At 63.6% G+C, this 56,834-nt stretch carries 54 protein-coding genes, 1 tRNA gene, 1 other RNA gene and 4 pseudogenes (2 of these 60 only partly in view); 30 read left to right on the forward strand and 30 right to left on the reverse strand.

What is annotated here, in order from left to right:
• The 4 genes in view from V1293_RS20370 to V1293_RS20385 are tightly spaced (at most 57 nt apart) and all read left to right on the forward strand, a layout consistent with a single transcriptional unit that may run on beyond the window.
• On the forward strand, positions 1-62 hold the 3' portion of the coding sequence (locus tag V1293_RS20370; RefSeq protein ID WP_334511676.1) for a hypothetical protein. It extends 61 nt beyond the left edge of the window; 62 of the gene's 123 nt are visible here — the last part of the coding sequence; its start codon lies beyond the left edge, outside the window; the stop codon is at positions 60-62.
• 14 nt (positions 63-76) lie between these two features.
• On the forward strand, positions 77-199 hold the full coding sequence (locus V1293_RS20375; RefSeq protein ID WP_334511677.1) for a hypothetical protein: 123 nt from the start codon (positions 77-79) through the stop codon (positions 197-199).
• Between the two features lie 57 nt (positions 200-256).
• On the forward strand, positions 257-976 hold the full coding sequence (locus V1293_RS20380) for a sulfite exporter TauE/SafE family protein (RefSeq protein ID WP_334511679.1): 720 nt from the start codon (positions 257-259) through the stop codon (positions 974-976).
• Complete coding sequence (locus tag V1293_RS20385) at positions 973-3,171, forward strand: heavy metal translocating P-type ATPase (protein WP_334511681.1); 2,199 nt, start codon at positions 973-975, stop codon at positions 3,169-3,171. Before V1293_RS20380 ends, V1293_RS20385 begins: the two co-directional genes overlap by 4 nt.
• Before the next feature lie 131 nt (positions 3,172-3,302).
• Here the strand turns inward: V1293_RS20385 and V1293_RS20390 are convergent, their stop codons facing one another.
• The 5 genes from V1293_RS20390 to groL all read right to left on the reverse strand — a co-directional run bounded on the left by V1293_RS20390 (position 3,303) and on the right by groL (position 7,589).
• Positions 3,303-4,571, reverse strand: coding sequence for an NAD(P)/FAD-dependent oxidoreductase (locus V1293_RS20390; protein WP_334511683.1), 1,269 nt, complete (start codon positions 4,569-4,571; stop codon positions 3,303-3,305).
• A complete protein-coding gene (locus V1293_RS20395; RefSeq protein WP_334511685.1) occupies positions 4,568-4,885 on the reverse strand; it encodes a c-type cytochrome in 318 nt (105 codons plus the stop codon). Before V1293_RS20395 ends, V1293_RS20390 begins: the two co-directional genes overlap by 4 nt.
• Before the next feature lie 89 nt (positions 4,886-4,974).
• Complete coding sequence (gene soxZ, locus V1293_RS20400) at positions 4,975-5,301, reverse strand: thiosulfate oxidation carrier complex protein SoxZ (protein ID WP_334511687.1); 327 nt, start codon at positions 5,299-5,301, stop codon at positions 4,975-4,977.
• Between the two features lie 16 nt (positions 5,302-5,317).
• The gene (locus tag V1293_RS20405; RefSeq protein ID WP_334511688.1) at positions 5,318-5,665 is read right to left on the reverse strand and encodes a thiosulfate oxidation carrier protein SoxY; all 348 of its coding nucleotides are present in this window, start codon (positions 5,663-5,665) and stop codon (positions 5,318-5,320) included.
• A gap of 280 nt (positions 5,666-5,945) precedes the next feature.
• Entirely contained in the window at positions 5,946-7,589 is a 1,644-nt protein-coding gene (gene groL / locus V1293_RS20410) for a chaperonin GroEL (RefSeq protein WP_334511689.1), read from the reverse strand.
• Positions 7,590-7,820: 231 nt separating this feature from the next.
• Here groL and V1293_RS20415 point away from each other — a divergent pair, with 231 nt between their 5' ends.
• On the forward strand, positions 7,821-8,765 hold the full coding sequence (locus V1293_RS20415) for a LysR substrate-binding domain-containing protein (protein WP_334511690.1): 945 nt from the start codon (positions 7,821-7,823) through the stop codon (positions 8,763-8,765).
• Positions 8,766-8,784: 19 nt separating this feature from the next.
• Here the strand turns inward: V1293_RS20415 and V1293_RS20420 are convergent.
• Together V1293_RS20420 and V1293_RS20425 are read right to left on the reverse strand one after the other, a co-directional pair.
• A pseudogene (locus tag V1293_RS20420) lies at positions 8,785-9,017 on the reverse strand (IS630 family transposase); the annotation flags it as partial.
• A 1,013-nt stretch (positions 9,018-10,030) separates the two neighbouring features.
• A pseudogene (locus V1293_RS20425) lies at positions 10,031-10,359 on the reverse strand (adenosine-specific kinase).
• A 341-nt stretch (positions 10,360-10,700) separates the two neighbouring features.
• Here V1293_RS20425 and V1293_RS20430 point away from each other — a divergent pair.
• The 5 genes and pseudogenes from V1293_RS20430 to V1293_RS20450 form a co-directional block, all read left to right on the forward strand.
• A pseudogene (locus V1293_RS20430) lies at positions 10,701-11,060 on the forward strand (SAM-dependent chlorinase/fluorinase); the annotation flags it as partial.
• On the forward strand, positions 11,049-11,381 hold the full coding sequence (locus V1293_RS20435; RefSeq protein ID WP_334516811.1) for an SAM hydroxide adenosyltransferase: 333 nt from the start codon (positions 11,049-11,051) through the stop codon (positions 11,379-11,381). The pseudogene V1293_RS20430 and the gene V1293_RS20435, both read left to right, overlap by 12 nt.
• A gap of 272 nt (positions 11,382-11,653) precedes the next feature.
• On the forward strand, positions 11,654-11,860 hold the full coding sequence (locus V1293_RS20440; protein ID WP_334511694.1) for a hypothetical protein: 207 nt from the start codon (positions 11,654-11,656) through the stop codon (positions 11,858-11,860).
• A gap of 34 nt (positions 11,861-11,894) precedes the next feature.
• Positions 11,895-12,926, forward strand: coding sequence for a radical SAM protein (locus V1293_RS20445; protein WP_334516813.1), 1,032 nt, complete (start codon positions 11,895-11,897; stop codon positions 12,924-12,926).
• A 1,033-nt stretch (positions 12,927-13,959) separates the two neighbouring features.
• Entirely contained in the window at positions 13,960-14,178 is a 219-nt protein-coding gene (locus tag V1293_RS20450) for a hypothetical protein (RefSeq protein ID WP_334511696.1), read from the forward strand.
• A gap of 246 nt (positions 14,179-14,424) precedes the next feature.
• On the opposite strand, the gene V1293_RS20455 is transcribed toward V1293_RS20450, so the two are convergent.
• The 9 genes from V1293_RS20455 to V1293_RS20495 form a co-directional block, all read right to left on the reverse strand.
• On the reverse strand, positions 14,425-14,979 hold the full coding sequence (locus tag V1293_RS20455) for a thioredoxin family protein (protein ID WP_334511698.1): 555 nt from the start codon (positions 14,977-14,979) through the stop codon (positions 14,425-14,427).
• 343 nt (positions 14,980-15,322) lie between these two features.
• Positions 15,323-16,291 carry a c-type cytochrome gene (locus V1293_RS20460; RefSeq protein WP_334511700.1) on the reverse strand — a complete coding sequence of 323 codons (969 nt, stop codon included), beginning with the start codon at positions 16,289-16,291 and terminating at the stop codon, positions 15,323-15,325.
• A 477-nt stretch (positions 16,292-16,768) separates the two neighbouring features.
• A complete protein-coding gene (locus tag V1293_RS20465; protein ID WP_442894259.1) occupies positions 16,769-18,112 on the reverse strand; it encodes a tyrosine-type recombinase/integrase in 1,344 nt (447 codons plus the stop codon).
• Positions 18,113-18,562: 450 nt separating this feature from the next.
• Positions 18,563-18,639 (reverse strand) — tRNA-Arg (locus V1293_RS20470).
• 372 nt (positions 18,640-19,011) lie between these two features.
• Positions 19,012-19,797, reverse strand: coding sequence for an enoyl-CoA hydratase/isomerase family protein (locus V1293_RS20475; protein ID WP_334511702.1), 786 nt, complete (start codon positions 19,795-19,797; stop codon positions 19,012-19,014).
• Complete coding sequence (locus tag V1293_RS20480) at positions 19,794-20,396, reverse strand: amidohydrolase family protein (protein ID WP_442894362.1); 603 nt, start codon at positions 20,394-20,396, stop codon at positions 19,794-19,796. The genes V1293_RS20475 and V1293_RS20480 overlap by 4 nt, the downstream gene beginning before the upstream one ends.
• 288 nt (positions 20,397-20,684) lie before the next feature.
• Positions 20,685-21,302 (reverse strand): carboxymuconolactone decarboxylase family protein, encoded by a 618-nt coding sequence (locus tag V1293_RS20485; protein ID WP_334511703.1) that lies wholly within the window; start codon positions 21,300-21,302, stop codon positions 20,685-20,687.
• Positions 21,299-22,516 (reverse strand): CaiB/BaiF CoA transferase family protein, encoded by a 1,218-nt coding sequence (locus tag V1293_RS20490; protein WP_334511705.1) that lies wholly within the window; start codon positions 22,514-22,516, stop codon positions 21,299-21,301. Before V1293_RS20490 ends, V1293_RS20485 begins: the two co-directional genes overlap by 4 nt.
• On the reverse strand, positions 22,509-23,156 hold the full coding sequence (locus V1293_RS20495) for a glutathione S-transferase family protein (RefSeq protein ID WP_334511707.1): 648 nt from the start codon (positions 23,154-23,156) through the stop codon (positions 22,509-22,511). Before V1293_RS20495 ends, V1293_RS20490 begins: the two co-directional genes overlap by 8 nt.
• Before the next feature lie 102 nt (positions 23,157-23,258).
• Here V1293_RS20495 and V1293_RS20500 point away from each other — a divergent pair, with 102 nt between their 5' ends.
• Genes V1293_RS20500 through V1293_RS20510 form a run of 3 tightly spaced genes read left to right on the forward strand, consistent with a single transcriptional unit; the run spans position 23,259 to position 25,927 of the window.
• Entirely contained in the window at positions 23,259-23,972 is a 714-nt protein-coding gene (locus V1293_RS20500) for a GntR family transcriptional regulator (protein ID WP_334511709.1), read from the forward strand.
• 27 nt (positions 23,973-23,999) lie between these two features.
• Entirely contained in the window at positions 24,000-24,902 is a 903-nt protein-coding gene (locus V1293_RS20505; RefSeq protein WP_334511711.1) for an alpha/beta fold hydrolase, read from the forward strand.
• 56 nt (positions 24,903-24,958) lie between these two features.
• Positions 24,959-25,927, forward strand: coding sequence for a Bug family tripartite tricarboxylate transporter substrate binding protein (locus V1293_RS20510; RefSeq protein WP_334511713.1), 969 nt, complete (start codon positions 24,959-24,961; stop codon positions 25,925-25,927).
• A gap of 50 nt (positions 25,928-25,977) precedes the next feature.
• Here the strand turns inward: V1293_RS20510 and V1293_RS20515 are convergent, their stop codons facing one another.
• Positions 25,978-27,453, reverse strand: coding sequence for a HAMP domain-containing sensor histidine kinase (locus tag V1293_RS20515; RefSeq protein ID WP_334511714.1), 1,476 nt, complete (start codon positions 27,451-27,453; stop codon positions 25,978-25,980).
• Between the two features lie 431 nt (positions 27,454-27,884).
• Between V1293_RS20515 and rpmH the strand changes: the two genes are divergently transcribed.
• The 8 genes from rpmH to V1293_RS20555 all read left to right on the forward strand — a co-directional run bounded on the left by rpmH (position 27,885) and on the right by V1293_RS20555 (position 34,611).
• Complete coding sequence (rpmH, locus tag V1293_RS20520) at positions 27,885-28,019, forward strand: 50S ribosomal protein L34 (RefSeq protein ID WP_008542748.1); 135 nt, start codon at positions 27,885-27,887, stop codon at positions 28,017-28,019.
• A 25-nt stretch (positions 28,020-28,044) separates the two neighbouring features.
• On the forward strand, positions 28,045-28,389 hold the full coding sequence (gene rnpA / locus V1293_RS20525) for a ribonuclease P protein component (RefSeq protein ID WP_334511716.1): 345 nt from the start codon (positions 28,045-28,047) through the stop codon (positions 28,387-28,389).
• A gap of 20 nt (positions 28,390-28,409) precedes the next feature.
• A complete protein-coding gene (yidC, locus tag V1293_RS20530) occupies positions 28,410-30,302 on the forward strand; it encodes a membrane protein insertase YidC (protein WP_334511718.1) in 1,893 nt (630 codons plus the stop codon).
• 154 nt (positions 30,303-30,456) lie between these two features.
• Entirely contained in the window at positions 30,457-31,107 is a 651-nt protein-coding gene (yihA, locus tag V1293_RS20535; RefSeq protein ID WP_334511720.1) for a ribosome biogenesis GTP-binding protein YihA/YsxC, read from the forward strand.
• Complete coding sequence (locus V1293_RS20540; RefSeq protein ID WP_334511722.1) at positions 31,107-31,478, forward strand: DUF423 domain-containing protein; 372 nt, start codon at positions 31,107-31,109, stop codon at positions 31,476-31,478. The genes yihA and V1293_RS20540 overlap by 1 nt, the downstream gene beginning before the upstream one ends.
• Positions 31,479-31,701: 223 nt before the next feature.
• Entirely contained in the window at positions 31,702-32,598 is an 897-nt protein-coding gene (argB, locus tag V1293_RS20545; RefSeq protein WP_334511723.1) for an acetylglutamate kinase, read from the forward strand.
• Between the two features lie 158 nt (positions 32,599-32,756).
• Positions 32,757-33,743, forward strand: coding sequence for a DUF1036 domain-containing protein (locus V1293_RS20550; protein WP_334516817.1), 987 nt, complete (start codon positions 32,757-32,759; stop codon positions 33,741-33,743).
• A 175-nt stretch (positions 33,744-33,918) separates the two neighbouring features.
• Positions 33,919-34,611, forward strand: a complete 693-nt coding sequence (locus tag V1293_RS20555) for a pyrimidine 5'-nucleotidase (protein ID WP_334511724.1) — start codon at positions 33,919-33,921, stop codon at positions 34,609-34,611.
• Positions 34,612-34,732: 121 nt separating this feature from the next.
• Here the strand turns inward: V1293_RS20555 and V1293_RS20560 are convergent, their stop codons facing one another.
• Positions 34,733-36,022 carry an IS4 family transposase gene (locus V1293_RS20560; RefSeq protein WP_334511726.1) on the reverse strand — a complete coding sequence of 430 codons (1,290 nt, stop codon included), beginning with the start codon at positions 36,020-36,022 and terminating at the stop codon, positions 34,733-34,735.
• A gap of 287 nt (positions 36,023-36,309) precedes the next feature.
• Here V1293_RS20560 and dapD point away from each other — a divergent pair, with 287 nt between their 5' ends.
• Positions 36,310-37,155 (forward strand): 2,3,4,5-tetrahydropyridine-2,6-dicarboxylate N-succinyltransferase, encoded by an 846-nt coding sequence (gene dapD, locus V1293_RS20565; RefSeq protein ID WP_334511728.1) that lies wholly within the window; start codon positions 36,310-36,312, stop codon positions 37,153-37,155.
• A 146-nt stretch (positions 37,156-37,301) separates the two neighbouring features.
• On the forward strand, positions 37,302-38,456 hold the full coding sequence (gene dapE / locus V1293_RS20570) for a succinyl-diaminopimelate desuccinylase (RefSeq protein WP_334511730.1): 1,155 nt from the start codon (positions 37,302-37,304) through the stop codon (positions 38,454-38,456).
• A gap of 178 nt (positions 38,457-38,634) precedes the next feature.
• On the opposite strand, the gene truA is transcribed toward dapE, so the two are convergent.
• From truA to def, 3 genes are all read right to left on the reverse strand, one after another.
• The gene (gene truA / locus V1293_RS20575) at positions 38,635-39,372 is read right to left on the reverse strand and encodes a tRNA pseudouridine(38-40) synthase TruA (protein WP_334511732.1); all 738 of its coding nucleotides are present in this window, start codon (positions 39,370-39,372) and stop codon (positions 38,635-38,637) included.
• Positions 39,372-40,304 carry a methionyl-tRNA formyltransferase gene (fmt, locus tag V1293_RS20580; protein ID WP_334511734.1) on the reverse strand — a complete coding sequence of 311 codons (933 nt, stop codon included), beginning with the start codon at positions 40,302-40,304 and terminating at the stop codon, positions 39,372-39,374. Before fmt ends, truA begins: the two co-directional genes overlap by 1 nt.
• A 139-nt stretch (positions 40,305-40,443) precedes the next feature.
• Positions 40,444-40,971 (reverse strand): peptide deformylase, encoded by a 528-nt coding sequence (def, locus tag V1293_RS20585; protein WP_334511736.1) that lies wholly within the window; start codon positions 40,969-40,971, stop codon positions 40,444-40,446.
• A 171-nt stretch (positions 40,972-41,142) separates the two neighbouring features.
• Between def and V1293_RS20590 the strand changes: the two genes are divergently transcribed.
• The 3 genes and pseudogenes from V1293_RS20590 to V1293_RS20600 all read left to right on the forward strand — a co-directional run bounded on the left by V1293_RS20590 (position 41,143) and on the right by V1293_RS20600 (position 44,186).
• Positions 41,143-42,351, forward strand: a complete 1,209-nt coding sequence (locus tag V1293_RS20590; protein WP_334511738.1) for a DNA recombination protein RmuC — start codon at positions 41,143-41,145, stop codon at positions 42,349-42,351.
• An 82-nt stretch (positions 42,352-42,433) separates the two neighbouring features.
• Positions 42,434-42,738 (forward strand): annotated as a pseudogene (locus V1293_RS20595) (GIY-YIG nuclease family protein).
• 77 nt (positions 42,739-42,815) lie between these two features.
• Positions 42,816-44,186, forward strand: coding sequence for an AmpG family muropeptide MFS transporter (locus V1293_RS20600; protein WP_334511739.1), 1,371 nt, complete (start codon positions 42,816-42,818; stop codon positions 44,184-44,186).
• A 156-nt stretch (positions 44,187-44,342) separates the two neighbouring features.
• On the opposite strand, the gene V1293_RS20605 is transcribed toward V1293_RS20600, so the two are convergent.
• The 5 genes from V1293_RS20605 to ffs form a co-directional block, all read right to left on the reverse strand.
• Positions 44,343-44,768, reverse strand: coding sequence for a hypothetical protein (locus V1293_RS20605; protein WP_334511741.1), 426 nt, complete (start codon positions 44,766-44,768; stop codon positions 44,343-44,345).
• A 23-nt stretch (positions 44,769-44,791) separates the two neighbouring features.
• Positions 44,792-45,397 carry a recombination mediator RecR gene (gene recR / locus V1293_RS20610; protein ID WP_214489070.1) on the reverse strand — a complete coding sequence of 202 codons (606 nt, stop codon included), beginning with the start codon at positions 45,395-45,397 and terminating at the stop codon, positions 44,792-44,794.
• A 1-nt stretch (position 45,398) separates the two neighbouring features.
• Positions 45,399-45,722 carry a YbaB/EbfC family nucleoid-associated protein gene (locus tag V1293_RS20615; RefSeq protein WP_334511743.1) on the reverse strand — a complete coding sequence of 108 codons (324 nt, stop codon included), beginning with the start codon at positions 45,720-45,722 and terminating at the stop codon, positions 45,399-45,401.
• A gap of 24 nt (positions 45,723-45,746) precedes the next feature.
• Positions 45,747-47,588, reverse strand: a complete 1,842-nt coding sequence (locus tag V1293_RS20620; RefSeq protein ID WP_334511745.1) for a DNA polymerase III subunit gamma/tau — start codon at positions 47,586-47,588, stop codon at positions 45,747-45,749.
• A gap of 110 nt (positions 47,589-47,698) precedes the next feature.
• Positions 47,699-47,795: signal recognition particle sRNA small type (gene ffs, locus V1293_RS20625), an RNA gene on the reverse strand.
• A gap of 226 nt (positions 47,796-48,021) precedes the next feature.
• Here ffs and V1293_RS20630 point away from each other — a divergent pair.
• The 4 genes from V1293_RS20630 to V1293_RS20645 all read left to right on the forward strand — a co-directional run bounded on the left by V1293_RS20630 (position 48,022) and on the right by V1293_RS20645 (position 51,014).
• On the forward strand, positions 48,022-48,447 hold the full coding sequence (locus V1293_RS20630; protein ID WP_334511747.1) for an HIT family protein: 426 nt from the start codon (positions 48,022-48,024) through the stop codon (positions 48,445-48,447).
• 4 nt (positions 48,448-48,451) lie between these two features.
• Complete coding sequence (nudC, locus tag V1293_RS20635; RefSeq protein WP_334511749.1) at positions 48,452-49,402, forward strand: NAD(+) diphosphatase; 951 nt, start codon at positions 48,452-48,454, stop codon at positions 49,400-49,402.
• Between the two features lie 80 nt (positions 49,403-49,482).
• A complete protein-coding gene (locus V1293_RS20640; protein WP_334511751.1) occupies positions 49,483-50,445 on the forward strand; it encodes a sugar kinase in 963 nt (320 codons plus the stop codon).
• Positions 50,446-50,513: 68 nt separating this feature from the next.
• Entirely contained in the window at positions 50,514-51,014 is a 501-nt protein-coding gene (locus V1293_RS20645) for an Lrp/AsnC family transcriptional regulator (protein WP_334511753.1), read from the forward strand.
• A 170-nt stretch (positions 51,015-51,184) separates the two neighbouring features.
• On the opposite strand, the gene V1293_RS20650 is transcribed toward V1293_RS20645, so the two are convergent.
• The 4 genes from V1293_RS20650 to V1293_RS20665 all read right to left on the reverse strand — a co-directional run.
• Positions 51,185-52,684, reverse strand: a complete 1,500-nt coding sequence (locus tag V1293_RS20650; RefSeq protein ID WP_334511755.1) for a phosphomannomutase/phosphoglucomutase — start codon at positions 52,682-52,684, stop codon at positions 51,185-51,187.
• A gap of 122 nt (positions 52,685-52,806) precedes the next feature.
• On the reverse strand, positions 52,807-53,310 hold the full coding sequence (locus tag V1293_RS20655) for a TIGR02281 family clan AA aspartic protease (RefSeq protein WP_334516818.1): 504 nt from the start codon (positions 53,308-53,310) through the stop codon (positions 52,807-52,809).
• A 270-nt stretch (positions 53,311-53,580) separates the two neighbouring features.
• Positions 53,581-56,058, reverse strand: a complete 2,478-nt coding sequence (gene hrpB, locus V1293_RS20660) for an ATP-dependent helicase HrpB (RefSeq protein ID WP_334511757.1) — start codon at positions 56,056-56,058, stop codon at positions 53,581-53,583.
• A gap of 173 nt (positions 56,059-56,231) precedes the next feature.
• Positions 56,232-56,834: the end of a UDP-glucose dehydrogenase family protein gene (locus tag V1293_RS20665; RefSeq protein WP_334511759.1), read on the reverse strand. Its footprint extends 708 nt past the window's final position; the window shows 603 of its 1,311 coding nt (coding positions 709-1,311); the start codon falls outside the window, past its right edge; its stop codon occupies positions 56,232-56,234.

A 56,834-nucleotide genomic window follows, 5' to 3' on the forward strand; every position in this document is an offset into this window, starting at 1 on the left:
TCAATCTGCTGTTCCTGTTTATCGAGTTAGCCATAAACGTAGTCCGTGTCTATTTCGGCTGACCAGGAGGGCGCGCATGATCGAGAATCCGGTTTTTTCGCTCGCCGATGCGAGTGCGATCCAGATCATCGCGCTTGCCGGCTTCGCGATAGCCACCGTCGCATTCTTCATTTGGGTCGCCTATCTCGTGCGTGGGTAGCGGCGGCGAATCGGTGCCGTCACTGCACAAGCGTTGGATGGGCAGGGCAATCTGCCGATGACCGCCTATCTCGTGATCTTCGTCGCAGGGTTCGCCGGCAGTTTTCACTGCATCGGTATGTGCGGCGGGTTCGCTTGCGCGCTGGGCCGCGATCCGCAGGGACGCGGCGCGACAGTTCTGCGCCATCTTCTGTACAATACCGGTCGATTGACGACCTACTGCTTTCTCGGCGGACTCGCCGGCGCCATCGGCCAGGTCATATGCACGCCGCAGGGAACGACAGTCCCGCTGCTGGGCGGTCCGCTTGACACCGGTCAGCGGATTCTCGCGATCCTCGCCGGACTGCTGATGATCGCCATGGCGCTGCAGTTCTTTGGCCTGCTGCCGCGCCTGCATCGCATCACGACAGGCTCCGGCGCCAGCACCCTCGCGGCATCCCTGGGCAGCCTGTTGACGGCGCCGGGACATGCCGCCCCGCTCGCGTTTGGCGTATTCAATGGCTTCCTGCCTTGTCCGCTGGTCTACGCCTTTGCCGCCCAGGCGGCCAGCACGGCCGGAGCGTTGCCGGGCTTTCTCACCATGGCAGCGTTCGGGCTTGGGACCTTCCCCGCAATGCTTCTGATGGGCGGCGTCGGCCGAGCGCTGGCGCCGGCGTGGCGGCAGCGCGGCGTGTGGCTGGCCGGCAGTTGCATTCTGCTGCTCGGTCTCGTCACCGTTGGCCGCGGCATCCTGCCCTTCGCCGTGCACTTCGCGCATGGTTGGACAGAACCAGCATGACGGCCCAGGACCATGCGCTGTGCAGCCACTGCCTGTTACCCATCGGGCGGCGGGCGATGCGACGCACGGTGAACGGTGAGACTTGCGCATTCTGCTGCTACGGCTGCTGTATCGCCTACCAGGTCAAGCACGGCAAAACCGAGGAATGGGAGGCTGCTTGGCTGCTGATTCGGCTCGGTGTCGGCGGCTTTCTCTCCATGAATATCATGCTGTTCAGCCTGCTCCTGTACAGCGACGCCTTCAGCGGCGCGGATGCCGAGATGCTTCCCTGGATTCATCTTCTGCTCTGGCTGTTCGCAACACCCGCGGTGATCATTCTCGGCGGACCGTTTCTGCGCGAGGCGTGGCTCCACGGCATGGAGGGGCGCCTGACCTCCTCGGCACTCATCGTGCTCGGCGTCGGCGCCGCCTACCTTTATTCCGCTTTTGCCACCATCGAGGGCAGCCCGCACGTTTACTTCGATACGGCCACCATGGTGCTGATGCTGTTCACGGCGGGCTACTATCTCGACGCCGCCGGGCGTGCACGGGCGGCGCGTGACCTGCAGCCGCTCTTGGCCGCGGAAAGTGAGTGGGCCACCGTCGTCATTGGCGACGGTGAGTACCGCCGGCCGGTGCGCGAGGTTGACGCAGGTGTGCTGGTTCGAGTTCGGCCGGGCGAACGCATTCCCGTCGACGGCGTGATCATGGAGGGCGAATCGCACACCGACGAGGCCCTGATCACAGGCGAAAGCCGGCAGATCGCCAAGGGCGTCGGCTCGCATGTGATCGCCGGCAGCATCAATCTTGACGGGCCGCTCCTGATCCAAAGCAGCGGCGTGGCAAACGCGACCCGCTGGGCGCAGATTTGTCGATCGGTACGGGATGCATTGATCCGCCGCAGCCCGAGCCAGCGTCTCGCCGACAACATTGTAGGCGTCTTCGTGCCGATTATTCTCGTGCTGGGCATTGGAGCGTCGGTGTACTGGGCGCGGCACTTGCCGTTCGACCGTGCGCTACTGATCGGCCTTGCCGTACTGGTGGTGGCCTGTCCCTGCGCAGTCGGGCTGGCGGCACCGATGGCCACCTCGCTGGGCATCGGACGGCTGGCCCGACACGGCTGCCTGGTGCGCGACCCGGCCGCGCTTGAGGCGCTGGCGCGCATCCGGCTGATCGCCTTTGACAAGACCGGCACGCTTACCTCGGGTCAGGCGCGCGTTGTCGCTATCGACAGCGATGGAACCCGCGCCGATGTGGTGCTCGCGCATGCCGCCGGACTGGAACGCCATTCCGAGCACGGCTTGGCCCGCGCTATAGCTGCAGCGGCAGCTGCGCGCGGGCTCGAGCCAGTCGCCATCCACGACGTTCGAGTCCTGCCGGGACGTGGCATCCGTGGCAAGTCGGACGGTCGGATCGTGGCGGCAGGCAGCGCCGCATTGATGCGGGAGTTGGATTGGTCGCTGACGCCAAATCTGGCTGAGTGCGGGAGACGGCGTGAAGCGAGCAGCCATTCCGTGATCTATGTCGGCTGGGGCGAGCGGGCATATGCTGTGCTTTCACTTGACGATACGCCGCTGCCGGAGGCGCGCTCGACCGTCGAAGCGCTGCGCTGCCGTGGGGTGCGCGTGACGCTGTTGACCGGCGATCTTCCGGCAGCCGCAGTGCGGATTGCCGCTGCGGTCGGAATTGAGAGCGGCGATATCGAGGCGGGCCTCACACCCGAGGCCAAACGCGCGGCGCTGGAACGCCGCCGGCATGACCATGGCATGGTAGCGATGGTTGGCGACGGCCTCAATGACGCGCCGGTGTTGGCCGGAGCCGATGTCGGCATCGCCGTCGGTTCGGCGACGGACCTCGCTCGCGAGGCCGCAGCGGTCGTGCTCCCACCCGGGGGGCTACGGACGCTGCCGTGGGTGATCGACGTCGCTCGCGCCGTTCGCGCGACCATTCTCACCAACCTGGCGTGGGCGTTCGGTTATAATCTCATCGCCATTGGGCTGGCGATGGCCGGAGTCCTCCAGCCAGTGCTGGCGGCGGCAGTGATGGCCGGCTCAAGCATCATCGTCGTCCTGAATTCGCTGCGGCTGGAGCGGCTGCCCGAGCCAGCTCCATCCGCCGCCGCGGAGGGCGCCCCTCCACCTCGCAGCACCGCCGTTCCGGTCAATAGCGAAGCTCTCCAAGCGGGTCGACCCGCCTGTCCAGTGCCGCCGATTTGAAATTCCTGCCACGGTTGCGGCAAGCTCCATCTTGGGAACGTCAAACTGAAAAGCGGCACGAGAATCATGATCTTGATAGGGCGCCCTTTTCTTCCGAAGTTCGTCGCGATGTATCACGAGCTTCGGAAGCACTAGCCGAATGTGTCACGCGTAAAGGCAGAGTACCAGCTTTGCGCCTCGCGTGCGGCCCGGTGGCGGTTTTCGGCGCTTTCCTGCACCTGGCTGACGAAGTTGTCGACGATCTTGATCGTTCCGGCCGCGGGCTTGAAGCTGATAGCATTGCTCACTGCATCGTCGGGGCTAAGAAAAGTATAGCAAGTGTTGAACAAATGAGACGATTGACGCTCGGACCCGGTCAGCGCCGCGGATATGGCAAACGCGCAGGCCTTGGCTTGGCTATTCGCAACGAACGCCGATTTCGGCATGTCGCCGGCACTGCTCGCATCGCCTACCACATGAATTCCCGGCTGTAGCGTCGATTCGAACGTTATGGGATCGATCGGGCACCAGCCAGAATGATCCACGAGGCCGTTTTGCTGCGCGAACTGGCCAGCCATTTGCGGGGGTATGACATTTGCGACCGCGGCCTTGAATGTCTCGCTCGCAGTCTTGACGGATCGCTCCTTCACGTCGATGGCCTTTATTCCACCGGTGAATTGGGCAGGTAGCCACTCGATCATACCCCGATAGTGTCGCCCCCACGCATCCAGAAATAGATCCTGCGCGTTGAAGCTATCTTTCGCATCGAGAATCAGGATCCTCGAGCGCGGCTTATGCTGTTTGAAATAATAAGCAACCAGAGAGGCACGTTCGTATGGGGCGGGCGGACAGCGGAACGGGTTAGGGGGCGCGACGAGCACGAAGACGCCGCCATCCTCCATGCTTTCGAGCTGCCGTCGCAGCAGCTGCGTCTGCAGGCCTGCGTTCCAGGCATGCGGGATGACCTGCGTTGCCGCCTCGTCATACCCTGCGAGGGCCTCGTAATTGAAAGCGATGCCGGGGGCAACGACGACGCGGTCGTAAGGTAATTTTGGACCACTCTTGAGCCCGACGGTTTTTGCGACCGGATCAACCGCTGCCACGGAGTCATGAATAACATTTATGCCGTATCGTTGTGCAAGTGTCTCGTACCCATGCGTAAGCGACTCGAGCGAGCATAGCCCAGCGAGATAGAGGTTGCTGAAAAAGCAGGTCGTATAGTTCGGCTTTGGCTCAACCAGCGTGACCTCGATCGTTGGCGCGCTGACGGCCAAGTACTTGGCGGCCGTGGCACCGCCGATGCCGCCGCCGACGACGACAACCCTCGCCTTGGATTCGCTTGCAGCCAATCGAGGACCGAGCCCTGCAAGGACCATTGCTCCCGTCGAGCGGCCGAACTCTCGACGCGTCCAAGACTTCATGGCCTAACCCGCCTGTTCAGCGCTGCGAGATAGCGCGCCACCGTCGCGATTTCTTCATCACTGAGCGAGAGGGCGATGGCACGCATGATATGGCTCGGGCGCTCACGCGATCTGTACGCAAGCATTGCGCGCGTGAGCATCTCCGGACCAATGCCGAGGATCGTCGGAATACCACCATCGCCGCCGTCCAGACGATGGCAGGACGCGCACATCGCGGCGAGTTGGGCTCCACCATCGCGATCCGCTGCCTGGCTGGGATCGGCGAAAGTAATGAACGAACCTGCAGCAATGGAAGCGGCGATGATTTTGCGCATGCTGAGTCTGGCTCCATCCCCGTGTCTTCGATCGCCGATCCCTTTGCTCTTGGCGTGAAAAGGAGCATGGCAGCATTACTACAACATTATTAGGCGACAGTGAGCTGGTGCTCCAATACATAGATGCCACCGCCATCCTCCTCCCAAACGAATTCGAGCCGGCCGCTCTCTGTCGCGCGCAAGTAGAACTCGATAAAAGGATTCGTCGCCATTGCTTCGTGGAGATCGACGCTGAACACCACGACGCCATTGTGGCGGCAAGTAAACTTGTTGACGATCTTGCGCGGGATGACGTTGCCTTGGTCATCGTGCCGCAGCCCGGTCTCCATCGGATGGCTGATCAGTGTCTTCACAGGAAACACTTCACCGTTCGTGACGGCACTTGGCACTTGCACACGGGGCGCCGGAGTGAACATTCCGCACCTCCTTCCGTCACTTGCATCCGTTGGTGGCAACCTCGACCCAGGTTTCGGTCATCAGCAATGCACCGTCGTTCATCTCCGCCACCGCCAGAACGTATTGTGGTTCGGCGAGGCGAATACGCGTCGATACGCGGGGCTCGCTGCGTTGTGGGACGAAGTGGAACGTGGCGACCTCTACAAGCGGGTTTCGTGGCGCCAGTATAGAAACGTGCCTGACGTGATCGGCCTCGGTCATGGGACTATCGATCGCGAGCGTAAGCGGCACAGTGTATCCATTCGGAAAGGTCCGCGGCATCACCAGATGCAGACGATCGGATGCGGTCGGGGTTTTTCCGGTCGGTTGCTTGACGAGATCCACCGCGTAATCGTTCGGGGGCGGTGATAAGGCGAGAGCGGCGCTTGCAAAGCCAGAGCTCCCCGCAACGGCGGCGGTCAAGACGGTTCGGCGCGTAACGCCAAGTGGTTTTGTCTTCAACGCGAGATCCTCGCTATCGACAGGCGGAACTCTCCAAGCGGGCGCTCGATATTTCTGACGTCAAAAATCTTACCATGGGTGCTCTCACAAGACGACTCCTCCTCGCGGGGGGCCTGCGACCGTCAGCGCGGCCGAGGGGGCGGTGTGCGCGATCGCGATCGGCTCAGAATTCCATGTCGCCGCCATGGTGGTCGTGGTCATGGCCCGGCAAAGGTGGAGGCGGCGGCGTCGGCAGCTCGGCAACCATGGCCTCAGTGGTGATGAGCAGGCCGGCGACTGAGACCGCGTCCTGCAGCGCGGTGCGCACCACTTTGGTTGGATCGATGATACCCTTGGAGACCAGGTCGCCGTACTCGCCAGTCTGGGCATCATAACCCCAGTTGTACCGCTCCTTCTCCAGAATCTTGCCGACCACCACCGAGGCGTCGGCACCGGCGTTTAGTGCAATCTGGCGCGCTGGCCAGCTGATTGCCTTCTTGACGATGTCAACGCCGTGCTTCTGGTCCTCGTTGGCAGGCTTCACCCGGTCGAGCACCTTGGCGGCGCGCAGCAGCGCCACCCCACCGCCCGGCAAGATGCCTTCCTCGACCGCGGCGCGCGTCGCATGCATCGCGTCGTCGACGCGATCCTTGCGCTCCCTCGCGTCGATCTCGGTCGCCCCGCCAACATGGATCACTGCCACCCCGCCGGCGAGCTTGGCGAGCCGCTCCTCTAGCTTTTCGCGGTCATAGTCGGAGGTGGTCTCCGCGATATGCTTCTTGATCTGGTTGATGCGGGCCTCGATGTCCTCCTTCTTGCCGGCGCCTCCGACGATCGTGGTGCTTTCCTTGTCGATCATTACCGTTCTGGCGCGGCCGAGCATGTCGAGCGTGGCGTTCTCAAGCTTGATGCCGAGATCCTCCAGGATGGCGGTGCCACCGGTGAGGATGGCGACGTCTTGCAGCATCGCCTTGCGGCGATCGCCAAAGCTGGGCGCTTTCACCGCCGCGACTTTGAGGCCGCCGCGCAGCTTGTTCACCACGAGGGTGGCGAGTGCTTCGCCTTCGATCTCTTCGGCAATAATGAGCAGCGGCTTACCCGCCTGCGCCAGGGCTTCCAATAGCGGCAGAAGTTCCCGCAAGTCCGAGAGCTTTTTATCATACACGAGGACGTAAGGATTCTCCATCTCCACCCGCATCTTGTCGGCATTGGTGATGAAGTGGGGCGAGACATAGCCCCGATCGAACTGCATGCCCTCGACCACGTCGAGCTCAGTCTCAAGCGACTTCGCTTCTTCGGCCGTTATCACGCCCTCATTGCCTACCTTTTTCATGGCCTCGGCGAGCAACCTGCCGATTTCGGCATCGCCATTGGCGGAGATGGTGCCGACCTGCGCGATCTCGTCGTTGGAAGTTATCTTCTTCGAGTTCCTCTTGAGATCCTCGACGACAGCCTCGGCCGCAAGGTCGATGCCGCGCTTCAGGTCCATTGGATTCATGCCGGCGGCGACTGCCTTGGTGCCTTCGCGAACGAGGGAAGCCGCCAGCACGATTGCGGTGGTTGTGCCGTCACCGGCGACATAGGAGGTCTTGCTCGCGACCTCGCACACGAGCCGCGCCCCCATGTTCTCGAATTTGTTCTCGAGCTCGATATCTCCGGCGACCGTCACGCCGTCCTTGGTAATGCGGGGTGCGCCAAACGACTTTTCCATTACCACGTTGCGGCCCTTGGGCCCGAGCGTCACCTGCACCGCGTTGGCGAGAATGTCGACACCGCGCAGCATGCTTTCACGCGCCCTGCCGGAAAATGCGATTTGCTTGCCTACCATGGATGGTTCCGATTTGATCAGGCGACCTCGCGGGCGCCGCGGGCGTCTAAGTCCGAATTTGTGGTCCTCCCTTTGCTTGTCCGCACATCAGCGCCCCTCGGAGCGTGCACGTGCGGCACGCTTGCGCTGGTGATTTCAACCCACACGATTTCAAGCCGTCCAATGTTTTGAGCGAGCGGCCAAAAAGCCAATCAAATTGCTTTGCCGCGGCATTAAGAATATCTTATCGGGGTGATCACGACCCGGCAGCTATGTTATCTTGATGCGCTTGCCCGTCATCAGCATTTCGGACGAGCCGCGGCGGAGTGTTGTGTCAGCCAGCCTGCTCTTTCAATGCAGATTCACGAGCTGGAAGGGCTGCTCGGCATAGAGTTGATCGAGCGGCGCCCCGGCGCGCCGATGTTTACTGAACTTGGCATCGAGATCGCGCAACGCGCCGGAGCGATCCTCGGTGCAGTGCGCGACCTGACAGACCTGGCTCAACATGGAGCCAAGGTGTTGAGCGGAACGTTGCGCCTTGGCATCATCCCGACGCTGGCGCCGTATATCTTGCCGCGGTTGCTACCGCAACTGGAGCACGAGTATCCCGATCTGCGCCTTGATTTGGTGGAAGCACAGACCAAGGTGCTCCTCGCAGATCTCGAGCGTGGCGGTCTGGAAGTATTGTTGTTGGCGCTGCCGCTCAAGACGGCCGCGGTTGAAGTTTTCCAACTAGTGAGAGACCGCTTCCTCCTTGCTGTACCCGTCGACGACCCTCTTCCGGAAACGGCGCGCGTGACGCCCGGCGAGGTGAGGAAGCGTAAGCTCATTCTGCTGGAAGAAGGCCATTGTCTGCGGGATCAGGCGCTTGAGTACTGTGCCAAGGGGCGTTGGAATGTGGCCTCGAGCCTCAGTGCAACGAGCCTTGCAACGGTCATGCAGATGGTGGCGAGCGGATATGGCGCCACGCTAGTTCCAGAAGTCGCGGCTGATGTCGAGTTGCGCGACGACCGAGTGAAGCTCCTTCGTTTTGTCGAACCGCAACCGGGCCGCAGTATCGGGCTGGCGTGGCGCCGGACGTCTCCACGCAAGGGCGACTTCGTGGCGCTTGGTCAGATGGTGAAGAACGCGCTAAACGCACCCGCCCGGCCGCAATGTATCCGCCACGAGCGCGCCGGTCTGCGGAGGGAAATCTAGTGGTGCTAGTCACGTGAATCTAAATTTCGTCGCATAAGGTATGCTGAGCTTTGCGGCAGAAGCGCTTAACTGAAGCCAAGATTTGGTCTGCAGATTTGTCCATTTGAAGGGCTTTGGAGTTTCGTTATGCCGGTCGATGAAAGCGCGAATATCGGCCTCGAGCTGCCTGACGGAGGTATGAACACCTCTCCGGAGCCGTTTTCTGGTGGGTTCGGCGAACCAGCGTTCGACCTGATTGATCCATGACGCCGAAGCAACGCGAACCGACGCAATCGTGCCGCCCTTTCGGAAGACCAGTTCGTGCTCACACTGACCGGCCCCAAGATGATCGCGTGGCCCGACAGGTCCGCAGGCGCGCGCGGCGAACTGGCCCAACGTGCCGCACTGCAGCATTTTGTTGCTCTCGCAAACCGACCGTCCCGGCCTCCCGCCTTTTGACGGTGAGGGCTATCCTTTCTCTCTGATCGTGCTTTCGGCGAACCGCATTGGTTGGCTCCGGTGGCGGCTCCCGGGTGCAAGAAATGAGCCGCACAGCTTTCGTTGGTGATCAAATGACGCATGGCGGCCAAAAGGGTTTCGGCATGACCAAGCACGGCCGATCGGGGCACGCGACCCGATCGCCGCGTTTCCGTTTCCTGCAGAAGCTCGAAGCAGAGAAGAATGATCGCAAGGACCGCTCTCGGATCAAGGATCCGAAACGGTCCGTCGAAGAGCTATTCCATCCCCGGAAGCCGACATGAACCTGGCTATCCTTGGATGAGCTCCGGGGTGGGCATTCGGAAATTCGGCGCTTGTGCTCAGTACGCGTCCGTACGTCGCGCGACAATTAGAGACACGTTGTCTTTAGCGCCCGCCCGGAACGCCTTTGCTGCGAGTTCACGCGCAGATCGAAGAGGGTCTTTGGCCGTCCTCAACGTGTAGCTGATGATCTGATTGGCGATATCGGTGAGGCCGTCGCTGCAAAGGAGCAGGGTGTCTCCGGGTGCAAGCGGCGAGTCGACGGAGATGTGGGGTTTGATCGCTACGGGAAACGAAGAGCCGCCTAGCGCCTGAGTGAGGGCATGGGACCTGCGGCGATCGGCGCCGTCATGACCACCGGCGCGTCCATGTCGCCAGTGAGGATACGGTCACCGATCGCGATGGCGTCCTCATTGTCCTGCTGCGATCTTCGCCGCGATCCTGGCACGTGCTTCGTCGCGTTCGATGCATAGCAGCGTCAGCTGCAGGTGGTGGTGCACCCTGTCGGCTTCGGCTTCATCCAGCCACTACAGCTTGTAGCCGATCTTTCGCAGCAGGTCTTTCCGCCACGCAATGTCGGTGTCGGTTTCGACACCCAGCGGCGAGGCGCCATCCACCACGCCGAGCCGATGGCCAACGCGTTGTTGCGTGCGAGGGTGAGTGAGGTTTCGTCGTTACCCGACCAGCGCACCAGCCGCTTACCGGAGGCCTCGCAGAAGGCCAGCCCGAAGCGGATCCGTGGAACCGTGCCCACCAGCGCCTCGTGGAGGTCTTCCACGGTCGTGATGAAATGCGACTGCCCGAAGATGAAGTTGGCGTCGGCCGGCTTGACGATGGGCACCACGGTGAGTTCCATGGCAGCGCTCCTGCAGGGTGAGCTACGCGTTCCATGGTAGGCTGCCGGAAGGTGATTGCAAGCCGCCACTATCACTGGCCATAGCAGCCCAAGCGCAACGAGCGACAAGCCGAAGATGATGAGCAGACGCGAGATCGACATTGCGCCGAGCCTCCGATCACGATGGGCGAGCCGATCGAGGGAGAGCAAGCGGGATTTGGCGTGCAGCTGTGACCGCGTCCGTCGTACGGCTCGGATGGACCAGTATAGCGTTTTCGAGCGAAGTGGACACACGCACTTGGGCGAGCTGACACCATGATTGCGCTGTTCACGGATTTTGGGTTGCACGGCCCCTATACGGGCAGATGAAGGCGGTGCTGCACCAGATGGCGCCGGGCATACCCATTATCGACCTCTTCGCCGATGCGCCAGTCGGCAACCCTAAGGCATCGGCGTATCTGTTGGCGGCCTATGCCGCATGGTTTCCGGTGCGAACCGTCTTTCTCTGCGTTGTCGATCCCGGCGTCGGCGGGACGCGGCCATCCATTTTTCTCGAGGCCGACGGCCGCTGGTATATCGGTCCCGGCAACGGCTTGTTCGAGCTGATCCAGCGCAGAGCCCGAGAGACGCACAGCTGGGACATCGACTGGAAGCCGAAGCATCTCTCGGCCAGCTTTCACGGGCGCGACCTCTTCGCCCCGGTGGCAGCCATGCTGGCGCGCGGTGATCCGCCCCCCGGCCAGCCACGTCACGATGGCGCAGATCGCCGGGCAGACTGGCCGGATGACCTCTGCGAGATCGTCTACGTCGATCACTACGGCAATGCCATGACCGGGCTGAGGGCGGCTATGCTGCCGCCCGGCGCAAGGCTGACCGCGGCAGGTCGGGTTCTGGATCGCGCGAGGACCTTCAGTGATCTGCCGCCAGGCGCGGCTTTCTGGTATGAGAACTCCAACGGGTTGGCCGAACTTGCCGTCAATCAGGGGCGGGCGGACCGCGATCTCGGTCTTGCCATCGGCAGTCCGGTCGAGATCGTCGCATGAACGAAGGTCTGCCACTTTGACCCAAAGGCAACAACCGACCAAACAACGCCCTCATCCGCATCGGCCGAAGCCGCCGGAGCGCCGCGACGAGCCGCAGGTGAGTGCTAACAGGCGCCTTGCGGAGCAGACCCGCAAGATCCTGCGCAAACACTACATGAGCAAATACCGGGTGCAGTGAAATCGCGAAGACTGAACTCTAAAGCAAGCCTCCGACGGTCGCCGGCGCGCGATCGCGCTTCACCGGCCACCGCCAGGGCGCGGGAGCAGGTCTCATGAGCAATTTGACCAGACTGACAGTTTGGGACGACCCATCCATCTGCGGCGCCTTGTCTTGGTACCTGGCCGTTGCGGAGAACCGGCGACCGGCCAAGTTTCGCATTGCCGCGACGGTCGCCACGAAGCTCGATCCGGCGGCCAGCGCCGAGGATGCGCTCTGGGCGGAACTCGACCGCCTCACGCCGATATTTCTCGCGCGCTAGGAGGCGATCCAGGCGGGTCAACGGCTTGCCGCCGGTGGCGGATGGACCGAGCCTCCTGGAGCTGTGCCGTGAGCTCGCCTACCGCATGCTCGGCCACTGCAATTTCTGTCCATGGGATTGCCGCGTCGACCGCGTGGCGGGGACCAGGTTCGGCGCCTGCAAGCTCGCCGCTGGCTCACGGGTCAGCTCGTATTTCCATCACACCGGCGAGGAACTGTTCTATCGCGGCAGCGAAGGCTCGGGCACGATCTTCTTCACCTCATGCAACATGCGGTGCGCCTTCTGCCAGAACGGCGACATCAGCACCGACAAAGACAATGGCGAAGAGACGGACCCGCGTACGCTCGCGGCGATGGCCTGGACGCTGCGCCGCGAGGGTTGCCACAACATCAATTGGGTCGGCGGCGAGGTCGTCATTCACCTGCATTCCATCGTCGACGCCATCGCGTTGTTGGGCCGCGACTACACACCCACGCAGGCGGAGCAGGCGCGAGCCCGCAAAACGAAGGCTGACCGTTTTTTCTGGTTCGACGAGGTGCCCGACGCCGCTCTCTATGAGGGGGCGTTCAATGCACCGATGCTCTGGAACAGCAACTTTTTCATGACTCTCGAAAGCATGAAGATCCTGCGCGTCCTGACCGATGTGTGGCTCCCCGATTTCAAATTCGGTCCCGGCCGCTGCGCGACGACGCTGGCGAAAACGCCATGGTACTGGGAGACGGTGACGCGCAACATTGAGCTGCTCGACGAGTGGGGGGAGGATTTCTCGATCCGCCACCTGGTGATGCCCAATCACATCGCGTGCTGCACGTATCCGGTGCTGGAGTGGATTGCCGAACGCGTGCCGGCCGCGCCGGTGAACGTGATGGCGCAGTTCCATCCCGACAATTTCTGCGATCCGGCGAGCGCCAAGTACCGGGACAAATATGCGGAGATCGCCCGCCGACCGACGCACGCAGAGCTTGAGGATTCCTGGCGCCGCGCTCGCGAATTAGGCCTCAAATTCGAGACCGCTACATTCGAGCGTCGCAATGCTTTCGGCATATCGGCAATGCTCGAGATCTGATAACTCGCTGACATGCGCTTCAAATCAGCGGGTCCCAGGTTCGAGCCCTGGTGCGTTCACCGATGATTTTGCCGACTCAGCTGTCCGCCTTCGGACGGGGCTCGGTGTCCAGCCGTATAAGTACAGTGTTCCAGAGCAGGGGAGGCTTTCCTGCCTTTAGCTGGAGAGAGATCGGGGCAGTTTTGACAGTTCGGAATTGCACCATTGCTGTTGCTGATCGAGAGTGCATCGGGGTCAAAAAACGTTCGGAGTTCTTCGAAGGAGACGTCGAGAATCGAAAACCCTGGCGTTAACGGCTGGGTTTTCGATTCTCGAGTGTGGACCATCGGGACCGCAATCACGGCCGACGCTGCGATGTCGGCGGCTGCGGCGGGATCCCGATCTCTCGCTCCTGCCACACGGATCTGACGATCATAGGGCACGCACGGAATGGACGCGCAGCCGATGATGATACCCGTCGACGCGGCACCTTGCGGTCAGGTGCGGCCGTCCATCGATTTTCTGGTCGAACGCTTCGCGAGTCAGCCCGAAGGCGATCTAAAACTATCAGCCCAGGCACGTTCGGCAATCCGCGACAGTCGGCCAGGTCATGCCTGGTCCCGACTAGGAACGATCCCCCGGTCGCGGGTTTTTTTACCCATGCTATCCGCCCGGCGACTTTCTGCTTTTGACGGTCAAAGGGCGACTTTTGAGCGAACGGCCTTTCTGGCGCAAAGCGGCCATTCGGCGGGATCAGCACGTCGCGGAAGGGCCAACACCGGACATGCAGGCCGCATCGTCGACCGTGTCGAGCCGAAGACCTTAATTCCCCTTCGGAGCGCCGGGCGAAGGTCCCGGTGCATGCGGCACCATCCGTTGGGCATCGCCAGTGATTGACACCGGCTCCCGCTTCTGGTTATCGCCCCATAGCGTGGGCTGAAGTACATGGGCAATCGCGTGGGGTTGATCCTTGGGGCGGTCCAATCGCGTATCGCCCCTATTTTCATGTGTGCTACCTAGTTGGGTAGCAAAATGGTAGCAGGAAAAGCAGATCATGACTGACGATCAGGTCAATCTCGTGGTTCAGCACCTTTGCGAGCAATTGCACTTGGCGCTCCGATTGAAGGGCAGCGAGGCACATCCACCAAACGCCAAGGATATTGGATTCGATCCTGCCTCTGTAAGAACTGTGTTGCTGACCGGCTTGCGTTCGGCGGGTGTCACGATCCACCACGAGGCATCCGGGGCGAGCGAAGAGCCGCCGGGGTCCTAAACGCAAAACGCGGGACAGAAGCCCCGCCGCCAATGTCTCAGTCGGGTCATTTTCGACCGACTTAGCTGGTTATCTCACCGGTTGATGTCCGTGTTGCCCGGAAGCAGACCTGAAGCAGAAGGGGCGAATGCGCCTCCGGCAGCCGCCGCTGGGCCCTCGTGATGCCGCTAGTCAAATCGCACATGTGCAGCAAATGCTGCCGCACGCGGCGGTCTTAGGTACGAAACATGTTGACAGGGCTCGGCTTTATTCGTCCTTCCATTTGATCGAGCAGCCAATAGACGCCTTTTGGTCAGCCGGCGCCAGACCGGCGGTCGCAATCGCGCGCATGGCCTCGACAAGCTCTCGGGGCGCCCCCGCGCGAGGCGGAGTTGTGCGGCCTTCGTCGAGCCGGCCCCGATACTTGAGCTTGCGGTCGGCATTGTAACCGAAGAAGTCCGGCGTACAGACCGCCCCGTACGCCCGAGCGACTGTCTGGGTCTCGTCGTGGAGGTATGGAAACGGGAAATCATGAGCCTTCGCGAAACGCTTCATATTTTCAAATGAGTCTTCGGGATAGCTCGCCGCATCGTTCGAGCAAATCGCCGCAAAGCCTATGCTCTCCGACATCAGCACGCGGGCGTCCGAAACCATGCGGTCGATCACCGCTTTAACATAGGGACAATGGTTGCAGATGAAGACGACGACCGTGCCTTTTTCGCCCGCAACGTCGTCCAGTGCGTAATTCTTGCCGTCGGTGGCCGGAAGCCGAAACTCCGCCGCAGGCGTATCAAGAACGACTTGGGTAGCTGTTGTCGCCATATCGCACCTCCTTGTGCCCAAATATATGCTGACGACGGCCTGCCGGGGGCACAGTTTCCAAAGCCTGCTCGCCAGTCGCGTCGTTTTGGCCATACGTCAGCCATTTCCGGTCGACCCTTAACAGCCGACACTTGGACGAGCGCGGGATTTCGTCGGTGTGGGCCAGAACCGGACCTCATATGCCCTTCTATGAAGAGAGCGATGCGACACGAGCCGCCAGACTATTCAGGCTCGCCTACGGCCGGCGCCTCCCATGCCTACTCAAAGCACATTCAGGAGTTGGGGCCGACGCTCCTGAGCATGACCTTGTCCCGGTGATGGCGTGGCGCGGTTTCGTGCCCGCTCACGGATCGCGAGATGCGAGGTAAGCTACAATCGCGAGAAGGTCCTGCTCGCCGAGATTGGCTACAACTTGGGCCATTAACGGGCTCCATTCTCCCGTTCGGGCGCCGTGCTGGAAGTCATAGAGCTGCCGGAACATGTAGCTCGGTGAACGACCAGCAATGCTTGGCAGCGGTCCAAGCCCTTTCAGCTCCGCGCCATGGCACAACGCGCATTGGATCGTTTTGCCCGACCCACCTTTCAAGACTAGCGCCTCGCCTTTGGCGAGGCTCCCGATTGGCGCATACGCTGTGAAGGTCGATCGAGGGTCGCGGCTTTCGAAGCGGAGCAAATCGTCGGGGACCTCCACGATCCGCGCTCCGATCGGCTCGCGCTCGCTGGTTTCCACCGCAGCCCAAAGCACACCCGCCACATAGGCCTTTGGCGCGGTGTCGCTCTCGACGACCTTGATGCGTTTGCGCGGCTGCAAGGCCGAAAAGTAGGCTGCCGCGGCTTCGATTTCGGCGTCAGTGATCGGCTTAGAAAGCTCGATCATTAGCTTTGGCGGAATTCGCTCGGGGAGGGCTGTACCTCGCGCCCCGCTCTTGTAGTCGACCATCTGCTGGATAATGTAGCTCTTCGGCAGCCCTGCAAGGTCCGCGTTTTCCGGACCACCAGGCCCGGTGGCGCGGTGACAATATCCGCATGCGAACACACCGGGTTTGCGGCCGTTCGCGACGATGTCCGGCAGCGCGCCGTGGTCGCTGGGGTGCCAAACGGGCGCAACAAAACGATCACGCAACTGGCTCCAGGTATAGCCGGCCGTGCTGTCTGGCACGCGAACTGGCTTTCCGTCATCGATGGGAGGCTTGTAGTCGGGATTGTTCGGCGTATAGGCCCAAGCGGGAGGACCGTCTGCGGCGGTTGCCATCCGTATCGCGAGCAAGCCACAAACGATCACAGACGAGAGCAGCGCGGGAACAATCCTCATCTTCAGTTCCCCGAGTGTCCGGGCCGGCAGCTATGGGGAGCTTGCCTCACCCATGAACTCCGGGCAAGAAATTCAGCTGGACGTTTGATCTCGGCGTTGCTGTGAAGCCCCGCCGGGTTCGACGCGACCAAGGTCATTCATGACGCGAAAGTCGGTGCCGTTTACTATCCCTATTCGATCAAGCACGATACCAAGTATGTCTGGGTTGGGTCAATCGCGTCGTTCTTGCGATGTCCGGTCCTTCGTCCGCTTCGCGCGACACCGGACATCGGCGTGAACGACTGCCAGTGGCCGCGCGTCGCCGCCTCCGCGTTCAATCAGCCGGCGCGCAGGCGCCGACGCCGTGATAAATGCTCGCCTAGAGTCTTCCAGCTCGCTGATCGCAGCGGCGAAATCAGTGGCGTCCGGCGATGGAGAAGGCGATTGCCAGTCGCTTTTCATCGAGAAATCTGTATTGCCAAGCTTGGGTCTCCAGCTTCACGACTGCGCCCGGAACGCCACGATTGTGTCAACGCTGCTGGAAGGTCGGGCGCAATAGTCAGCCCAGTCCTCCATCATCCGCTTGCGCAAGTCGAAGAAAGTCGTGCGCCGATAGGCCGCGACCACTTCGTCGCTGACCTTGTGCGCGAGCGCAGCTTCGGCGATGGGATCGTCATAGCCGTGCTCTGCGGCCCAATCGCGGAACGATGACCGGAAGCCGTGCGGCACGATTTCGCGGTCGAGCTTCGGATCGATCCAGGGCCGCTCCAGCTCATTCATCCTGTCGATCACCGCAGCCATCGAGGCGTCACTCAGAGGCTTGCCCTTGCTGTTGGGGAAGATGTACCCGTTGCCATCCTTCATGGCTTCCATGCGACCGAGCACGGCGAGCGTCGCCTTGCTCAATGGCACTCTGTGTTCGGCATCGCTCTTCATGAGTGCGGCCGGAATGGTCCAGACTGATGTCTGCTGATCGATCTGGTCCCATTTTGCCGCAACTGCGTTGCCGGGCCTGACGGCCGTCAGGATTTGAAACTCAAGCGCTGCCGCAGCTACACCGTCTCGCTCGCGGAGCTTGCGCATGAAGTCGGGCAACTGCCGATAAGGCAGCGCCGGATGATTGCGGACCTTGCGAACCTTCGACGTGGCCGGGAGCAGGTTATCCAGATGTCCCTTCCAGCGTGCCGGGTTTTCCCCTTTAAACTCGCCCTTCGCCTTGGCCGCATCGATCACCTGCTCGATGCGACTGCGAATGCGGCTGGCCGTTTCGGTCTTGCTCGCCCAGATCGGCTCGATGATCCGCAGGACAAGCGTGGTATCAATCGCTCCGATGGGAAGATCACGGATCGTCTTGCAGTAGTCGTTCTTGGTCGGTTTCCCTTTCTGGTCGATGCCGAGCAACGTCATCAGCCATTGGTCGGCGTGCTTGGCATTTTTCCAGCCCGCCCGATTGGCTTTGATGAAGCGCTTGGCCGCCGCGCCGAACGTGATCGCCTTGGCCGATTCGATGCGGGCGGCGGCTTCCGCCTCGCGCTTGGCCTGGATCGGGTCAGCGCCCTTGCGGCGGACCTTGCGCGCATCAGTTGCTTTTTCGCGCGCTTCCCCGAGACTCACGTCGCGCAGTGACCCGAGGCCATGCCAGCGCGTGCGTCCATGAAGTTTGTAGCGAAACAGCCAGCTCTTGGAGCCGCCCTTCGCCACCTGGAGATACAGGCCGCCGCCATCAGCGTGCATCCCCCGCCGAGATAGTTGCTCGACCTTCTTGGCCGTGAGTTTTCCGAATCCCCGCGCCATAAACCGGCACCCGGCTACATACACTTCTACATACACTTCTACATACACTTAGGCGTGAGATTTGGCGAGACAGGATGGAATTGAATGGAACGCCAAATACAGCGCAAGCAACTGTTATTGCAAGCGTTTGCGTCAGAAATTGGGACTGGATGAAATTATCTGAAAGGAGTTTCTGGCGGAGAGAGTGGGATTCGAACCCAGGGTACGGACTACACTCCAAGATGGGCTTTTCTGCTTGCATCCGACTTCCCAATCTGGGACGGGCTGGATGGGACAGCGGGATCGAACATCCAATAGGCGATCCTTCTTACCGGCGCTGCGAAAGATGGTCTGAGCTCTCAGGCGACAAGCTGTGCGGGTTCATTCGCGACTTAAATTGCGACATCGGCCGCTCGCGCAATCTTCCCGCTAAGCCGGTCAAGGAAAATTCCGCCGTTTGAAAAACCGTTTTAATCTTTCGCACTCAAACGGCGATCTTTTCTAAGTATTTGATTTGAATGGCGCGCCCGAAGAGATTCGAACTCCTGACCCCCAGATTCGTAGTCTGGTGCTCTATCCAGCTGAGCTACGGGCGCGTTTTCGCTTGTGCATTGGGCTTAAGGGGCCCGGATGCGTCCGAATAAGGTCCGGACGGTCGCGAAAGAGCGCTTTAGCTACCCGCTCCGGCCCCGCTTTGCAAGGTCCGCTTCGTGCGATTTGCCGGCCGAATCGGAGGCCGTCAATTTGACGTCAGTTCCGGAGGCCCGTTGGCGGGCACCCGAAATTTCCTTGCAATTACAGGCAATTCCGGGCACGGCGCGTCGCAATACTCCCGCCAGGGCGCACCGCCCGCCACGCGGGATTTCCAGCCGATCGCGGGGCGTGAATGTGCCGGCGACGTGGCCCCACCCGGATTGCTATCGACGCAGCCGGGTAGCGAGCGGGGCCCATGGACCGCCACCGGCGCCTCACCGCCCCTTGAACACCGGCTTGCGCTTCTCGCGGAACGCGGCGAGTGCCTCCTTCGTGTCCTCGGTTTCGGCCAGCGCCGCGGTCTGGCTCTGCTCGTAGCGATATCCGTCGCGCAGCGGCAGTTCCTCGGTCAATCCGAACGAACGCTTGGCCGCGACGACTGCGAGCGGCACCTTCTCCGCGATGGTCTTGCCGATCGCCTGTGCCTCGGCAACGACACGCTCACGCGGCACGCAGACGGACGCGACGTTCATGCGGTAGAGGTCGGCGCCCGACATGCGCTTGGCTGTATAAATCATCAGGCGCGCATCGGACGGACTGAACGAGCGCAAGACGTGGCGGACGCCGCCCGCAAGCCCGTAATCGACCTCGGTCATGGACATGTAGGCTTCCTCGGCGATGACGAGGATGTCGGAGACGAGGGCGAGCACGCAACCGGCGCCGATCGCAGCACCATTGACGGCCGCGATGACCGGCTTCGGGCATTCCATCACGCAATCGAACGAGGCGCGCACGAGACGGTTGTGACGCGAATAGCCGCCCGGCTCCTGTAGCAGCGCCGGGCGCTCCGACAGATCCGCACCCGCCGAGAAAATCTTGCCGTCGCCCGTCAGCACGATGGCGCGCACGTCGGTCTCGGCGCCGAGCACGTCGAAAATCCGGATGATCTCTTCGCGAAACTTGCGATCCTGCGAGTTCACCGGCGGCGCTGTAATCGTCAGCGTAGCGACGTGATCGGTGACGTCGATGCGGAAGCGTTCGAGCGTTTCGAGACCTTTCATGGGGTAGTCCTTTCGAAGCCGTAGAGGCGAGCTGGATTGTCGACGAGGATGCGGGCGCGCTGCGCCGGATCAGGCACCCAGCAGCGCAGGAGATCGAGCATTTGACCGGCATCCGGCGCCGGATTCATCCGCACATAGGGCCAGTCAGATCCCCACACGACACGTTCCGGCGCGGCGGCGATCAGAGCATCGTGGAAGGCGCGCGCATCGTCATGTCCGGGTTGTTGCGACACACGGCAAACCGTCAGCTTGGCCCAGACGTCGCTGTCGGCGAGGCGCGCGCGAATGGATTTGAAGGCCCCGGCATTGGGCCCATGCAGCGGATCAGGACATGCCATGTGGTCCAGCACGAGCGGCACCTTCGAGCGCAGCAAATGCGGCAGCCATTCCACGAGATCATACGCCCTGGCCCATAGCTGAGCGTGAAGGCCGACCGCCCGCATGCGCGGCGCCAATACCCCGATGGCATCGAAGCCGACGCTGCCGGGATAGCGGCTGCCATCCGGTGCGCGCATCTCGACGAAGCGGAGCCCGACGATGCCAGCGGCGCGCCAGGCCGCGAGTGTGCCGGTGTCGACGCCGGGATATGCGACCGCAATGCCGCGGAGCGCGTCGGGCCGCGTCGGCGATGGCGCTCAGCATGGCATCGGGATTGCTGCCATAGGGCGCCGGCTGAACGAGCACGCCGCGCTGCAGACGAAGCGTCTGGCGCAGGGCGGCCGCGACCTGCGGCGTCGCCTCGGGAAGCGCGTAAACCGGCCTGGCCGCCGGAGGAAAGCGATCGTGCGGGCCGAACACGTGAAAATGCGCATCGCACGCGCCGGCCGGCAGCGTCCAGCCCGGCACGCCTGCGCCCGGCGCCCGAACGGTCTCGTAATCGGGCGCCGTCACGACGCGCTCCCGTGACGACCCGGCGGCAGCGTGACCAGGATCGTCTCGGGCGCCAGACCCGTCGCGCCCTCGGGCAGCGGCAACTGGTGCGCATTCAACGTCTGCGCCACCATCGTGTAATAGCCGATCACGGCCGTCAGCTCGACCACGCCGCGCGCGCCCCAGCGGCTCAGTACGGCGTGGTACGTGTCCGCCGGCACGCGACCGGTCTGCTGCAATACGCGCGTGAACTCGTAGACCTCCAACTCCGCCGCGTCGTCGAACACCGGGCTTTCGAGGGCCGCGATGGCATCGACGATCTCCTGCCTCACACCCGCCGCTATCGCGGCGCGCGCATGCACCCACCACTCGACCTGCGCCGTCCAACGCCGTCCCGTCACGATGATCGCGAGTTCGTTGAGGTGTGGCGGCAAGCAGGTGCGGTAGCGCAGAAACTCGCCGAGCGCCGACCATGCCGACGCCAGCTCCGGGCTGTGGATCGCCGCGCGCAACGGACCGATCATCTGCCCGCGCGGACCCGACACGACGGAGTCGTGGAGACGGCGTTGCTCGGCGTTCATGTCTCCGACATCGAGCAGTGGAATGCGCGGGCGTTGGTCCTCGACGCCGGTCACGATACGCCTTCCGCAAGCAATCCGAGTTCGCGCAGCACCTCCTGCGTATGCTGGCCGAGCAGAGGCGGCGCTCGATCGAAGCGCAACGGCGCGTCGGCGAGCCTGATCGGGCTTACGACCTGCGGGACGCTGCCGGCGAGCGGATGCGGCAGGTGCCGCAACATCTCGCGATGCTGCAGCTGGGGATCGGCAAAAACTTGAGGGATCGTGTTGATCGGCGCGGCCGGCACGCCGGCGGCGTCGAGCGCCGCAACGAGCGCGTCCCGCTTCCACGCGGCGAAGGCGGCGGACAACAGCGCCGTCAGGTCGGCATTGGCACGGACGCGGGCAGCGTTGGTCGCAAAGCGCGGGGCGCGCGCCAGACCGGCATCGCCGATCACCTCGCACAGCCTTGCGAACTGGCCGTCATTGCCGACCGCGAGCACGAACTGTCCATCGGACGCCGCAAACACGTCCTGCGGCTGGATGTTGGGATGACGGTTGCCGCCGCGCTGCGGCGTTTTGCCGGAAACGAGATGATTCATCGCCTGGTTGGCAAGGAACGCCGCTGCGACATCGAGCATGGCGAGGTCGATGGTCTCGCCGTGCCCCGTCTCGGCGCGTCGTGCGAGCGCGGCGAGAATGGCGACCGCCGCGTACATGCCCGTCATCAGATCGACAACGGGAACGCCGACCTTCTGCGGGCCGCCGCCGGGTTCGCCGTCGCGCTCGCCGGTCACGCTCATCAGGCCGCCCATGGCCTGGATGGCGAAGTCGTATGCGGCGTTCTGGCTCCTCGGACCCTCCTGGCCGAAACCGGTGACCGAGCAATAGACGAGCGACGGCTTCAGCCCGCGCAGCGACACCGCATCGAGGCCGTACTTTGCCAGCGTGCCGACCTTGAAATTCTCGATCACGACATCGCATTGCTGCGCCATGGCGCGGATCAGTTGCTGGCCCTCGGCGGTCGCGATGTCGACGGCAACCGATCGCTTGCCGCGATTGACCGAGAGGAAATAGCCGCTCTCCCCAGAGACGTTGCCCTCCCGATCCCGGAGAAACGGCGGCCCCCACGCGCGCGTATCGTCACCTGCGCCAGGCCGCTCGATCTTGATGACGTCGGCGCCGAGGTCGGCGAGAATCTGCGTCGCCCACGGCGCCGCCATGATGCGCCCGAGGTCGAGCACGCGGATGTGCGTCAATGGACCTGAGCGTGAATGCGCCGGCTCAGCCATCGAGGATCTCCGTCGCCCTGGCCGACGGGCGCGCTGCAAACGTGGCCTGCCACGCGGCCAGCCGGGGCCGGCCCTCGCGCCACGCGAGATCGGCAAAGCGGAAGTCCAGATAGGAGAGCGCACAGCCGACCGCGATGTGCCCGATCCCGAAGGGTTCGCTTTCCAATGCGCCCGCCTCCGCCTCCATACGGTCGAGCGTGGCGGCGGCCTTGATGGCGAAGGCGTCGAGCCATTCGTGCGTCTGCCGGCCGGCGGGCTTTTCGCGTTCGTTGCGCCAGAGCACGAGCAGGTCGAGCAGGCCGTCGGCGAGGGCCTGACGGCTCAGCACCAGCCAGCGCAGCCGACCCGCCGGCGCGAGCAGCCGGCCGCCTCCGGCGAGGCTGTCGAGATATTCGACGATGACGGCCGAATCGACCAGCACCGTGCCATCCCCGAGAACCAGCGCCGGGATCTTGCTTAACGGATTGTCCAGCATGATCGCTGGGTTAGGCTTGCTCATCGCCGCGATACTGCGCACGCATTCGATTTTTCCGGACAGGCCGAGTTCGTGCACAGCGACCATCACCTTTCGCACGAATGGCGACCGTGGAGACCAATGCAGTTTCATGCTTTCGCCCGTCGACAATGCAGGCCGCTTCAAGGGCCTTTCCTTCGCGGTAAAGGTCATATATACGGACTTTTGTCAATTCGAACCGCCAGCCGAGGGAAAATCGTGGCGAGCCTGACCGACGCCGGAGTACCTTTGAGCCGTAGCGCCGTGGCGCGCTACATCCAGCTCGCGACCTTGTTCCGCAGCCGCATCATGTCCGGCCAGTGGCCGGCCGGCGCACAGATCCCGACCATCGAACAGCTGATGGCCGAATGCGGCGTCGCGCGTGCGACGATCCGCCAGGCGCTCGGCCTGCTCGAGGACGAGGGCCTCGTCTCGCGCTATCGCGCCAAGGGCACGTTCGTCACGGAAAAGGCGCGGGCGCATGTCTGGCTCGATGTGACAACCGACCTCCGCGGCATGTTGAACACGCGCGACGGCGCGACGATCGAGGTGCTTGAGGACACGCTGGTTCCTGCACCCGAGCGCTGGCCGCACGATATCGGCACGATATCGCGAAGCTACCGGCGGCTGCGGCGCCGTCACTCCCGTGACGGCCGTCCGTTCCTTGTCGCCGAGGTCTATATCGACGCCGGTCTGGCGAGCCGCCTGCCGAAGCGCGCCATCACAACGCTGACCGCGATGCGCCTCGCCGCGAGCATTCCCGGCGTGCACATCGAAAGCGCACGTCAAACCATGACGATCGGCAGTTCGGATCTGGAAGTCTCGGAACTGCTCGGATTGCCGCTGAATGCGCCGATCTGTTTCGTCGATCGTTCGGCGGTGGATCAGCGGGGGCGGCTGGTGCTGGTGTCGAAGGGCATATACCGCGGCGACGTCGTGCGCGTCGACATGGACGTCAAATGACCGGCGCGGGTCGAATAGATCATAAATATGGACTTTATGGGCAGGCGGATGCTGCGTGACGTCATATGCCGCAGCTTGCGGACCTCCCGGACCATCGTCGCCCTGGCCGCGATGTGGCCGGTGATGCAACCGCCTGGCCCGGCAGCGTCTGCCGAGGTGGCGCGCAGCCGCGAAATCGTACGCTATGACAATGTCGAAATCGATCTCATCACCGAAGGGCGCGGACCGCTGATCGTCATGCTGCCATCGCGCGGCCGTGACTCCGAGGATTTCGACGATGTCGCGTCCCGGCTTGCAGAGGCCGGCTATCGCGTCCTCCGTCCGCAGCCGCGTGGCGCCGGCAGGAGCACGGGCCCGCTCGAAGGCATCCGCATGCAGGATCTCGCCCGCGACGTCGCGCATGTCATTGCCCGCGAGAACGCGGGCCCGGCCGTGATCGCCGGTCATGCCTACGGCAACTGGGTTGCGCGCATGACCGCCACCGACCATCCCGCGCTTGTGCGCGGCATCGTTCTCATGGCGGCCGCCGCCAAGGCCTACCCGGATGAACTGCGCGCCGTAGTGCAGCAATCCGGCGATGCGAGCCTGCCGGACGAACAGCGCCTCGCGGCCTTGCGCAAGGGCTTCTTCCTTCCACCCCATGATGCCTCCGTGTGGCTCCGCGGCTGGGCACCCGCCGCGAACAAGGCGCAAAGCGTGGCGGCATCCGCGACGAAACAGGCTGAATACTGGCAGGCCGGCACGGTTCCGATGCTCGACCTGGTGCCTGACGGGGACCCGTTCAAGCCGAAAGAGAAGTGGAACGAAAGCCGCGAGGAGTTCGGCGAGCGCGTGTCCGTCGTCGTCATTCCGAACGCCAGCCACGCGCTGATCCCGGAGCAACCCGACGCCGTCGTCGACGCCATCCTGGCATGGATCGCGAAGCTGTAACGCACCAATGAAGAACGAGGTGCAGCAAGCGCCTCACACATGGGAGGAGAGTAATGATGCGAAGTCTTGTTCGCGGGATGATGGTGGCCGCGCTTCTTGTCTTGCCGCAATTGGCGCAAGCGCAGTCCTATCCCAGCAAACCGATCAAGCTGATCGTGCCGTTTCCGGCGGGCGGCCCGGCCGACACTATCGCCCGTGTGCTGACGGAGAAGATGGCGCCTCTGCTGGGCCAGCCGATCATCCTCGAGAACCGCGGCGGCGCGGGCGGCGTGACGGGAATTGGCGCGGTCGCGAAAGCAGAGCCCGACGGCTACACCATCGGCATTTCGAGCGCCGGTCCGCTCGCGATCACGCCGGTGCTTTCCGAGACGATGCCGTACGACGTGCACAAGGACCTCAAGCTCCTGACGCAGGTCGTCGAGGTTCCCGAATTGCTTGTCGTCGCCGACAACGTCCCGGCCAAGACGTTCGGCGAACTCATCGCGCTCGCCAAGTCCAAACCTGGCAAGCTCAATTTCGCCTCGACCGGCATCGGCGGCGTGCCGCACATGGCGGGGGAATTGCTCAAGGTGTCGGCAGGCGTCGACATCGAGCACGTGCCATATCGCGGCGCCGCCCCCGCCGTGAATGACCTGCTCGGCGGTCACGTCAACATGATGTTCGCCGACATTCCCGTACTGCTCGGCAACGTGACGGCGGGTAAACTCCGTGCGCTCGCCATTGGCAGCGCCAAACGTGCCCCGAGCGCGCCCGACGTGCCGACGACGGCCGAGCTCGGCATGCCGCAGGTGCTCGCCAACAACTGGTATGGGCTGGTGGCGCCGAGCGGCATTCCAGCCGACGTCGCCGCCAAAATCTATTCAGCGGCTGTCGAGGCGCTGACCTCGGCCGAGGTCAAGGACAAGCTCACCCTTCAGGGCGCAACCACGGTCGGCAGCACCGGTGAACAGTTTTCGGCACATCTGAAGGCCGAGATGGAGAAGTGGGCGCAGGTCGGCAAGGCGGGGGGCGTCAAGCTGCAGTGATCTGCACGAAGCCAGGCAATTGCACATCGGGGAATGACGTGGCGACCGAGTTACGCCCGCGCCCGCTCGTTGCGGACGCTCTGCAGTTCCACCGGGCGGTCGGGAATCGAGACCCGGAAGGTGGCGCCGATGGTGCCTTCGACCAAATGGATGTCACCGCCATGGGCGCGGACCAGTTCGGCGGCGATCGCCAGCCCCAGCCCGCTGCCGCCCTGCCGGCCCGAGGTCTGGAACGCCTCGAACAGGTGCTCGCGCGCCTTCGCCGGCACGCCGGGGCCGGTGTCGGAGACCTCGATGATGGCCACCGAGCCTTCGCGGCGGCCGGTGATGCGGATCTGCAGGGTCGCGGCATCGCCCTTGGCGCTTTCCAGCGCCTGGGCAGCATTGCGCACCAGGTTGAGCAGCACGCGAAACAGCTGGTCGGGATCGGCGTCGATCGACAGCGAGCGCTCGATCGCGCTGATCCAGGTGATCGAGGCATCGACCGCGAGGCCCGCGGATTCGCGCACCTCTGCTACCACGGGTTCGACCAGGATCATTCGACGATCGGGCTCGGCTTCCTGGGCGCGGCCGTAGGATAGCGTCGACTGGCAGAAATCGATGGCGCGCTCCAGCGAGCGCATCAGTTTCGGCGCAAAGCGCTGCACCCGCGGATCCGGCACGCTGGCCAATTGATCCGACAGCAATTGCGAGGACGCGAGAAGATTGCGCAGATCGTGGTTGATCTTCGACACCGCAAGCCCGAGCGCGGCGAGCCTGCTCTTCTGCGAGAGCATCGAGACCAGATCGCGCTGCATGTCGGACAATTCGCGTTCCGCCACGCCGATCTCGTCGCCGCGCTGGCTCGGCACGATGATGCGCGCCGCGCTTTCCGGATTTTCGTGGAAGCCGACCAGATTTGCCGTCAGCCGCCGCATCGGGCGGACGAACAGATAATGCAGCGCCAGATAGACCAGCCCCGCAGCGAGCATCGCGATCCCCAGCGAGACCAGCAGCAGATTGCGGGAAAAGCGGTACATCGCCAGCCGCAACGGCTTTTCATCGACCACCACCTCGATGAATTGCGCCCCGCCGGGCGCGGGCCCCACCACGCGGATGGTCTGGTTGCCGGTCTCCAGCATGGTCTCGAACGATTCGACGATGGCAGACCACACCGTCAGCGTCCGCAGGTCGATATCACGGTCAATCGCCGCCGGCAGGTCGGCGCTTGCGAGCAGCCGGCGCTGCTGTCCCATCTTGATGGCGACCGCGCGTGCCCCGACGCTGGTCAGGATCTGCCGCGCCAGCGAATCCGGCACCATCCCCAAGGGGGCCGCATCCAGCACCAGTGCGGCCGTGTTGGCCGCCGCGAGGCGGTCGTTCAGCCGGTTGGTCCAGAAATTCGCGATCGAGGGCACGTAGATCATCAGGAGGGCGATCATCACCAGCGGGATGGTCAGCAGCAAAAGCTTGCCGGACAGGCCGAGCCGACGCGGGCCCGTGCACCGCGGGGCTTGAGGGGTCGGCTGTTCGTCAGTCGCTGACACGAATATCCGCCTTGATATCTCTGTGTTTGGAGCCCCATGTTTGGAGCCCTGCCGGACACCAGACCGGCTCTGGTCTTGACCCGTACACTGATTCCGAGGATGCGTTCTGCGCCCCTGACCGGTCAAATTACCGATCGCTAATGTCCGCTGGTTCCGATGGTCGGGGCGCGCCGCCTTCTCGCCCACAAAAACCCCGCGAAAACAGATATATTCGCCCCAATTGCGACGTTTCAAAGAACGCCCGGTGCGGCAACCCCTGACATTGACGAAAACAGGTCGCTCCCGTATAAGCCGCGCCAACTGTCCGCGATGGCCCGGTTCCACCGGGGGCGGCTCGTTTGGGCCGTAAATGGCCCTTTTTCGGGTCGGCCCGCATCATCGGACGAATCTCAATCCAACAGGCAAATTGCCCGGTCAGCGGAGAACTACCCGTGAAGCGGACTTATCAACCCAGCAAACTGGTGCGCAAGCGCCGTCACGGCTTCCGCGCCCGTCTTGCCACCGCCGGCGGCCGCAAGGTTCTCGCCGCCCGCCGTGCGCGTGGCCGCAAGCGTCTGAGCGCCTGAGCCGGATCTTCCGGAGATTTCATTCATGGATCGGCTGAGGCAGCGGGCGGACTTTCTCGCCGTTGCCAATGGCACGCGGGCGAACAGCGCTGCCTTCGTGGTGCAGGGCCGCCTCCGCGACGATGATGGCCCGATCCGGATCGGTTTCACCGTTACCAAAAAGAACGGTACCGCCACCGAGCGCAATCGCATCCGGCGCCGGCTTCGCGAACTCGTGAAGCGGCTGGACGTCATATCCATGCGACCACACCATGATTATGTGCTGGTAGGCCGCCGGGCCGCGCTCACCCGCGATTTCGCAACCATGCTCGACGATCTCCGCTCGGCGCTGCATCGCCTCGACCGGCAGCCGACCAAACTTCCGAATTGAATGGCGAGACCTCAAAAACGATGACCGACAATCGCAACACCATCCTCGCCGTCATTCTGTCCGGCCTCGTGCTGATCGCGTGGCAGTATTTCTACAACATGCCGCAGATGGAGCGGCAGCGCGCGCAGAGCCAGACCCAGGCCGAGTTCAACAAGCCGTCGCCGCAGACGGCCCCGGGATCGACCACGCCGGGATCGACCACGCCACAACCGGGCTCGGCGCCATCCGCCACCACGCCGGCCGGCCAGCCGGGCGCGGCCCAGCCCATCGTCAGCCGCGACGCCGCGATATCAGCCTCGCCCCGCATCAAGATCGAGACGCCGCGGGTTTCGGGCAGCATCGCGCTGAAGGGCGCGCGCATCGACGACCTGTCGCTGGAGAAATTCCGCGACACCGTCGATCCGAAGTCGCCCGCGATCGTGCTGTTCTCGCCCTCGAACACGGCGCATCCCTATTATGCCGAGTTCGGCTGGGTCGCGGCCTCGGGCTCGACGGCGCGGCTTCCCGACCGCGAGACGGTGTGGCAGCAGGAGGGCTCGGGCGCGCTGTCGCCGAGCAACCCGGTGACGCTGAAATGGGACAATGGCGAAGGTCTCACTTTCCGCCGCACCATTGCGATCGACGACCGCTATCTCTTCACCGTCAAGGACGACGTCACCAATGTCGGCAGTGCGCCGGTCACGCTCTATCCGTTCGCCCTCATCTCGCGCCACGGCACGCCGGAGGTCTCGGGCTACTATATCCTGCATGAAGGCCTGATCGGTTATCTCGGCGAAAAGGGCCTGCAGGAGCACGGCTACAAGGCCGTCGCCGAGGCGCCCGTTCTGGGCAGCGGCGGGCGGGGTTTTGAGTTCAACGTGACGAACGGCTGGCTCGGCATCACCGACAAATATTGGGCCGCGGCGCTGTTGCCCGACACGTCGGCACGCCTCAAGGCCCGCTTCCTCGCCGAACCGGGCGCCAAGGTTCGTTATCAGACCGACTACCTGCAGGATGCGCAGACCATCGCGATCGGCGGCACCGGCAGCGCCAATGCGCGGCTGTTTGCGGGAGCCAAGGAAGCCGGCGTCGTCGGCATCAACTTCCCCTTGGCCGGCCATGGCGGCTACAACAAGCAGCTCGATCTGAACCATTTCGATCTCTTGATCGACTGGGGCTGGTTCTACTTCATCACCAAGCCGATGTTCCTGGCGCTCGACTACTTCTTCCACCTGGTCGGCAATTTCGGCATCTCGATCCTGCTGGTGACGGTGCTGGTGAAGCTGCTGTTCTTCCCGCTCGCCAACAAGTCCTACGCCTCGATGGCGAAGATGAAGTCGGTGCAGCCGCAACTGGCGGCGCTGAAGGAGCGCTATCCGGATGACCGCCAGAAGCAGCAGCAGGAGATGATGGAGATCTACCGCAAGGAGAAGATCAACCCGATCGCCGGTTGTCTTCCCGTCGCGCTGCAGATCCCGGTGTTCTTCTCGCTCTACAAGGTGCTGTTCGTCACCATCGAAATGCGCCACGCGCCGTTCTACGGCTGGATCAAGGACCTCTCGGCGCCGGACCCGACCAATTTGTTCAACCTGTTCGGCCTGCTGTCTTTCGACCCGACGCAACTGCCGCTGTTCGGACATTACCTCGCACTCGGCGTCTGGCCGATCATCATGGGCATCACGATGTGGTTCCAGATGAAGCTGAACCCGACGCCGCCGGATCCGACCCAGAAGATGATCTTCGACTGGATGCCGCTGATCTTCACCTTCATGCTGGCGGGCTTCCCGGCGGGCCTGGTGATCTACTGGGCCTGGAACAACCTGCTGTCGGTGCTGCAGCAGAGCTTCATCATGCGCAAGAACGGCGTGAAGGTGGAGCTGTTCGACAATCTCAAGGCGACGTTTGTCTCGAAGAAGGCCGCCGAGAAGACGTGACGACGGCTAACGTTGTCGGCAGCTGTCCCGATACCTCTCCAATCCGTCATGCCCGGCCTTGTGCCGGGCATCCACGTCTTTACGGTGCTGGTGACGGAAACAAAACGTGGATGGCCGGGACAAGCCCGGCCATGACGCAGAACGGGATCTTCGCATGACCACCGACATCGATGCGAAGCTGATCGAAGAGGGGCGAAAACTCTTCGCCGGCGACTGGAAGTTCGTCTGGGCCTCGCCCTCGATCGAGACGCTGCCGCCGATGGCGGGCGTGGAAGTGGCGTTCGCCGGCCGCTCCAATGTCGGCAAATCGAGCCTGATCAATGCGCTCACCGGCCGCAACGCGCTCGCGCGCACCTCGCACACGCCGGGCCGCACCCAGGAACTGATCTTCTTCGACGGCCCCGAGAGCGCGGGGCTGCGGCTGGTCGACATGCCCGGCTACGGCTACGCCTCGGCGCCGAAGACCCAGGTCGCGTCCTGGACCAAGCTGATCCATCAATTCCTGCAGGGCCGCGCCACGCTGGCGCGGGTCTATGTGCTGATCGACGCGCGCCACGGCATCAAGGACGTCGATCAGGACGTGCTGAAGACGCTGGATAAATCCGCCGTGAGCTATCAGGTGGTGCTGACCAAGGCGGACCAGGTGAAGACGGCTGAGCTGGAAAAGAACATCGAGCAAACCACGGCCGCGCTCGCCAAACATCCCGCTGCGTTTCCAGAAGTCCTGGTGACATCCTCGCGCTCCGGCGCCGGCATGCCGGAACTGCGCGCGGCGATGGTGCGCCTGTTGCACGAGCGCGCCTGATGAGCCGCACAGGCCGCATCCTGATCGTGCTGGCCGCCATCATGGGCGCCGACGGCGTCATGCTGGCGGCGGCCTCCGCCCATGGCGCGGATGCGTCGCGGCTGGTGTCGGCCTCGTCGATGCTGCTGTTTCATGCCAGCGCGGTATTAGGTGCCGTCGCACTGGCCGAGCGCGGGATCGTGCATGGCCGTATCGGCATCGCGGCCGCCTTCGGATTCGTGATTGCGGCAAGCCTGTTCGCCGGCGATCTGACGCTGCGGCACTATGCCGGGCACGGCCTCTTCCCGATGGCGGCGCCGACGGGCGGCACGCTTCTGATTGCGAGCTGGCTGGCGCTGGCCGTCGCGGCGGCCTGGCCGAAGCGGGGATGACCGCTTTTCTTCCCCTCTCCCCTTGTGGGAGAGGGTGGATCGCCGCCGCAAAGCGGCGGCGAGACGGGTGAGGGGTCTGTCTCCGCGGAAAGAACCCCTCATCCGCCCTCGCTTTCGCGAGGGCACCTTCTCCCACAAGGGGAGAAGGAAGAAAGCAACTTTGCGCCCTGCCCGCCAATCGGATAGAACCCGGCCCGACATTCGGAATGGCGAGACCCGCTTCATGACATCAGCGCAGAATATCAGCCCGCTCGATCAAGCCCGCATCCTGTCGGAAGCGCTGCCGCATATGCAGCAATATGACGAGGAAACCATCGTCATCAAATATGGCGGCCATGCCATGGGCGCGGAGGAAACCGCAAAAGCCTTTGCGCGCGACATCGTGCTTTTGGAGCAGACCGCGATCAATCCTGTCGTGGTGCATGGCGGCGGGCCGCAGATCGCGACCATGCTCAAGCGGCTCGGCATCCAGTCCGAATTCGCCGCAGGCCTGCGCATCACCGACGCCGCCACCATCGAGATCGTCGAGATGGTGCTGGCCGGCTCGGTCAACAAGCAGCTGGTCGGCTACATCAACGAAGCCGGCGGCAAGGCGGTAGGTTTGAGCGGTAAGGACGGCAACATGGTGAAGGCGTCGAAGACGACGCGAACCATGGTCGATCCGGATTCGAATATAGAGAAGGCGATCGACCTCGGCTTCGTTGGCGACCCCGACAAGGTTGATCTGACGCTGTTGAACCAGTTGATCGGCTATGAGCTGATCCCGGTGCTGGCGCCGCTTGCGACCTCGCATGACGGCCACACGCTCAACGTCAACGCCGACACCTTTGCGGGTGCGGTCGCCGGTGCACTGAAGGCCAAGCGGCTGCTGCTGTTGACCGACGTGCCCGGCGTGCTCGACAAGTCGAAGAAGCTGATTCCGGAACTGTCGGTGAAGGATGCGCGAAAGTTGATCGCCGACGGCACCATTTCCGGCGGCATGATCCCGAAGGTCGAAACCTGCATCTACGCGCTGGAGCAGGGCGTGCAGGGCGTCGTCATCATCGACGGCAAGATGCGGCACGCGGTGCTGCTTGAATTGTTCACTAACCAGGGCACCGGCACGCTGATCCACAAGTGATGCACGAGCGGCAAAAGAAAGTCGTCATGGCCGGGCTTGACCCGGCCATCCACGACTTGTTTGCCGTCCGCAAGAAAGACGTGGATGCCCGGGTCAAGCCCGGGCATGACGAGCTGAGAACGAGGCGTCCACATCGGTCAGCATTGACACGCTTCCTGATGTCACTGCCGGCCGCGGCGATCTCGCTGTTCGTTTCCTCCCTGCCCGCCTTCGCCGACTTGAAACTCTGCAACCGCATGAGCTATGTGGTCGAGGCCGCGATCGGCATCGACGAAAAATCCGCGACCGCGACGCGGGGCTGGTTCCGGATCGATCCCGCCGCCTGCCGCGTCGTGCTGCAGGGCGCGCTGACCGCCGACCGCATCCTGCTGAACGCGCGCGCGCTCGGCGTCTACGGCGCCTCGCCGATTCCGCAGAACGGCAGCGACACGCTGTGCGTTGCGCCGGACAATTTCGTCATCGCCGCCGCCCGCCAGTGCCGCGGCGGACAGACGCCCGCGCCCTTCACCCAGATCACGCCGACGCGGACCGACGACGGCAACCTTGTCGCCTATCTCGCCGAGGACTCCGAATATGACGACGAGCAGGCGCGGCTGGCCGGCATCCAGCGTCTGCTGGTCATCGCCGGCTATGACGCCGCCCCGATCGACGGCGTCGACGGGCCGAAGACGCAAGGCGCATTGAGCGCGTTCCTGAAGAGCCGCGGACTTGCCGCCGACATCGTGCAGTCGCAAAATTTCTTCACCACCATGATCGAGGCCGTGCAGAAGCCATCGTCCAGCGGATTGACCTGGTGCAACGACACGCCGCACAAGATCATGGCCGCGGTCGCCACCGACGACGGCAAGGCGGTGACCAGCCGCGGCTGGTACCGCATCGATCCCGGCAAGTGCCTGCATCCTGATGTGACCGGCCAGCCCAAACAGGTCTATAGTTTTGCCGAGGCCGTCGACGGCGAAAACCGCGCCGTCAAATACCGGGACAGGGCGTTGAACTGGGGCGGGCCGAAAGCGCTATGCACGCGCGAGAGCAAGTTCGAGATATCGGAACAGGGCGATTGCGGCACCCGTGGGCTTGCCGCGATCGGCTTTGCGCCGGTCGACATGTCGAGCGGCGGCAAGACGCTGCGATTTGCGATGCCGTGATGGAACGTCGCCCTCGCTCCATCGTCGTCCCTGCGAACGCAGGGACCCATAACCACAGGGCTGAACTGTGGCCACAGGTGTCAACCACGATGGAAGGCAACACACACCGTGCTTACCAACAACCTATACGGCGTATGGGTCCCCGCGTTCGCGGGGACGACCTAGTGAGAGAGTCATGACATCCCCCCGCTCCTTCAGCCATATCGACACCTGGGTGTTCGACCTCGACAACACGCTGTACCCGCATCACGTCAATCTGTGGCAGCAGGTCGATGCCAGGATCGGCGAGTTCATCAGCGCATTCTTGAAAATCTCCGCGGAAGAAGCCCGCGTGATCCAGAAGGACTATTACCGCCGCTACGGCACCAGCATGCGCGGCATGATGACCGAGCACGGCGTGCACGCCGACGATTATCTGGCCTATGTGCACAGGATCGATCATTCGCCGCTCGAGCCGAACCCGGCGATGGGCGCTGCGATCGCAAGACTTCCCGGGCGCAAGCTGATCCTGACCAACGGCTCGACCGACCATGCCGGCGCGGTGCTGGAACGGCTCGGCATAACAGAACATTTCGAGGCGGTGTTCGACATCATCGCCGCCGAGCTGGAGCCGAAACCGGCGCCGCAGACCTACGATAAATTCCTGCGCGTCCACGGCGTGGATCCGGCGAAGTCGGCGATGTTCGAGGATCTCGCCCGCAACCTCGTGGTGCCACACCAGCTCGGAATGACCACGGTGCTTGTCGTGCCCGACGGCGCCAAGGAAGTGGTGCGCGAGGATTGGGAGCTGGAAGGCCGGGATGCGGCTTATGTTGATCACGTGACGGATGATCTGACGGGGTTTCTGGAGAGGTTGAGCGGCGAATAGCTCTCTTCTCGTCGTCCCTGCGAACGCAGGGACCCATACGCCGCGGCGGTGGAAAAGGGCACCGTGGCCGACATCCCATTTAATCAATTCACGCCTGTGGTTATGGGTCCCTGCGTTCGCACTAGTTGATTCGCACATCTTTGAGGGTTGCCCACGCCGCCGCCACGCCTAAGAAGTGTTGGAGGCCATGCCGCATGGTGATGGGTCCCGGTTTGGTGCGTGGGTATCCGTCCCATCCGCCGAGGCGAGCGATGATCCATGAGGCCCAAGCCAGGCTTTGCGGCGGATGTGGATTGCTTTGGAGTGCGGTCCTGCCCTCGTATTTGGTGGCAAGCGCGGCGAGGAGTTTGATCTGCTCTTCATTGAACGCGTTGCTGGCGGGCTCGGCGCTGCGTCCGTCGCGAGCCTGAACGAGTTGCAGGATCATAACGGCAGCTTTGGCGGCAATCGCGGTGAGCTTGAGCAGCCGATCGGCCGTTTCGATCCGGCTGTCTTCGAGCTGGAGACCCTGAGTTTTGATCAGGCGAAACAGTTGCTCGATAATCCAGCGCTTTTTGTACCAATTAACGATCTGCCAGGCGGACGCGACATCGCTCACGTCATGGGTCGTCAGCAGGTACCAATGCAGCGGCTCGACGCCTGCTGGCGGATCGACTTCAGCGACCTCGACCAGAGTAAGCTCGACCGTCTTGGGTAAATCGGACGATGCCTTCTGCGGCCGTTTGAGGGTGACCCGACCGAAACGCAGCATGAGTTTGGCTTGCCGGGCGGGTCGATCGGCACGCGCCACAACATCAATGGTCGCGGTGTCGACGATGGGCCAGCTGGCGGCGGTGGCATACATGCTTGCCCCGTCCGCCAGCACGCGATCATGCATGCTCCGCGTCAGCAGATGAAAGTTTGAGTCCGATACGCTCGCCCATTTGGCATAGATGTCGCCCTCGCGATCATCGATCACCGTGACCATCGCGGCCGCAGACAATACCTGCTTGGCTCGATTGGCCGTGCTGATCCAACGCTCCGATTCCTTCTGCTCCAGCGGCCGCTTGTCATGCGGAACCGTCACCCGGCCTTGGCGCGTCCAAATCTTCCCGGCAACCAGACCCAGACATGCGTCGCTGTCGGCATCTACGGTGGCCATTGCATGCAACAGCAAACCGTGGCCGGTCCCTTTGCCGATCTCACCCAGCCCGCGCCGGCGCTCGGGCTTGGTTCTAAAATTGATCTCGCTTGTATCCTGGATCGCCAGCACGTGCCGGCCAGCCACTGCAACGGCCGTTTGTTCACCCCAGCCTGCGAGCAGCGCTTCCAGGGTCACATTCTCATTGGCGAGAAATCGGCCGAATTGGACGATCTTGGCCCGATCACCCGCCGCCGCTCGCCGCAAGCACGAACTGGCGCGCGTGACCATTCCTTCGAGCAGGGCCGCCCCCCTTTATCGAGACGACCGTCCCCGAACCGACCAAGCCTGAATTGTTCGTTCAACATCTGGCACCTCAACAGAATCGAAGTGCCACACACAGAATCACGCCGCCCCGGCGCCGGGGAAGGCTAAATCAAAAGGCCGAGTCATTCCGTCGCAGTCAAGATCTGTGCATCTACTAGTGCGTTCGCAGGGACGACGGGGAAGCCTTGACTCTCCCCTCCCAAATCCCGAAAAAGCCGGTCAACTTCGCCCGAAAGCCTAAGGAAATCCCGATGTCCCTGTCCGCGCTCGAATCCACCGTCAACGCCGCCTTCGATGCCCGCGACGGCATTTCGACTTCGACCAAGGGCGAGGTTCGCGAGGCCGTCGATAGCGCGCTCGAACTGCTCGACAAGGGCGAGGCGCGCGTCGCCGAGCGCGAGGCTAGCGGCAAGTGGAAGGTCAATCAGTGGCTGAAGAAGGCGGTGCTGCTGTCGTTCCGCCTCAACGACATGAGCGCTATACCCGGCGGGCCGGGCAAGGCGTCGTGGTGGGACAAGGTGCCTTCGAAGTTCGAGGGCTGGGGCGAGAACCGTTTTCGCGATGCAGGATTCCGCGCCGTCCCCGGCTCGATCGTGCGCCGCTCCGCCTTCATCGCCCGCAACGTCGTGCTGATGCCGTCGTTCGTCAATCTCGGCGCCTATGTCGATGAAGCGACCATGATCGACACCTGGTCCACCGTCGGAAGCTGCGCGCAGATCGGCAAGCGCGTGCATATTTCCGGCGGCGTCGGCATCGGCGGGGTGCTGGAGCCGCTGCAGGCCGAGCCCGTGATCGTCGAGGATGACTGCTTCATCGGCGCGCGCAGCGAGGTGGCGGAAGGCGTGATCGTGCGCAAGGGCGCCGTGCTGGCGATGGGCGTATTCCTCGGCGCCTCCACCAAGATCGTCGACCGCGAGACCGGCGAAATTTTCATCGGCGAAGTTCCGGAATATGCGGTCGTGGTTCCCGGCGCGCTGCCCGGCAAGCCGCTGAAGAACGGCCAGCCCGGCCCGTCGACGGCCTGCGCCGTGATCGTCAAGCGCGTCGACGAGCGCACCCGCGCCAAGACCAGCATCAACGAACTGCTGCGGGACTGAGGCGTTCGCCGGCGGGCCCTCTCGGTTCTCCCGACGACGCGAAGCATCGTCCGGACGCGCGGCGTTGCCGCGCTCCTCGCCGATCTCCCTCGAAATGACGCCGCACAAGGCTGGCCCGCCGCCGGTTTGGCGTGTTAAGCCGGGGTATGAATGACGCCGTTTCCATTACCCGCGACCTCGTCCGCTGCCCCTCTGTCACCCCTGCCGATGCCGGCGCGCTCGGCGTCCTCGAACGTCTCCTGAAAGACGCCGGCTTCGAGGTGCACCGCGTCACCTTCGGTGAACCCGGCACATCAGACATCGACAACCTCTACGCCCGCATCGGCACCGAGGCGCCGCACATCACCTTTGCCGGCCATACCGACGTGGTGCCGCCCGGCGACGAGACGGCGTGGACGCTCGGCGCGTTCTCGGGCGAGGTCAAGGACGGTCTCCTCTATGGCCGCGGCGCGGTCGACATGAAGGGCGGCATCGCCTGCAGCGTCGCAGCGGTGCTGCAATATCTGAGCGACAACGGCGGCAAGCCAAAGGGCTCGATTTCGTTCCTGATCACCGGCGACGAAGAGGACATTTCGGTCAACGGCACCATCAAGCTTCTGAAGTGGTGCGCCGAACGCGGCGAAAAGTTCGACCATTGCGTGCTCGGCGAGCCGTCGAATGTCGAGGTGCTCGGCGATTGCATCAAGATCGGCCGCCGCGGCTCGCAATCCGGCACGCTCCATGTCGACGGCGTGCAGGGCCACGTCGCCTATCCGCATCGCGCGGCCAATCCGGTGCCGGATATTTCGCGACTGATCGTGGCGCTCTCCGACGAGCCGCTCGACCACGGCAGCGCGCAGTTCCAGGCCTCCAACCTCGAATTCACCTCCGTCGACGTCGGCAACACCGCTGGCAACGTGATCCCCGGGCAGGCGCGGGCAAAGTTCAACATCCGCTTCAACGACAACCACACGCAGGAAACGCTGCGCGCGCTGGTCGAGGCGCGGCTGGCGAAAGCCTGCGGCAACCGCATCCGCGCCCGCATCGTCTGGGAATATTCCAACTCCAACGTGTTCGTGACAAAACCCGGCGCCTTCACCGATCTCGCGGTCGCCGCGATCGAGGAGGTGACGGGACGCAAGCCTGAGCTTTCGACGAGCGGCGGGACCTCGGATGCGCGGTTCATCTCGAGCTATTGCCCGGTAATCGAATTCGGCCTGGTCGGCCAGACCATGCACCAGATCGACGAACGCACGCCGGTGTCGGATCTGGAAAAGCTGACGCGGATTTATCGCGGGGTGTTGGACAGGTATTTCGGGTAGCAGCTTTTCACTATCGCCGTCATGGCCGGGCTGACCCGGCCATCCACGTCTTTGGCTTCTCGAACCGAGAAGCCGCCATCATGCCCGGCCTTGTGCCGGGCATCCACGTCCTTACTCGACGCAAGAAGAAAAGAACGTGGATGGCCGGGACAAGCCCGGCCATGACGGTGAGAGGCGCCTAATACTCCACCCGCACCAGATACAGTCCCTCCGGCGGCGCGACGGGGCCGCAGGCGGCGCGGTTGCGGGCGGCTAAAGCGGCGGCGAGATCGTCGGCGCTCCAGCGGCCTTCGCCGACCCAGACCAGCGAGCCCACCATCGAGCGCACCTGGCTGTGCAGGAACGAGCGCGCCGAGGTCAGGATCGAGACCGCATCCCCTTCCCTCACGACGTCGAGCTGGTCGAGCGTCTTCTCCGGCGATTTCGCCTGGCATTCGGTGTCGCGAAAGGTCGTGAAATCGTGCTTGCCGAGCAGCCTTTTGGCCGCGGCGTCCATCGCATCCGTATCGAGATGGCGCGGCACGCGCCAGCTTCGCTTGATATCGAGCGCGAGATTGGCTCTGGAGTTGGTGATGCGGTAGCGGTAGTGCCGCCGCTTCGCCGAGAAACGCGCCTCGAAATCATCGGCGACGATTTCCGCACTGAGCACGCCGATCGGATGCGGACGCAGATGCGCATTCAGCCCATCGCGCAGGCGGCCCGGCGGAAACGGTTTTTGTATATCGCAATGCGCGACCTGCTCCAGCGCGTGCACGCCGGCATCGGTGCGGCCCGAGCCATGGACGCGAACCTGCTCGCCGCAGATCGCCTTCACCGCAATTTCCAGCGCGCCCTGCACCGTCGGCGCGTTGTCCTGGATCTGCCAGCCGGAAAACGGCGTGCCGTCATATTCGATGATGAGTTTGTAGCGGGGCATCAGCCTAGCCGCGCCGGAGGTTTCAGCGGCGTACCGCGCAAGAAGTCCGCAGCCTTCATTCGCGCTTTGCCTTCGCGCTGCAGTTCCAGAATCCGGATGGCGCCGTCGCCGCAGGCGATGGTCAGGTGATCGTCAAGCACCTCGCCGGGCGCACCCGCGCCCCTGGCCGGTTCACAACGCAATATCTTGATCCGCGCCGGCTCGCCATCACTTGCGATCTCGCACCAGGCGCCGGGAAACGGCGACAGCCCGTGAATATGCCGCAGCACCTCGCGCGCCGGCCGCTGCCAGTCGATCCGCGCCTCGGCCTTCTCGATCTTGGCGGCGTAGGTCACGCCTTGCTCGCTTTGCTTGGTGAGTTGCAATCCGCCGCGCGCGAGCGCGCCCATCGCACGCACCATCAGGTCGGCGCCGAGCGGAGCCAGCGCATCGTGCAAGTCAGCGGCGGTCATGGCATCCGTAATCGCGAGCCGCTCGGCCATCGCGACGTCGCCGGTGTCGAGGCCTACATCCATCTTCATCACCATCACGCCGCTCTCGGCATCGCCTGCCATGATCGCGCGATTAATGGGCGCGGCGCCGCGCCAGCGCGGCAGCAGCGAGGCGTGCAGGTTGAAGCAGCCGAGCTTTGGTGCATCGAGAATCGCCTGCGGCAGGATCATGCCGTAGGCGACGACCACGGCCGCGTCTGCATTATGCGCGCAAAATTCCTCGAGCGCTTCCGGCGTCTTCAGTGTGGTCGGCGTCAGCACGGGAATACCGAGGCGCCGCGCTTCCTGCTCGACCGGCGTCGGCTGCAGCTTCATGCCGCGCCCGGCCGGTTTCGGCGCGCGCGTGTAGACGGCCACGACCTCATGGCCATGGGACACGAGTTCGAGCAGCGTCGGCACTGCGAAGTCGGGCGTGCCCATGAAGATCAAGCGGAGTGGCATGGCGAGTTAGTGTCCTGCGGACGTTCAATTTACTCCGTCATGGCCGGGCTTGTCCCGGCCATCCACGTCTTTGGCACAGTGGGAAAGGAAGACGTGGATGCCCGGCACAAGGCCGGGCATGACGGTCGATAGAGTGGGGCTACTCCGCCGCGCGCTTGGCGGCTTTGGTAAACTTCTTCAACACACGGTCGCGCTTCAGCTTCGACAGATAGTCCACGAACAGCACGCCGTTGAGGTGGTCGATCTCGTGCTGGATGCAGGTGGCGAACAGGCCGTCGGCGTCTTCCTCGTGCACCTTGCCGTCGAGATCGGTAAAACGAATGCGCACCTTCGCCGGGCGCTCGACCTCCTCGTAATATTCGGGGATCGAGAGGCAGCCTTCCTCGTAGACCGACAATTCCTCCGACGAGGAGACGATTTCCGGATTGATGAACACCCGCGGTCTCGGCCTGGTCTCGCCGTTCTCGTCCTTCTTGGCGAGGTCCATGGTGATCAGCCGCAAGGGCTGCGCGACCTGAATCGCCGCCAGGCCAATGCCGGGCGCGTCGTACATGGTCTCGAACATGTCGTCGGCAAGCTTGCGGATCTCCGCCGTCACCTTCTCGACGGGTTTGGAGATCAGCCGCAACTGCTTGTCCGGCAGGATGATGATTTCTCTTAAGGCCATAGCGCGCGATTTAAGCTGCTGATTTGTCGCGGTCAATGCGCCGGGGCGGCCGTTAAGGCGGCCTTAACCATGATTTTTAACGCCGCGTTAACCACAAAAATTAACCCGCCATTTACCATAAATGTTCCCTCTTCGTTCGCGAAAGCCAGCGAATCGGGCTACAAGTCCCGCATGAACGAAATTCTTTTCATTGTCGGCGACCTGCCGATTCACGTTGGCGAGGCGCTGGCAGGCTTCGGCGCGCTAGCCTTGGTGCTGCTGCTGGTGATCGCCATCGTCATCGCGCGCTCGGGGCGCCGGGGCGCGGAACTGGCGATGGCGCAGGCGATTCGCGCCGACGAGCTGGAAGAGCGCTTGAGCGAGATGCTGCGGGCGCAGAGCGAGTCCACCGGCCGGGTCGACGCCATGGCCCAGTCGCTGGCCGGCCGCCAGGCCGAGATGGCGCGCGCGGTCAACGAGCGGCTGGATTCGGTGACGCACCGGGTCGGCCAGTCGATGGAAGCGACCACGCGCCACACCATGGACAGCCTGCGCGTGCTGCATGAGCGGCTCGGCATCATCGACAACGCGCACAAGAACCTCACCGACCTGACCTCGCAGGTGACGACCTTGCGCGACGTGCTCGCCAACAAGCAGTCGCGCGGCGCCTTCGGCCAGGCGCGGATGGAAGCGATCGTGCAGGACGGCATGCCGCAGGGCTCGTACGAGTTCCAGCACACGCTCTCGACCGGCAAGCGACCGGATTGCGTGGTGTTCCTGCCCGACCAGCGGCCGCTGTGCATCGACGCGAAATTTCCGCTGGAGGCGATGACCGCGCTGCACGATGCGCGCAGCGATGAAGAGCGAAAATTCGCGACCCAACGCCTGCGCAACGACGTGATGAAGCACGTCAACGACATCGCCGAAAAGTATCTGATCACCGGCGAGACCCAGGACACCGCGCTGATGTTCGTGCCCTCGGAATCGGTCTATGCCGAAATCCATGACGGTTTCGACGACGTGATCCAGAAGGCTTATCGCGCCCGCGTCGTGCTGGTATCGCCCTCGCTTCTGATGCTGGCGATCCAGGTGATGCAGCAGATCCTGAAAGACGCGCGGATGCGCGATGCCGCCGACCAGATCCGCACCGAAGTGCTCAATCTCGGCGACGACCTCGGCCGCCTGCGCGAGCGCGTGCTGAAGCTGCAGAAGCATTTTGGTGACGTCAACGAGGACGTCCGGCAGATCCTGATCTCCGCCGACAAGATCGAAAAGCGCGCCGGGCGGATCGAGGAACTCGATTTCAGCAAGGCGGACGCGCCGGTGGAAGCCCCGCGCGTGGTCAAGGGCGGAACACCCGAGTTGTTCCCCGTGCCGCGCAAGCTGCAGGCGGGGGAGTAAGCGTTCATTGCTCAGCTATAGCGACATATCAAACTGTCATCGCCCGGCTTGACCGGGCGACCCAGTATCCCAGAGGCGGCAGATGGGAGCACGCAGCTACTACGTCTACATTCTCGCCAGCCGCTTCGGTGGCACGCTCTATATCGGCGTGACCAATGATATTATCCGTCGCGTCGCCGAGCATAAGTTGAAAATTGCCGAGGGCTTCACCAAGCGTCACGACGTGAGCCGGCTCGTGTACTTTGAGATCTTCGACCAGATCGAATATGCGATCCAGCGAGAAAAGCGGCTCAAGAATGGCCCCGCGCCTGGAAGATATCGCTGATCGAGAAACAAAATCCGGACTGGATTGATCTTTACCCTGAGATTGCCGGGGGCGGCGGATAGGTCTCTGGAATACTGGGTCGCCCGGTCAAGCCGGGCGATGACAGTCTTTTTGTGGCCGAATCTGCTAACACCCTCCCATGACCGCACCTGAAGCCGCTGCCAAAATGACCGACAAGACCGAAACTACACGCACCTCCTGGCGCGAGGGCTGGGCCGTCTATCTCCAGCCGCGCGTGCTGATCGTGCTGCTGCTCGGGTTCTCCTCCGGGCTGCCGCTGGCGCTATCGGGATCGACGCTTCTGGTGTGGATGCGCGAATCCGGGGTAGATCTCGGCACCATCGGGCTGTTTGCGCTGGTCGGCACGCCCTACACGCTAAAATTCCTGTGGGCGCCGCTGGTCGATGCGCTGCATGTGCCGTTCTTCACCCGGGCGTTCGGCCGGCGGCGCGGCTGGCTGGTGTTTTCGCAACTCCTGCTGATCGGCGCGATCCTGTTGCTGGCGCTGACGGACCCGGCGCGCTCGCCGCTGTTCGTGGCGCTCGGCGCGCTGCTGGTAGCGACCATGTCATCCACCCAGGACATCGTGGTCGATGCGTTTCGCGTCGAGAGCCTGCCCGAGAGCGAACAGGCCGCCGGCATGGCATCCTATGTCGCGGCCTACCGGATCGGCATGCTGATCTCTACCGCGGGCGCGCTGTTCATCGTCAGCGGCTTCGAGAGCACCGGCATCACGCGCGGCGCGGCGTGGATGTGGGGCTATGTGGTGATGGCCGCGCTGGTGCTGATCGGCACGATCACAGCCCTCGTCGCAACCGAGCCCGAACAATCCGCGCGCGCCGAAGCCGCGACACATGCGGAGAGCGCGTTTACGCGGGTGCTTCATGCCGCGGTCGGGGCGTTTTCGGAATTTCTCGTCCGCAAGGATGCTCTCGCTGCGCTCGCCTTCGTGGTGCTGTTCAAGTTCACCGACGCGTTTTCCGGCACCATGACCGCGCCGTTCGTGATCGACCTCGGCTTCACCCGCAACGACTACGCCGCGATCGTCAAGGGCGTCGGGCTCGCCGCCACCTTAATCGGCGGCTTCGCCGGCGGGTTCGTGGCGCGGCGCTATTCGCTGGCCGCGAGCCTGTGGATCGGCGGCGTGCTGCAGGCGGTCGCCAACCTGTCGTTCTCATGGCTCGCCCTTGTCGGCGTCAACCAATGGGCGCTGGCGTTCGCGATCACGGCGGAAAATTTCACCAGCGCCATCGGCACCGTGATCTTCGTCGCCTATCTGTCGGCGCTATGCCGCAATCCGCTGCACACCGCGACCCAATATGCGCTGCTGACGGCGCTGGCCGCCGTGGGACGGACATATTTGTCCTCCGGCGCAGGCTATGTGGCGAAGGCAACGGGCTGGCCGATGTTTTTTGCGATCTGCGTCCTGGTCGCAATCCCAAGCCTGATCCTGCTCGCCTGGCTGCAGCGCCGCGGGCATTTCGAGAAGCTGGGAACGGTGAAGGTTTAGCAGCGAAAGCTGCGCCCGAGAAATCAAGTCGTCATCACCCGCGAAAGCGGGTGATCCAGTATTCCAGAGCAGTTGCGATAGGACTGAGAGAGCGCGGCGTACTGGATCGTTCGGTCAAGCCGGACGATGACGGTAGTGTGTAAATCGCGGCATCTCTCAGTGCTTGGTCACCACGCTCCACTTCGTCACCACCGCCTCGCTCATCTGGCCGGCATCCTGCGCGCAGGCGACTTCGTCGACCTTGACGGAGATTTCCTTGCCGACGAAATTCTTCAGTTGCGCGGCCTGGGCGTCGCTGCTGGTGACGAGTTGGAACGTCTCAGGTCCCGTTTCGAGATTGCACAGCCCGTTCGGCGCCGGCAGCCGGCGCGGTTCGCTGGTGATCTGGTAGGTCGCGGCGCGCTTGCTCTTCTTGCCGCCCTTCATGGCATTGAGTTCACCGGACAGGACATCGCCGGCATTGATCGGCTTGCCCGGCTTCGGCGCCGGCTCGGCCTGCTGCGCCCACGCGGGAGGCGCGGCCAAGGCCACCGCCATCATGAAAGCAAAACAGGAGCGCTTGCCGAATCGTGGTTTCGTCATGTCGATCAGTTCCGTTGTGTTGGCTAGAACAGCGTTCGCTGCCGCATGGCAGCCGATAGTGTACCTTCGTCGAGATAATCAAGCTCGCCGCCGACAGGCACGCCGTGCGCGAGCCGGGTCACCTTGACGTTGGCGTCCTGCAGAAGATCGGTGATGTAATGGGCGGTGGTCTGGCCATCAACCGTTGCATTCAGGGCCAGAACGATTTCGCTGACTTGTGATTCGTGCGCGCGGGCCACCAGCGCATCGATGGTCAGATCCTGCGGGCCGACGCCGTCGAGCGGCGACAATGTGGCGCCGAGCACGTGATAGCGGCCGTTGGTCGCATTCGCCCGTTCCAGCGCCCAGAGATCGGCGACGTCGGCGACCACGACGATGGTCGAGGGATCGCGCCGCGGGTCGGTGCACACCGTGCAGGGATTTTGCGTGTCGATGTTGCCGCAGGTCTTGCAGACCTGAATTTTGTCTATTGCCACCTGCAGCGCGCCGGCGAGCGGCGTCATCAGCGCCTCGCGCTTCTTGATCAGGTGCAGCGCGGCGCGCCGCGCCGAGCGCGGGCCGAGCCCTGGCAGGCGCGCCAGGAGTTGGATCAGGCGTTCGATTTCAGGGCCGGCAACGCTGGCTGCCATTTCAGCCGAGACCAAGCAGTCCGGGCGGCAGGCCGAGCCCGCCGGTCAGCGCCTGCATTTTTTCCATCGCCGCGGTTTCCGCCTTGCGCCGTGCGTCGTTATGCGCGGTCACCAGCAGATCCTCGAGCACTTCGCGCTCCTCGGCCTTCATCAGCGACGGATCGATCTTGACGCCCTTCACTTCCATCTTCGCAGTCATGCGCACGGCGACCAGTCCGCCGCCGGAGATGCCCTCGACCTCGAGATTGCCGAGCTCTTCCTGCATTTCCTGCATCTTGGATTGAAGCTGCGCTGCCTGCTTCATCATGCCGAGAAAATCAGCCATTCGTTCGTCCTCTTGAGAGTTCGATCAGTCGTCGTCGCCGTCGGAACTCTCGTTCAGGTCATCAGCGTTAATATTGGATTCCGGCGGCTCGGCGGCAAGCCGACGCACCTCGACCACTTTGGCGCCGGGAAACCGCGCCAGCACCTCCTGCACGCGCGGATCGGCCTCCGCGGCGCGGGCGTGCTCGTTCCGCGCCTGTTCGTTCTGCGAGCGCAACGTCGGCTGGCCGGCCTCGTTGGAAATGACCACGGTCCAGCGCCGCCCGGTCCACAATTCCAGCTTGCGGGAGAGATCGTTGACCAGCCCCCGCGCCGCATGGCGTTCCAGCGCCACTTCCAGCCGCCCGTCCTCGAAGCGGACGAGGCGCATATCGGCTTCCAGCGCCGTCTTGGTCAGGATATCGCGTTTCTCGCCGGCGAGGGCGACGAGTTGCGGAAAAGTGTTGATCCGCAGGACGGGCGCGGACTCGGTTTGGGCCGACGGCACCGCCATTTGCGGCCGCGCGGACGCTTCCGCGCCGGAACGGGGCGAAGCCGGTGTCCGCATCGGCGACGCGGCGGACATTGAAGATACCGGTGCGGTGGGCGCAGCCCGCGCCGGCGCCGCGCCGCCGGAGGCCATTTGCGATCCGCCGCCGTTCTGGTCGAGCATCCGGATCGCCTCGTCGGGCGTCGGCAAATCGGCGACATAGGCGATGCGGACCAGCACCATTTCCGCAGCCGCCGCCGGCCGGGTCGCGGTCTGCACCTCGGTGATGCCCTTGAGCAGCATCTGCCACATCCGCGACAGCACCCGCATCGACAGTTTTGCGGCGAATTCGCGGGCGCGGACGCGCTCGGTCTCGCCGAACGCGACATTGTCGGCGGTAGCGGGCACGATCTTCACGCGGGTGACGAAATTGACGAATTCGGCGAGGTCGGACAGCACGACGACCGGATCGGCGCCGACGTCATATTGCGCCCGGAATTCGCCAAAAGCGCTGGCGATATCGCCGCGCGCCAGATGCTCGAACAAATCGATCACCCGGGTGCGGTCGGCAAGCCCCAGCATCTGCCGCACGGCGTCGGCGCGCACCAAGCCCGCCGCATGGGCGATCGCCTGATCGAACAAAGAGAGCGAATCGCGCACCGAGCCTTCCGCGGCGCGCGCGATGATGCCGAGCGCCTCGGGCTCGACCTCGACGCCTTCCTTTTTCGCGATGTTGGAAAGATGCCCCATCAGCACGTCGGCCTCGACCCGGCGGAGATCAAAACGCTGGCAGCGCGACAGCACCGTGACCGGGACTTTGCGGATTTCCGTGGTGGCGAACACGAATTTGGCGTGCTCGGGCGGCTCTTCCAGCGTCTTCAGGAAGGCGTTGAAGGCCGCCGTCGACAGCATGTGGACTTCGTCGATGATGTAGACCTTGTAGCGGGCGCTGGCCGGCGCGTAGCGCACGCTGTCATTGATCTGGCGGACGTCGTCGACGCCGGTATGGGAGGCGGCGTCCATTTCCAGCACGTCCATGTGCCGGCTTTCCATGATCGCCTGGCAGTGCACGCCGAGGTCAGGCATGTGGATGGTTGGCCCCGTCACCGAACCATCAGGCTTTTCGTAGTTCAGCGCGCGGGCGAGAATCCGCGCCGTGGTGGTTTTGCCGACGCCGCGGACACCGGTCAGGATCCAGGCCTGCGGAATCCGTCCCGTCTCGAACGCGTTCGAAACGGTGCGGACCATGGCCTCCTGGCCGATCAGGTCTTCGAAACTGGACGGGCGGTATTTGCGTGCCAGCACCCGGTAGGGCTTGGCCGCCTCGTCTTGGCCGAGAGCAAATCCGGCCTGACCAGCGCCGTCTGACTTGTCGGGGGGAGCGCCAGCACCACTCATCGGTCGATCCGCAATTGATTGTCTCTCGGGGCCGGCTTGCGGAAAGGAACGAAATCGGGCGCAAAGCGCGGACCTTTCCGCCTTCCTTGCGCGATTCGCTCGAAAAACAGGTAGGAGACTGACGAGCGACCCGATCCGGACCTCGTTAGGGCTGCTTCCTTCCGGACCTGACCCGGTTGGCGAGTGGCTCGTCCACCGCCAATCTCCCGGTCCCTATTTGGGGCCAAAAGGGCCGGAAAGCAAGCGGGGTTGGTGGGTGCCATGCGCCGGAACACCCCCCGTTTCGTCATGGCCGGGCTTGACCCGGCCATCCACGTCTTGCTTCTTCCAATTCAGTGCAAAAAGACGTGGATGCCCGGGACAAGCCCGGGCATGACGGGTGTTGTTTGCAGGGCCGCCCTCTGCAATCCTATTTCGAGGATTATAGAACCCAATGCCCTCTGACGCCTCCGCCTGGTCGCTGCATTCCCAGCTCAAAAAGGACACGATCGACATCGGCGACCTGCCGTTGTGCAAGGTGCTGGTCATCAAGGATGCGCATTACCCCTGGCTGCTGCTGGTGCCGCGCCGGGAGGGTGCGGTGGAAATCATCGACCTCGACGAGATCGCGCAGGCCCAGTTGATGACCGAAATTTCGCGGGTCTCGCGCGCCCTGAAAGACGTCACTAAATGCGACAAACTCAATGTCGCGGCGCTGGGCAATCTGGTGCCGCAGTTGCATGTCCACGTCATCGCGCGGCGCACCAGCGATGCGGCCTGGCCGCGCCCGGTCTGGGGCGTGATGCCGCCGCTGGCGCATGACGCCGAGGAAGTACAGAATTTCATCAACGCGCTTCGCCGCAAGATCTGGTTGGGTTAAACCGATGTCCGCATTCGACAAGTATCCGCTGGGGAAGCCCGCTTTCGTCACCCATATTCTGGATCGCGCCGCGCATCTGCGCGCCAATGACGAAAAACTGTTCGCGCTGGAGAGCCAGCGCAACGCCGGCGCCTATGTGATCTACCGCGACTCGCTTCTGGTGAAGCAGGAGGCCGATGGGCCACGCGTGCTGCTCGGGGTCGAAGAGGCGGTGATGCTAGGCGCCAATCCCGGCACGATCTTTTTGGGGCTGCGCGACGGCGCGCCGGTTTTCGGCATGGGCATTTCGGCCGCTTCCGTCGAGAAGCTGATCACGCGCGACGACGTCGCCGTGACCGAGCTGCGCGGCATGGCGATGCAGGGCACCGTGCCGCCGGAGCAGCTCTCCGCCATTGCGATGGCCAAATCGATGGTGACCTGGCATCAGCGCCACGGTTATTGCGCCAATTGCGGCACCCGCACCGCGATGAAGGAGGGCGGCTGGAAGCGCGAGTGCCCGAGTTGCAAGGCCGAGCATTTTCCGCGCACCGATCCGGTCGTGATCATGCTGGTCACGTCAGGCGAGAAATGCCTGCTCGGCCGGCAGAAGCAGTTCTTGCCGGGGATGTGGTCGTGTCTGGCTGGCTTTGTCGAAGCGGCGGAGACCATCGAGGACGCGGTCCGCCGCGAGATTTTCGAGGAATCCGGCATCCGCTGCACCGACGTCAGCTATTACATGACGCAGCCCTGGCCCTATCCGTCATCGCTGATGATCGGATGCGCCGCGCGCGCGCTCAACGAGGATATCGTGGTTGATCGCGCCGAGCTCGAGGACGCGCGGTGGTTCGATCGCGCCGAGGTCGCGTTGATGCACCGGCGCGAACATCCTGATGGCTTATTTGCGGCGCATCCGTTTGCGATTGCGCACCATCTGATCGGACGCTGGGTGCATGGGGGAAACGAAACGGGCGCATAGCGGGAACCGTCCATGGACCAGTCGATTAACTCCGGACATTGGTTCCGGTTAAAGGCGAAACCGGCATGACGGATCCCCGAATGAACTTTCAAGACAAAGCGCCCAAAATTCCGCCGCGGATTCTCTGCATCGGCATGCCGGTGCGCGACCTTACCTTTCATACGCCGGGTGTTCCCGGGCGCGGCTCCAAGGAGAACGCCACCGCATTCGACCAAATCTGCGGCGGCAACGCGCTCAATGGCGCGATCGGCATCGTTCGGCTCGGTGCCCGCGCCTCGATCTGCGGGCCGATGGGCGATGCCAAGGAAACATCAAGCCGCTTCATCTTCGAGCAGATGGCGCATGAAGGCATCGAGACGAAACATCTCATCCACATGCCGGGGCTGGTGACGCCGATCTCGGCGGTGATGATCGATCCTTCCGGCGAGCGCACCATCGTGACCTTCCGCGATCCGGAACTGTGGCACGTGAAGTTGCCCGACTTCGACACGCTGCTGGACGACTGCGCCGCCATCCTCACCGAGAGCCGCTGCGCGGAATTCTGCACCGAGCTTTGTGCCGAAGCCGTCCGGCGTGGCATTCCCGTGATCGTCGACGTCGATCGGGCGATGTCGCTGCGCGAGGGCCTGTTGAACGCCTCCACGCACCTGGTGTTCTCCAGCGAGCCGCTGCAGGAAACCGCAGATGTTACCGACGATGCCCAGGCGCTGCGGAAAATCGCGAAACTGACCCCTTCGTTCCTGGCCGGTACCCGGGGCCCGAGGGGCACGATCTGGCTCGACGAGAACGGCAACATCCAGGAAACCCCGGCGTTCCCGGTGCATACGGTGGACACCCTGGGCGCCGGGGACGTGTTCCACGGCGCCTTTGCGCTGGCGATTACCGAGAAGCAGGAATTGCGGCAGGCGCTGCGATTCGCCTCCGCCGCCGCAGCGCTGAAATGCACCCGGTTCGGCGGCGCCTTCGCTGCCCCGCAACGTGCTGAAGTTGAAGAGCTTTTAAGTCACGGCCAGGCCGCAGACCGGGCCGCGACCGGCCAATAAGCGGGCTTGCTATAGAAGAATTTTCTATATATGAGGGGATCAGACCTTTCATATGGAACATTCTTCTCATGACCGACGTAGCCATTCAGCTCCACGAAGGCAGCCGCCGCCTCGACGCTATCGACCGCAAGATCCTGACCGTGCTGCAGGACGACGCCTCCCTTTCCGTCGCCGAGATCGGGGACCGGGTCGGATTGTCATCGACGCCGTGCTGGAAGCGGATCCAGCGGCTGGAAGCCGACGGCGTGATCCTGCGCCGGGTGGCGCTGGTCGACCAGAACAAGATCGGGCTGGGCATTTCGGTGTTCGTCTCGGTCGAGAGCTCCGACCACTCCGAGGCCTGGCTGAAGACCTTCGCCAGCGCCGTCAGCGCCATGCCCGAGGTGATGGAATTCTACCGGATGGCCGGCGACGTCGATTACATGCTGCGCGTCGTGGTCGCCGACATGGCGAGCTATGACGTGTTCTACAAAAAGCTGATCAGCGCCGTGCCGCTGAAGAACGTCACCTCGCGCTTTGCGATGGAGAAGATCAAGTCGGTGACGGCGCTGCCGGTGCCGGCGGCGTAGTCGGACTCGCATCCCCACATTTGCTGTCATCGCCCGCCTTGTGCGCAATTGCGCACTGGGGCGGGCGATCCAGTATTCCAGAGGCGCCAGAGATAGAGCCGAGAAGCCGCGGCGTACTGGATCCCCGCTTTCGCGGGGATGACAGTCCAGTATGCGGGGCGACGCGCCCCTCAAATCTTCTGATTATACTCGCCGACCTCCGGATGCGTGCGCAGCACGGAATCCATCGCTTCGAACATGTCGCGCATGCGCTGTTCGGAGACGGGGCTTTCGACCACCACCACCAGCTCCGGCTTGTTCGATGAGGCCCGCACCAGGCCCCAGCTGCCGTCCTCGACGGTAACACGCACGCCGTTGACGGTGACGAGATCGCGGATCTTCTGGCCCGCAACCTTGTCGCCGTTTTTCTGCAGCGCCTCAAAATGCTTCACCACGGCGTCGGCAACGCCGTATTTGACCTCGTCGGCGCAATGCGGCGACATCGTCGGCGACGACCAGGTTTTCGGAATCGCGTCTTTCAGATCGGCCATCGACTTGCCGGGCGCGCGGTCGAGCATCTCGCAGATTGCAATCGCCGAGACCAGGCCATCATCATAGCCGCGGCCGAACGGCTTGTTGAAGAAGAAGTGGCCGGATTTCTCGAACCCCGCCAGCGCGCCCATCTCGTTGGTGCGGCGCTTCATGTAGGAATGGCCGGTTTTCCAGTAGGCGGTCCTAGCGCCCTGCTTTTGCAGCACCGGGTCGGTCACGAAGAGCCCGGTCGATTTCACGTCGACCACGAACTGCGCGTCCTTATGGATCGCCGACATGTCCCGCGCCAGCATCACGCCGACCTTGTCGGCGAAGATTTCCTCGCCGGTATTGTCGACCACGCCGCAGCGGTCGCCGTCGCCGTCGAAGCCCAGGCCGACATCGGCCTTGTGCTTGAGCACCGCGTCGCGGATCGCGTGCAGCATCTCCATATCTTCGGGATTCGGATTGTATTTCGGGAACGTATGATCGAGCTCGGTGTCGAGCGGGATCACCTCACAACCGATCGCTTCCATCACCTGCGGCGCGAACGCGCCGGCGGTGCCGTTGCCGCAGGCGACCACGACCTTGAGCTTGCGCTTGAGTTTCGATCGTTTGGTGAGATCGGCGATATAGCGCGCCGGGAAATTCTCGTGGAATTGATAGGAACCGCCAGCCTCGTTCTTGAAATCGGCGTTGAGCACGATTTCCTTCAGCCGCGTCATCTCGTCGGGACCGAAGGTGAGCGGACGGTTGGCGCCCATCTTGACGCCGGTCCAGCCATTGTCGTTATGCGACGCCGTCACCATCGCGACACAGGGCACGTCGAGATCGAATTGCGCGAAATAGGCCATCGGCGTCACCGCCAGCCCGATGTCGTGCACCTTGCAGCCCGCCGCCATCAGGCCGGAGATCAGCGCGTACTTGATCGAGGCCGAATAGCCGCGAAAATCATGACCGGTAACGATTTCCTGTTTGACGCCGAGTTCCGCAATCAGCGCGCCGAGCCCCATGCCCAGCGCCTGAACGCCCATCAGATTGATTTCCTTCTCAAACAGCCAGCGCGCGTCGTATTCGCGAAAGCCGGTTGCCTTCACCATCGGCCCGGATTCGTAGGCATAGGTATTCGGAACCAGCACGGATTTGGGCTTCGGGAACATGGGGCAGCCTTGTCAATAAATTGCGAGGGAACACCGCAGCCATAGCGAATACGCAGGCCCGGCGATAGGCGAGACCGACGCCTTGTGGCGGCTAATTGCGGCGGATTGGTAACCGATAAACCTTACTGTTCCAGCACCAGCCTGCCGTTGGCGTATTCGAAACGCTTCAGCTTCGACAGGAACGACAGGCCAAGCAGGTTCTCCGACAGCGCCTCGTCAGGCAGCACCACGGCGTCGACGTCACGCACCACGAGGCCGCCGAGTTCGATCATGGCAAGCCGCGTGCGCGCGGCCTTGATGGTGCCGTTAGCGGTGGTGACGGTGGCGTTGTAATCGTTGCGCGAGGGACGCAGGCCAAACCGCGCCGCGGATTTTTCATTCAGCGCCACCAGCGAGGCGCCGGTGTCGATCATGAAATTGACGCGCTGACCGTCGATGCGGCCGTCGGTCTGGAAATGGCCACGGGCGTCGCGGGGAATGTCGAGGCTGCGGCCTGAGGCTTGTGCGACCGTTTGCGCGGGCGCTTTTTTCGGCGATGTGCTGGCGGATGCAGGCGTCGGCGACATCTTGTCCGCCACCTGCGCCATGTAAGTGCCGAGGCCGACGAGAACAGCGGCAAGGATCATCAGGTTACGCATTACGCCACACTCGATTGCCAGACCGCCGATAACACCACGCCAGGGGCCAAGCCGCGACTTAACAGCGGCGGCCGAGGCTGCCATTTTGACGAAAAGGATGAGTGAAGCGTTAACGGCCGTTCTTCACCTCTCCCCGTTCTTTACGGGGAGAGGCCGGGTGAGGGGCTCTCTCCGCGGACTCGTCTCTCACCGCGTTCGCGGAGAGAGCCCCTCACCCCTACCCTCTCCCCGCGAAGAGCGGGGAGAGGGTAGGATCGGTTACGTCCCGCGCGGCTTGACGCGGCGGGTCGGCAGCGCGGTAGCCGGGTCTTCCGGCCAGGGGTGGCGGGGATAGCGGCCGCGCAGGTCGGAGCGCACGGCCGCATAGCTGCCGCGCCAGAAGCCCGGAAGGTCGCGCGTCACCTGCACCGGGCGTTGCGCCGGCGACAACAATTCCAGCACCAGCGGCACCGCACCTTTGGCGATCGAGGGATGGGTGTTGAGCCCGAACAATTCCTGCAGGCGCACGGCAATGGTCGGGCCCTGCTCGGCTTCGTAGTCGATCGCCAGCATGGTGCCGGTCGGCGCTTCGAAATGCGTTGGCGCTTCGCGCTCCAGCCTTGCGCGCAACTCCCACGGCAGCAGCGTCATCAGGGCTTCCGAGAGATCGCCGGGGGAAAGGTCCTTCAGCGAGGTCTTGTCGTAGAGCGCGGGCACCAGCCAGTTTTCGCAGTCGGCGGCGAGCGCCACGTCCGACAGATCGGGCCAGCTTTCGCCTTCCACCTTGCGCAGGAAGGTGACCCGGTCGCGCCATTGCTTCAGAGATTTCGACCACGGCAGCTTGTCGAGCCCGGCGGCAATCAAGCCCGCGGCGAAGATGCGCGCGGTCTCCGCCGAGGGCGACAGCGCGATCGGCGTTTCGGACAACGTGATCGCGTGCAGCGTCCGCTTGCGGCGCGCACGCAACGCCATCGCGCCGCGATCGAACGAAATCTCTTCCGTGTTTTCGATCTGATCGGCGAAGCGCGTCTCGATATCCTCTTGCGCGATCGGTGCCGCCAGCAGAATGCGCCCCTGGGCTGCGGTGCCGGTCAGTTCGGCAACGGCGATATAGGGCGCGCGCGCCAGCGACGAGGTCTGCTCGACGGCGGCGCCGCGGCCATTGGCGAGCACGAAACTCCCATTGCCGCGGTTGCGCGCGACGCGGTCGGGGAAGGCCAGCGCCAGCATGATGCCGGTGGAGGGCGAGGCGTCCTCGCCGGGTGGCCCTTCCGTCGTCGCCACCTGCTGCGCCCAGCGCTGCGCGAGGCTGCGGGCACTGGAAGCGCGCGGCGAGCGGTCGCGGCGGAACTGGTCGAGCCTGTGATCGAGATCGACGCTGTCGCCGCCGAGGCCGCGCTCGGTCAGGATCGCCGCGATGTCGGCCGCCTCCTCGCCGGCCCCCAGCCGATGCGAGTCCACGATCATGCGCGCCAGCCGCGGCGGCAGCGCCAGTGCGCGGAGACTCCGGCCCTCGGCGGTGATGCGGTCGTCGGTATCAAGCGCGCCGAGCTCATGCAGCAGGCCGTTGGCTTCCTTCAGCGCCGGCGCCGGTGGCGAATCGAGAAACGCCAGCGTGGCGGGATCGCGGACGCCCCATTGTGCGAGATCGAGCACCATCGAGGAGAGATCGGCTGAAAGAATTTCGGGCTGGGTGTAGGCGGCGAGCGAAGCGGTCTGCGGCTCGTCCCACAGCCGGTAGCACACGCCGGGCTCGGTGCGGCCGGCGCGGCCGCGGCGCTGATCGACTGCGGCGCGCGAGGCGCGCACGGTCTCCAGCCGGGTCAGACCGATATCGGGCTCGTAGCGCGGCACCCGCGCCAGACCGGAATCGACGACGATACGGACGCCCTCGATAGTCAGCGAGGTCTCGGCGATCGAGGTCGCCAGCACCACCTTGCGGCTTCCCTTCGGCGCCGGCGCGATGGCGCGATCCTGTACGCTCGCGTCGAGCGCGCCGAACAGCGGCACGATCTCGACACTCGCATCATGCACCCGTTCACTGAGAAAATTCTCGGTGCGGCGAATTTCGGCGGCGCCCGGCAGAAACGCCAGCACCGAGCCGGGATCGGCGCGCAGCGCGGTGGCGATCGCATCCGCCATCTGCCGCTCGATCTGCGCATCTGCCTTGCGACCGAGATAGCGCGTCTCCACCGGAAAGGCGCGGCCTTCGCTGGCAACCACCGGCGCGTCGCCGAGCAATTTGCCGACCCGCGCGCCGTCGAGCGTCGCCGACATCACCAGGATGCGCAGATCCTCGCGCAGGCCGGTCTGCGCATCGCGCGCCAGCGCCAAGCCCAGATCGGCATCGAGCGAGCGTTCGTGAAATTCGTCGAACAGCACGGCGGCGACGCCTGACAGTTCGGGATCGTCGAGAATCTGCCGCGAGAAGATGCCCTCGGTGACCACCTCGATCCGCGTCGCGCGCGATATTTTTGAGCCGAAACGGACGCGATAGCCGACGGTCTCGCCTGCGCGCTCGCCCAACGTCCGCGCCATGCGCTCGGCGCTAGCCCGGGCTGCGATGCGCCGCGGCTCCAGCATGATGATCTTTTTGCCGTTCAGCCAGGGCGCGTCGAGCAGCGCCAGCGGCACCCGCGTGGTCTTGCCGGCGCCCGGAGGGGCCACCAGCACCGCGGCATTGTTGGCCGCGAGGGTGCTCGCGAGTTCATCGAGCACCGCGTCGATCGGCAGAGGCGTGTCGAAGCTGCGGGGCAATTATGGCTCGCATCATTGGCGCTCTTCCCCTCTCCCCTTGTGGGAGAGGGTGGATCAATCGCGCGGAAGCGCGATTGAGACGGGTGAGGGGTCTGTCTCCGCGGATAGAGACCCCTCATCCGCCTTGCCTTCGGCAAGGCACCTTCTCCCACAAGGGGAGAAGGGAAGGAAGATCAACTCGTCGCCCGCCCGACGCTTTCATACGTGAAGCCATGGGCCGCCATGTCTTCGGAACGATAGATGTTGCGCAAATCTACCACGACGGGCTGCGCCATCTCGCTCTTGATTCGCTCCCAATCGAGCGCGCGGTATTGCACCCACTCGGTGACGATCACCATGGCGTCCGCTCCTTTCACGCACGCATAGGGGTCGTCACAATATTCGATCTCGGGCAGCTCCTTCTTCGCCTGCTCCATACCGACCGGATCATGCGCGCGCACTTTCGCGCCCATGTCGAGCAGGCCCGTCACCAGCGGGATCGACGGCGCCTCGCGCATGTCGTCGGTATCGGGCTTGAAGGTGAGGCCGAGCACGGCCACGATCTTGCCACGCAGGTTGCCGCCGGCGGCATTGGAAACCTTGCGCGCCATCGCCCGCTTTCTGATGTCGTTGACGCCGAGCACCGCCTCGACGATACGCAACTGCACATCATGGTCCTGCGCGATCTTGACCAGCGCGCGGGTATCCTTCGGAAAACAGGAGCCGCCAAAGCCCGGGCCTGCGTGCAGGAATTTCGAGCCGATGCGGTTGTCGAGCCCGATGCCGCGCGCGACCTG

Origin of the sequence: Bradyrhizobium sp. AZCC 1693 (genome assembly GCF_036924745.1) — a bacterium.
Taxonomy (GTDB): Bacteria; Pseudomonadota; Alphaproteobacteria; order Rhizobiales; family Xanthobacteraceae; genus Bradyrhizobium.

Bases quoted from the DNA above. Each gene is read 5' to 3' on its own strand.
- V1293_RS20375 (WP_334511677.1), top strand. From the start codon at position 77: ATGATCGAGAATCCGGTTTTTTCGCTCGCCGATGCGAGTGCGATCCAG.
- V1293_RS20380 (WP_334511679.1), top strand. From the start codon at position 257: ATGACCGCCTATCTCGTGATCTTCGTCGCAGGGTTCGCCGGCAGTTTT.
- V1293_RS20385 (WP_334511681.1), top strand. From the start codon at position 973: ATGACGGCCCAGGACCATGCGCTGTGCAGCCACTGCCTGTTACCCATC.
- V1293_RS20390 (WP_334511683.1), bottom strand. From the start codon at position 4,571: ATGAAGTCTTGGACGCGTCGAGAGTTCGGCCGCTCGACGGGAGCAATG.
- V1293_RS20395 (WP_334511685.1), bottom strand. From the start codon at position 4,885: ATGCGCAAAATCATCGCCGCTTCCATTGCTGCAGGTTCGTTCATTACT.
- soxZ (WP_334511687.1), bottom strand. From the start codon at position 5,301: ATGTTCACTCCGGCGCCCCGTGTGCAAGTGCCAAGTGCCGTCACGAAC.
- groL (WP_334511689.1), bottom strand. From the start codon at position 7,589: ATGGTAGGCAAGCAAATCGCATTTTCCGGCAGGGCGCGTGAAAGCATG.
- V1293_RS20435 (WP_334516811.1), top strand. From the start codon at position 11,049: ATGCTGGCGCGCGGTGATCCGCCCCCCGGCCAGCCACGTCACGATGGC.
- V1293_RS20440 (WP_334511694.1), top strand. From the start codon at position 11,654: ATGAGCAATTTGACCAGACTGACAGTTTGGGACGACCCATCCATCTGC.
- V1293_RS20450 (WP_334511696.1), top strand. From the start codon at position 13,960: ATGACTGACGATCAGGTCAATCTCGTGGTTCAGCACCTTTGCGAGCAA.
- V1293_RS20455 (WP_334511698.1), bottom strand. From the start codon at position 14,979: ATGGCGACAACAGCTACCCAAGTCGTTCTTGATACGCCTGCGGCGGAG.
- V1293_RS20460 (WP_334511700.1), bottom strand. From the start codon at position 16,291: ATGAGGATTGTTCCCGCGCTGCTCTCGTCTGTGATCGTTTGTGGCTTG.
- V1293_RS20475 (WP_334511702.1), bottom strand. From the start codon at position 19,797: ATGAAAGGTCTCGAAACGCTCGAACGCTTCCGCATCGACGTCACCGAT.
- V1293_RS20490 (WP_334511705.1), bottom strand. From the start codon at position 22,516: ATGGCTGAGCCGGCGCATTCACGCTCAGGTCCATTGACGCACATCCGC.
- V1293_RS20505 (WP_334511711.1), top strand. From the start codon at position 24,000: ATGGACTTTATGGGCAGGCGGATGCTGCGTGACGTCATATGCCGCAGC.
- V1293_RS20510 (WP_334511713.1), top strand. From the start codon at position 24,959: ATGCGAAGTCTTGTTCGCGGGATGATGGTGGCCGCGCTTCTTGTCTTG.
- rnpA (WP_334511716.1), top strand. From the start codon at position 28,045: ATGGATCGGCTGAGGCAGCGGGCGGACTTTCTCGCCGTTGCCAATGGC.
- yidC (WP_334511718.1), top strand. From the start codon at position 28,410: ATGACCGACAATCGCAACACCATCCTCGCCGTCATTCTGTCCGGCCTC.
- yihA (WP_334511720.1), top strand. From the start codon at position 30,457: ATGACCACCGACATCGATGCGAAGCTGATCGAAGAGGGGCGAAAACTC.
- V1293_RS20540 (WP_334511722.1), top strand. From the start codon at position 31,107: ATGAGCCGCACAGGCCGCATCCTGATCGTGCTGGCCGCCATCATGGGC.
- argB (WP_334511723.1), top strand. From the start codon at position 31,702: ATGACATCAGCGCAGAATATCAGCCCGCTCGATCAAGCCCGCATCCTG.
- V1293_RS20550 (WP_334516817.1), top strand. From the start codon at position 32,757: ATGTCACTGCCGGCCGCGGCGATCTCGCTGTTCGTTTCCTCCCTGCCC.
- V1293_RS20555 (WP_334511724.1), top strand. From the start codon at position 33,919: ATGACATCCCCCCGCTCCTTCAGCCATATCGACACCTGGGTGTTCGAC.
- V1293_RS20560 (WP_334511726.1), bottom strand. From the start codon at position 36,022: ATGGTCACGCGCGCCAGTTCGTGCTTGCGGCGAGCGGCGGCGGGTGAT.
- dapD (WP_334511728.1), top strand. From the start codon at position 36,310: ATGTCCCTGTCCGCGCTCGAATCCACCGTCAACGCCGCCTTCGATGCC.
- dapE (WP_334511730.1), top strand. From the start codon at position 37,302: ATGAATGACGCCGTTTCCATTACCCGCGACCTCGTCCGCTGCCCCTCT.
- truA (WP_334511732.1), bottom strand. From the start codon at position 39,372: ATGCCCCGCTACAAACTCATCATCGAATATGACGGCACGCCGTTTTCC.
- fmt (WP_334511734.1), bottom strand. From the start codon at position 40,304: ATGCCACTCCGCTTGATCTTCATGGGCACGCCCGACTTCGCAGTGCCG.
- def (WP_334511736.1), bottom strand. From the start codon at position 40,971: ATGGCCTTAAGAGAAATCATCATCCTGCCGGACAAGCAGTTGCGGCTG.
- V1293_RS20590 (WP_334511738.1), top strand. From the start codon at position 41,143: ATGAACGAAATTCTTTTCATTGTCGGCGACCTGCCGATTCACGTTGGC.
- V1293_RS20600 (WP_334511739.1), top strand. From the start codon at position 42,816: ATGACCGCACCTGAAGCCGCTGCCAAAATGACCGACAAGACCGAAACT.
- V1293_RS20605 (WP_334511741.1), bottom strand. From the start codon at position 44,768: ATGACGAAACCACGATTCGGCAAGCGCTCCTGTTTTGCTTTCATGATG.
- recR (WP_214489070.1), bottom strand. From the start codon at position 45,397: ATGGCAGCCAGCGTTGCCGGCCCTGAAATCGAACGCCTGATCCAACTC.
- V1293_RS20615 (WP_334511743.1), bottom strand. From the start codon at position 45,722: ATGGCTGATTTTCTCGGCATGATGAAGCAGGCAGCGCAGCTTCAATCC.
- V1293_RS20620 (WP_334511745.1), bottom strand. From the start codon at position 47,588: ATGAGTGGTGCTGGCGCTCCCCCCGACAAGTCAGACGGCGCTGGTCAG.
- V1293_RS20630 (WP_334511747.1), top strand. From the start codon at position 48,022: ATGCCCTCTGACGCCTCCGCCTGGTCGCTGCATTCCCAGCTCAAAAAG.
- nudC (WP_334511749.1), top strand. From the start codon at position 48,452: ATGTCCGCATTCGACAAGTATCCGCTGGGGAAGCCCGCTTTCGTCACC.
- V1293_RS20640 (WP_334511751.1), top strand. From the start codon at position 49,483: ATGAACTTTCAAGACAAAGCGCCCAAAATTCCGCCGCGGATTCTCTGC.
- V1293_RS20645 (WP_334511753.1), top strand. From the start codon at position 50,514: ATGACCGACGTAGCCATTCAGCTCCACGAAGGCAGCCGCCGCCTCGAC.
- V1293_RS20650 (WP_334511755.1), bottom strand. From the start codon at position 52,684: ATGTTCCCGAAGCCCAAATCCGTGCTGGTTCCGAATACCTATGCCTAC.
- V1293_RS20655 (WP_334516818.1), bottom strand. From the start codon at position 53,310: ATGATCCTTGCCGCTGTTCTCGTCGGCCTCGGCACTTACATGGCGCAG.